The organism is Pseudobacter ginsenosidimutans (genome assembly GCF_007970185.1).
GTDB classification, from domain to species: Bacteria; Bacteroidota; Bacteroidia; order Chitinophagales; family Chitinophagaceae; genus Pseudobacter; species Pseudobacter ginsenosidimutans.
Window position 1 is genome coordinate 4,959,748 of record NZ_CP042431.1, and the last position, 57,671, is coordinate 5,017,418.

Genomic DNA, 57,671 nt, shown 5'->3' on the forward strand with positions numbered 1-57,671 from the left:
TCGTAACCGGTATCCTGGTGGCTATTCCTTCACTCTTTATGCAGAGCAGCAGGATGACTGACCTAACGAGTATCGGTACACTATTCGCATTCGTGCTGGTATCCGGAGGCGTGCTCCTGTTGCCGAAGATTGACGAAGGCTTCGATACACGTCCAAAAGGCGGTTTCAGGCTCCCTTATGTGAATGGCCAATTCATTGTGCCTGTGCTGGTAGCTGTTTTCATTTTCCTTTTCCGCACAAGGATCGTGCATGCGGCGGAAAACCTCGGTTCAGACAGTTTGCAGGAAATCCTTTTCCTGGCATTTGTACTGGTGGCAGTAGTGATGGGCATTCTCACATTCATTAAAAAATATTCCCTCATCCCTGTACTCGGCGTGCTGTTCTGCTCCTACCTGCTGATCGAGATCCCGGCCATCAGCTGGATCTGGTTCTTCGTTTGGATGTCTGTAGGCCTGATCATCTATTTTCTGTACGGGTACAGGAACAGCAACCTTGCAAAATATTAGATATGTCTTCCTAGTTCCAACCTGTGTGGGATCGATTGACAAACGGCTATGCCAAAGCGCCTGCTATGGCTGCCACCTGCATTGCAGAAGTGGAAAAAGCATATAATGGAAAAAAGAGATATTACCACAATGCCGGTCATATCCTGTGGATGCTTGCGCTCTCTGAAGAATGCAGGCCCTTGCTCAAAGCTCCGCTGCTGGTGGATTTCGCTATCGTTTACCACGATATCGTGTACAATGTATTAAGGAAAGATAATGAAGCGAGAAGCGGGGTGATTGCCGCCAAACGCATGACTGCCCTGGGACTGCATCCCTACGAAGCAGGCCTGGTAAAGCTTTATATCGAAGCCACTCAACATCACCAGATCCCGGCAGGACTGGACCATGCAGAGGATCTTGCTTTCTTTCTCGATTTCGATATGGCGATCCTGGGAGCACCCTGGGAACAGTACGAAGCCTATACCATCGCAGTGCGAAAAGAATACCGGATCTATCCCGATCTGCTCTACAAGCCAGGCAGGAAGAAGTTCCTGGAGCAGACCCTGGCCGCTCCGGTCATCTTCCATCGTCCTGAATTCCATTCCCGCTTCGATGCCCTGGCACGGAACAATATGGAAAAAGAACTTCAGTATCTTTGCCACAAATAACAGATTCAAGCTACAAGATGAAATTTCAAATAGGCGATAAAGTGGTTGTGCTCCATTCCAACGAGGAAGGGGAAGTAGTGGATATTATCAATCCCAAAATGGTGATGGTGGATGTGCGCGGCGTTAAGTTCCCTGCATATACCGATCAGCTCGATTTCCCGTATTTCAAACAATTCAGTCAGAAGAAACTCTTTCCTGAGAAGAAACCGCAAAAAGTATACATCGATAATGTGGCGCAGGAAAAAAAGAAAGTGACCACCAAAGTGGCCGATGGCGTTTGGCTCACCTTCATTCCCGTTTTCCATGCCGACGAATTTGGCGATGATGTGGTGGACGATCTGAAAGTACGGCTCATCAACAGAACACATACAGGATTCAAGTTCATCTATAAACTCAACTATGCCGGCGATACCAATTTTGAGTTGGTAAACCAGGTGCATCCGTTTGAGGATTTTTATTTGCACGATATCCCTTTCGAGAACCTCAACGATAATCCCACTTTTGCTTTCGAGTTCTCCCTGATGAACCCCGAAAAGAACAAGGCCGATTATTATGAGTCGTCGCTGAAACTCAAAGCCAAGCAGGTTTTTCAGCGTATTGAACAACTCAAGAAAGATGGAGAAGCAACTTTCTCCTACAAGCTCTTCGAAGAGTATCCGCACAAGGAATACAATTCTCTCGATGTAAGCCCGTTGCTCACTAAAGGTTATAAGGTCTACGATGCCAAAGAAGCTCGTCAGCATCTTGAGCCGGCAAAGCATGAGATCGATCTGCATATCGAGGAGCTGACGCCGGAGCCGGAGAAGATGGACAATTTTGAAAAGCTCACATTGCAGTTACAGACCTTTGAGAAATACATGGAGTTGTCCATTGCGCATCGAAGGCCCAGCCTGATTGTGATCCATGGTGTAGGAACAGGGAAGTTGAAGGATGAGATCCATGATATCCTGCGTGTGAAGAGGGAAGTGAGCAGTTTCATCAACCGTTATCACCCTGCTTACGGTTATGGCGCCACGGAAGTGTATTTCAAGTATTGAGGAGATATTATCAACTCCCTATAACCTTATCAATGAAATTCATTGCATTCCTTATCTGTCTGTTTTGCTGTGTTTCAGTAGCAGCGCAGAGAGCGCCCTTAGTCAAATTCTCCAACTGGAAAGGCATTACCAGGAATCTTCATAAGGACCTCAGTTTTCTGTTGCAATATGATACCCTCGAATTCCACCTGAAAGAAAGGATTGGTGAAACAGCTGCGCTGATCAACTGGAGAAACAGGGTGCAAGACTCGATGCTAAAACATAATATGTTCGGGCAGGACAGCAGCGCCATGCTGATTGCACTGGGTATGAAATATGATCCACGCCTGGGGCTCACAAAAGAGGAATATAAAACCTATGCGAAAATCCTGATGGGCGCAGAAGGCCGGGAGTATAAGAGCACTGCAAAGGGATCGTTGAAGGTAAAGTTTACAGACAGTCTCATTCGTTTTAAAAGCCTGCATCCCGGTATGGACATTTTCGATTCTATCGTGATCAACTTCAAAAAGAATGTGGTTCGCATGAAAGGCATGGAGCTGAAGCCAGCTGATACAGTTAATCTTCCCACCAACAAAAATTTTTACGCAAGTCCGCTGCGCGCCTATAAATGGATCTACACCGATCCGCCGCAAGGAATATCGATGCCTTTCTGGCAAAAGGAAGGAAATGAAAAGCAGAACCTGATCTACTACGAATTCCTGATCGGCTATCTTTCAAAATTTGACGAAACCTTAATTGAAGTTACCATAAGGGAAATTAAGAATGGAAAGGTTCTGCGCATGATGAAGTTACCGATCACGGGAGGCATCATTATCTATTGAGCTAACTCCCGCCACTAATATCATATCTTTGCACTTCAACTACAAACCGGGTTATCGCTATGCCGTAAGGCAGAGAGGAAAGTCCGGACAGCACAGAGCAATGCACCGGTTAAGCGCCGGGTCTGCAGTTAGCTGTACATGCAGCTCCTGCGGAACAGACAGTGCCACAGAAAATAACTGCCCTGCACAGGTTCCCTGTGCAAGGTCAAGGTGAAAACGTGGGGTAAGAGCCCACGGCGTTGCAGGGCAACCTGCAGCGGGGGTAAACCTTGCATGCTGAAATGCCATGTATACCAGTCCATGAAGTTGCTCGCTTCGTTCACGCAAGTGAAGATTGGGTGGGTAGGCAGCTAGAGCCGGTCAGTAATGGCCGGTCCAGATAAATGATAACCATGCGCTCGTCGCATACAGGATCCGGCTTACAGGTTTGTAGTTGAATTTTTATTTCAGGTATGCATGACCGGCAGCGCCGCCAATCTCCATCAGCCAGGCGATGCCAAGGTGAACGATCAGTCCTCCCCAGATACTGCGCGTGTGATACACCACTACTCCAAGGATCATTCCGCCCATATAAGAAGTGATGCATTCCAGTAATGGCTTACCGAAATGTATGGCACAGTAGAAAGCAGCCATCGGCAATATCGCGGCCTTGCCGGCATAACGGGCGAAAGCCAAAATGAGAAAGCCCCTGAAGAATGTTTCGATAGTGAGAAAGTCAACACCGTAAGAGAGTTCGTACAGGAATTTATATCCCCAGCTCTGACTTACATATGGATCGATGAAATCGATACGATGCACTTTGGGATAAGTGCGGAGGAAGTCGGCCTGCGTTGATGCGAAAGCGATCAGCGGCACCATCAGCGCCAGTAAAATGAAATAAGGTTTGGCGTCGAATTCTTTGATGCTCATGCCGGCTACTGGTCCTTCATATCGTCCCCATTTCCAGAGCAACGTAATGAAACCCAGTATCAGCCCGCATTTCAGCGGCCAGTTCAAAACCAGGTAACCATATTGGTCCCAGGGAGCGGAGAATGAGTTTGTAAAGAGACGGGTGATCCAGTCGAAGCTCACTTTCCCTGCAAAGAGGGCAGGAGCGGCCAGCATCAATATCCAGAAGAAAGGTTGGATCCGCATTGTTTTTCTGTGCGCGAGCCACTGGATGAACCAGGCGGCGCCGAAAACAACACTGAATACACCGAAGAATGCCAGGAAGCGCAAACCATAATGAGGAATGCTCATGCACCGGCTTTCAATGCCAATAGTGTAATTGAGGATGATGAGAACAGCGGTCAGGAATGTGATACCCAGGAAGGATAGCAGGTGCAGCGAGCGGACATATTGTTGTAAATATCCGACAATGGCTTTCATGCAGAATGCTTACTGTGCTTGTGCCTTTCCTTCAAAGCTGGATTTCATCGTGCTCAGGAGATCGGAGGCGATCATCTTTTCCGCCAGCCTGATCATATTGCTGAATGCTTTGGCATGTGAGATACCATGACCGATAATAACGGGCTTGGCTACCCCAAGAACAGGAGTGCCGCCGTAATTCTCGAAATTGAAACGGTCGAGGTGCTCATGTTGAATGCCTTTTGATTGCGTCATCTCATAAAAGCTTTCCGCCATTTTGAGGATAACGTTACCTGTAAAGCCTTCGCAAACCATTACATCGGCCTTGTCTGTGAAGAAATCCCTTCCTTCCACATTGCCGATGAAATTGATGGCGGCATTTTCCTTGAGCAGGGGATAGGTGCCTTGTGCCAGGATATTCCCCTTTCCTTCCTCTTCACCGATATTCACCAGCCCAACACGTGGTTGGTGGATGCCCAGCACATGCTCTGCATAAAGCGAGCCCAGGATGGCAAACTGGTTCAGGTGTTCCGGTTTGCAATCGGCATTGATGCCTACATCCAGGATCAGGCCCATTTTGCCGTTATTTTTCGGAATGAGTGTGGAAATGGTAGGTCTCTGAACACCTTCGATGGCCTTGATGCTGTACATGGCGCCAACGAGCATAGCGCCAGTGTTGCCGGCGCTTATAAAGGCTTCAGACTTGCCGGTGGCAAGCAGATGAAATCCTACTGCAATAGAGGAATGCTGTTTTTCTTTGAGCGCTTTGGTGGGATGCTCATGCATGTCGATGACCTGAGTAGTATGCACAACTTTCACTTTGTCTGCAGGAATATTGAACTCCTGCAGCAAAGGATTGATTTGCGCTTCATCCCCGGTCAATAACAGCGTTGCCGGTGAATCTGTCTCAGAAAAATACAGGTGAATCCCTTTCACCGCTTCGCGTGGTGCAAAGTCTCCACCCATCATATCTAAACCGATAATCATAGCCGGCGATCAGACATTTAGTATTATAAAAGGGAATTACTTAATGGGAGAATTTTCAGCTACCACTTTTCCTTTATAATACAGTTTGCCTTCGCTTACATGAGCACGGTGGCGTACGTGAATTTCGCCTGTAGTGCTGTCTTTGCTTAAAGTAACTTTCTCAGCTTTGTAGTGAGTTCTTCTCTTTGCACCTCTTTGTTGAGAATGTCTCCGTTTCGGATTGGGCATAACTCAGAATTTATACAACTATAAAAAAAATGATCAATTATTATCTTCCAGGTCTTTGAACTGTTCCAGTCCTTTCCACAACGGATTTGCGGACGGATTGTTGTTGGCATCCAGTTTTTTGAGCATATCAAGGACGTCTTTGTTGCAGCCGGGGCCTCCCATTTCTTCGGGGGTGCACATCCGTTGCATCGGAATACTCAGGTTAACGAATTCATAGATCCAGTCTGCGATCCTCAGGTGACTCTCTCCCTTGGAGATATAGTACACATCAGGATCCTCTTCCTGGTCGTTCATCAGTTCAGGATCTTCCACGATCTTCACCACGATGTTGAATTCGTCCCAGAGCTCCAGTGGCAGGTCGTTTCCACAGCGGTCGCAAGTCACATTCAACTTACCACCCACTTCGAACTTCAGCAGCATGAAACCTACTTTCTTATCCAAAGTCAGTTTCACTTTTGCTATGCAGTCCCGGAAATCCTGTTCCTGGTAATCCTCAAAGAACTTGTCGTTGATCTCATATTCAAACTCATGGATGCCCGGTTTTAAACCGACAAATGCGATATCAAAATTCCGACGATTCATGAGCTACTCTTTTAAAGAGTTTGCAAAGGTAGGGAAATCTGATTGATTAATAAAACAATATGTCAGTCAAATTGAGGGAATGAACATAAAGATACGCCGTTTGGGTTAATATCCTGACCTTCAGCAGCTAGAAATAAGGCCGGAAATGGTTAATTTTGACCTTCATAAAAGATCTGCGAAAACATGAAAAATCTACTGATCAGCACAGCCTTTCTGTGCTCCTTATCCCTGGCAAAGGCACAACCGCCTAAAGGCCCGGCCCCGGTTGGTACTGTTTATGGCGCCGAGCCCAAGGCATCTGATCCCGCACCGATTGCGGTATTGCCCGAACTCCTGGCTCAGAAAGACACAGTTCACACCACTATCAGCGCCACCGTCCTGGACGTTTGCTCCAAAAAAGGTTGCTGGATGAAACTCCAGGTGAACGACAGCACCGAAGCATTTGTGAAAATGAAAGGGTACGCGTTCTTTGTTCCGCTGGACCTCATTGGTAAAACAGTGGTGCTGGAAGGGAATGCCTTTACGGTGACCACTTCTGTGGCCGAGCTGCGCCATTATGCCGAGGATGCAAAGAAATCAAAAGCCGAGATCGAAGCTATCACCGCTCCCAAAAAGGAGATCAAGCTGGTTGCTTCCGGTATCAAGGTGGTGAAATAAATTAGTGTGTGGCCCAGTCGCTCGCCTCCCGGCGAGTGACTTCTATTTTGTCGCCTCCGGCGACCGATCAGGTGTAACACCCGGTTGGTTCGCCGGAGGCGAACTGCTTTTGGGTAACTCGCCGGGAGGCGAGCGACTGGGCACACCATGAGAAAAATCTGATCAGCCTGTTGTATCGAATTCCAGATTCACAGAAGTGCCGGATTCAGAAGACTGCAGATCCATTTCTCCGCGGAAAGCTTTGAGCTTTGATTGCAGAGCTGTCAATCCAAGACCTTCATTTTTATTTGCTGCTGACAGATCGAAGCCAGTTCCATTATCCTCCACCACCACACTGAAATGTTCTGGTCCGAAGCTCAGCTGCACCATCGCATGCGTAGCGCCGGCATGCTTCACGATATTATTCATTAATTCCTGAACTGTCCGGTACACCATCAGTTCAAAATGCGGATGGAAACGAACAGGTTCTCCAATCACATGGTATTCCACTTCCAGTGGCGGGTGATTGAATTTATTGCACAGTGCAGAAACTGCTTCGTGTATGCCTTCCCGGTAAAGGATAGCAGGCATCAGGTTATGGGCGGTGGTTCTCACTTCAGTGGCTGCATCGGTTATCAGCCCCGTAATTTCTTTCAATTCCGCCGCACCGCCGGAAAGCGCCGACTTCCGGCTGATATATTCCAGCTGCAGTTTGGCGGCTGATAACATGCTGCCGGCGCCATCATGCAGGTCACGCGCAATCCTGGCCCTTTCCGATTCTTCTCCCTCGATCATTGCCCTGGCGGCTTCCAGTTCTTTTTCCTTTGCCATCGACTGCAACTGTTGCTGCTGCATTTTCTGTTTCTGCCGCAAAGCGAAAACTGTCAGCAGAGCAATCAGCGCAATGGCTACCAGCGCCGTAACGATGAATAGTATCGTTGTATCCTTTTTCTTTAGTACAGCTTTTTGTTTTTCTATCGCCAGCATCTTTTCTGAAATATCCTTGTCCTTTTGCAGGGTCCTGAATTTCGTTTCCAGCTGGTTCACTTTTTCCGCCATATTGTAATTGCGGAGACTGTCGTGGTACAGTATATATTGATCGAAAGCGGTTGACGACTTTTCCGGTTTTCCCATTGCCGCGTAAATGCGGGTAAGGATATTGTAACCGTTCATCAACGATTCCTTGTTGGAAACGCTGTGTGCTGTTTGTATCGATTTCAGAGCAAAGGATTCGGCCTCTGAAAATTGTTTCAGCTGGTAATAAGTATTCGCATAATTGAGGTAGATGGAAGACAGGTAGTAGGGATCATTGGCTTGTTCCGCCAGTGGCTTCGCAGCGTACAGGTAGTACAATGCTGAATCGTACATTTTTCTTTCCGTGTAGATCTCGGAGAGGTTGGCCCTTGTCATGTAGCTGCCCTGCGCATACATTTTTTTATCGCTCAGCAGCATGGCCTTTTTTGTCCAGTTGATGGAAGCCTGGTTATTCTTCATGTGATGTTCTGAAGTGCCCAGGCTGATATAACATTGTATGAGTGTAAGTGTATCCTGCTTCAGCAGGGCAATAGGCAGGGCCTTATTGGTGTATTGCTGCGATTTTTCATACTGTCCCAGTTTGGAAAAAGTGGTTGCGATATTATTGTAGGTGGTGGCCACTTTCTCCATGGTGCCGGCTTTTTCAAGCATGTCAACCGCCTTGAGATAATAGCTGATGGACTCTTCCAGTTTATCCTGGAAATTGTACAGGTTTCCAATATTCAGGTAAGCCCCACCGATGCCGCGGTGATGGTTGATGCTTTTATACACTTCTATCCCTTTTTCGTAAAAGGTTTGTGCGGAAACATAATCACCCTTGTCTGCGTATACATTTCCCTGTTGTACCCAGGTCCTTGCATAAACGGCCGTGTCTTTCAGTTGAAGGCTGAGTGCGGCTGCTTTTTTGATCACGGGCAGTGCGGAGTCTGGAGCAAACCAGGTGAGGTCCGCGCCGTATTCCAGCAGTATCCTGAGCGAATTGGAATCATTGGTGGCTGCAGCGAGCTGCTGGCGGTATTTCTGGTGTACAGAATCGATGGTCTGCGCCAGGCAGGCCGATTGAATAAGGAATGCTAAAAAAAGAAGTCTGCCGGATCTCAGCAATTGGGTGTAAGCTATCATGGCCTGTTGAAATGATCGCGAAATGTACAACCATTCATCTTACCAGCCAATCAGCCGGCTGAATTGTTTGTTCCAAAAGAGGAATTGATGATTGAGGTAACTGAACTGTAAACGGCAAAAACCGGCCTGCGCCGGTGATCTGCCTCATGGGTAGGATTGATTAATGGTAGCTCTGGCTGAGCATATTCTTTATTTTCCGCTGAATTTCTTTTCAAACTCGCTGCCTGCCTGGTTGATCTTGTTACCAAGCACTTCAAACTGGTTGTTCATTTTTTCCAGGATGGTATTGATCTGGGGTTGAACGGTGCTGTCGCCGCTTTTTTCTTTGGTGCGAAGTTCTATCAGGTTCTTGTAATCCACTTCTGCGATCTGTTTGTATCCTTTCAATCCTTCCGCTACTGCAGCTTTCAGACCGGCATCATCTTTCAGTGCGTCCATTTTTTCCACTTCGCTGATCGCTTTTTCCAGTTTTTTCTGCCAGTCGCCGCGCACAGACTCCGCTTTTGTATAATCCTGGCTGTTCATGGCTGCATTCATGGCGATCATTTCTTTTTCGTTGTTGTTCATGATGGTCATGAGCTTATTGTTGTACTCAACAGGGTTGGGGCTGCTGCAGCTAACGAATACTGATACAAAAAGGGCGATAATTGCAATTGTTCTTTTCATCTTGAATTATTTTTGTTGTTTCTGATAACACAAAAGTATTGCTGCAATCCCTGGTGGCTTATCCCCGGAACCAGCTATTTCTGTGAAAAAGGAGAATGGTAGATTTGTAATTGTGATAGCGAAAAAGAAAACCATTATGCAATCCGGCACCCGAAAAATTGTACAGATCATCTTCACACTGATATTCCTGCATGCCTTCACTGTCAGCAGGGCGCAACTACTGGAAGATTCACTCCGCCAGGTATTGGCGCAGCGGAACATTCCGTTGGCGCAGCGCCTGGAAACCATGGACCGCCTCGGTCAGGTAGTGTTCTTCAATACAGGATGGGAGGAAGGCCTCGATATCCTTCGTCAATCCATTTCACTGGCTGCAGGTATGAAAGATGGACAATACCGCGCACATACTTATGCCATGCTTGCCATGAGCTACAATATCATGGGCGATGCGCCGGCTTCACAACTTTATCTCGACAGCGCCATCTGGTATGTAAAACGCAGCAGCAGCAAACTGATGAAAGGGTATGTGCTGTATTGCAAGGGCTGGCTGGAATCCCGGGCCCACAAGGAGCCGCAGGCTATCCAGACCTTTCAGCAGGCGCTGGACCAACTGGAAGGAGTACACGAAGCATTGAAATACCAGCAGTCGATCTACACGGAGCTCACCGGTGTTTATTTTCATTGGTACGACCTGGTGAACGTGGAAAAATATACAAGGCTTTCCCTGCAGGCGGCCAATCAAACAGGCAGATTGTCTGATCTTATCTCTGCCAACCAGGTAAGAGGTTCCTACTTCATCAATCTATACCGGAATGATAATACGCAAAAGCTGGCGCTGGACTCCGGATTGTATTATATGCGGCACTCGCTGCAACTGGCCATGAACAACAGGGAAAGACTGGTAACGCCCAGCGATATCCCATTTGCCGCTATCAGCATCGCCAATATCTTCCTGGAGAATTTTCCTTCAACACATCCGTATACAGACAGCATCGATCATTACAACGATATAGCTTTAAAGGAAAGCAAGCTCACCAGGCAATACGTGGTGGAAGCCGGAGTATACAATACTTTGTCCACTATGTGCTTCAGCAAGGGCGATTACGATGCCGCCATCAATTATGCAAATGGCGCTATTGCTGTGAGTGCACAGGACCCTTTGTTTGATAAGTTCAATCTCTCACAATCTTTTCTCATACTGGCGGAAGCCTATGAAAAGAAAGCAGACACCGCGTTGGCCCTTCACAATTACAAACAGTACATGAACCTGTACAAGGAACTTTTCGATGCAGAAAAAATGAACAAATCGAAAGAGCTGGAAGCGCGTTATGAAGTGGCGAAAAAGGAGAAAGCCTTGCTGGAGATCAGGCTGGTGGCCGAACAACGGAACAGGGAGTTGATACAGGCGAGATGGTTGTCTGCGCAGAAAGACCAGGCATTACTGGTTGCCCGTTTTGCCGCTTCTGAAAAAGATAAAGCTTTGCTGCAGGCAAAGTTTGAAACAGAACAGCAACAGCAGGCGCTCACCATGGCCAATTACAAAACGGTAAAACGCGAGCAGGAACTGAAAGCCATGGAAGAAACCATGCAGCACAACAGGCGTTTGCAAAGGATCTATTCCGCACTGGCTATTGCTCTCTTCCTGGCTGCAATCTTCTTTTACTATGCCTATAAGCAAAGGACCAAAACATTGTTGCAGGCAAAGCAATTGCACGAAATGGAAGTAGATAAAATGAAGCAGGAGCATCGCATCTCCAATTTGTCCGCCATGCTGGAAGGGCAGGAGCAGGAACGGACGAGGCTTGCGCGCGACTTGCATGATGGCCTGGGCGGACTGCTTTCCGGCGTGAAGATCCAGCTCTCCGGCCTTACGCCGATGGTAAAGGAAGCGCCACAGCAGGCAATCGTTGGGAAGACCCTGCATCATCTGGACAATGCCGTGGATGAGCTTCGACGCATCGCCAAAAGCATGATGCCCGAAGTATTGCTCAGTTATGGCCTGGGTGAAGCCACCAAAGAATATTGCAACGGTTTACAGAATTCCGGAATTCCTGTTACCTGCCAGGTGTACAAATACAAAAATGATATGGACCATGGCAGGCAGGTAACCCTGTACCGTATCATGCAGGAACTGGTGAACAATGCAGTGAAGCACGCGCAGGCATCCCAGATCCTGGTGCAACTGCAGCAAAGCGGCGATCGCATATTCCTTACCGTTGAAGATGATGGGAAAGGATTCGATATCGCTGCAATTAATAAGCTCCATGGAGCCGGGCTGGCCAATATCCGTTCACGCGTGGAAATGCTGAAGGGCAAAATGGACCTGCAGTCTTCCGAAGGAGCCGGTTCCAGTTTTACTATTGAGTGTTCGATAAAACAATAATGCAGAACAATGATAAAAGTGATCATTATAGACGACCACCCGATTGTGCTGGAAGGATTGAAGACCCTGCTGGCAGGCCGCGACGATATGATGCTGGCCGGTACATTCGATAATGGCAAAGCAGGCCTGAATGCCATCGAAGCGTTGGACCCGAATGTGGTTTTGCTGGATATCAACCTGCCGGATATCGATGGAGCTGCTATTTGTAAACAGGTGAGAAAACAGGACAAGGATATCCGCATCATCGCATTGAGTGTGCACAATGAGCGCACCGTGATCAGGAATATGCTCAACAGCGGCGCCAATGCCTATGTACTGAAGAACTCCGTAGGGGAGGAGATCATCAATGCTATTCACACTACGCTCGATGGCAATAATTATCTCTGCCGCAAAACGAAAGAGATCATGGCGCAGATAAATGAGAATGATCTCGCGGAGATCCCACGCATCACACGCAGGGAAAAGGAGATCCTTGAGCTGGTAAGCCAGGGGCTCACCACCACGCAGATTGCAGAGAAATTGTTCATCAGCATGCACACGGTGGAAAGCCATCGCAAGAACCTGATCGAGAAATTTGATGTGGCTACCATGACGGCCGTGATCAAGCTGGCCACCAAATACGGATTGATCTGATGATGAAATATGGCTGGTTCCGGGATAGTCATGGTGCTGCTTTGCGGCTAGTTTTGCTGAAACAAAATTCAAATTCAAAACACCGCAACATGGACAGAAAAACACTATCGATCGTATCCTACATCACGCTGATCGGCTGGCTGGTAGCTTATTTTCAATACAAAGACAAACCGAAGGACCCACTGGTGAGCTATCATCTCAGGCAATCACTGGGCATTGCGATACTGAGTATCATACTTAGTGTGGCCATCACCGTGGTAGTAAGGATGGTGCCGGCTTTATGGGTATTGACCTGGGCACAGATTGTAATACTCGTGCTTTGGATACTGGGCATACTCAATGCGGCCAATGAAAAAATGCAACCTGTACCGGTGGTTGGACCAATGTTCGAGAACAAGTTCAGTTTTTTAGATAAATAGAATAATGGAAACGTGTAAAAATAGAACAGGCGGCCAGATTGGCTGCCTGTTTTATTTTCGGGGAGCAGTGGCCCGCGTCCCCGCGAGTGACGTTTATTCTGTTGTCATCGGCTACACAGTGCCCGCCGGATGCGAGCGACAGACTGTTCCCGTTATTTTTCCAGCACAGGGATCAGATGTTCCCATTTCAGTTGTTTTGCGAAATCAAGAGCTGTTTTCCCATTGGTGGTTTGCGCATTCTTATCTGCTCCCATTTGAAGCAGCACTTCCACAGAACTGAGATTGCCGGCAATGGTTTCCCTGTGCAGAAGTGTATAGCCTGCGTCATCCTGTCCGTTGATCTCTTTCGGATTCTGTTGCAGGAATTCCACCAGTTTTTCTTTCATGTTCCTGCTCATGGGATGCTCTACCAGGTTCTCAGGATTTTCTTTTTGATTTTTCACCACCAGCACATCGTTGAAATCGCCGAAGTTCAGTCCCCAGGCATTATCGTGTTCCTCACGTTCCTCAGGTTCCATCATGGAGCGCATGGCATGGATAGTGAAGCCGCCGCAGGTGTTGCCTTCGATGGAGAAAAGCCAGTCGCTTATCTGCTCCAGCGGAACAGATACTGCATCTCCGTTATTCACATTGGTGAGCTCATTGGGTTGATTGATCAAAGTACCGCTGATGGTATCGCCATCGAAATAGATCTCGTTGATCCACATATGCTCCACCACAGGCTCTTCCTGGTCAGGGAATTCCTGAGAGAAAGCCACTTTCACGCAGGCAAGATCCAGGCCCGGAATGATCCTGCGGTATTCCCAGGATAATTCGCGCCAGAAATATTTAAAACTGTTTTGGGCTTTTTGAAATGCTTCGATCATTTCAGGGCTGTCGCCTTTTGCAAAATAGATATTTGAATCAGACATGGCAGTGTTTTATAAATGAATCAAAATGTTTTTATGCTGAAGGAATCCATTTTCCTTTTTTCCAGTTCTTCTTTTATCTTTTTCAATCTTTGTCTTGCGAGTACTCCCTGTGCTGAGCTGGAATCCTTTTCAAAAGTGTCGGCAACAAAATAAGCAATATAGCCGGGATCAGCAGCATAGATCACAGCCCTGCGGAGGTTCATATCGTTGTGCACCGGTATATCTTTTCCGGGTTGAAAATAAATACCGAAAACTTTCTGGTTGTCACTGCTGTCGTTCTTCGTATCGATCAGCACACAGACCACCTGGCCAACGCTGCTGTCGCGGCTGAAACGGGCATAACCTTCCCGGGTTTCCAGCCTGATATTGAAATAAAGGCTGTCGTTAGGCATGGACTGGTAACCGTTGTACCAGCGGTAAGATGGTTCGGGTGAACTGTTGCTGGCCAAAGTATAGATCCGTCCGGTATCTCCATACACTACAGCATCCATACGTTTGTTGTTTTCTATCAGTCCATCCACGATCGGTCTGATCTCCGTATTGTAACGGTAGCTTGAAATACATTTTTTCAAAAGTGGTATGAGGCCGAAGATCGCCAGACCTGCCACCCAGAGATAGCTTCGTTTGGGCGATGGGGTGGGAACCTTTTTTGAATTGGAGTAGCGGGCCATTGGTGGTACGGAATTTATTTTGCTGAGTAAAATTAAAGACTATTATAAACCGGGCATTATCAGATCTTACTGACCCTGATGAGCCCATGTCTTTTTCCATTCTTTCCGGCATAGAATTCGAAGCGGGCAGTATCGCCGGCTTGCAGTCCATCCTGGTCCCTAATTGTGCCTGGCACCAACTCATTGCCGATGCGGTACCAGTTCATCTGTTTGTAACTGCCATGCCTGCCGATCCTGTATTGCACCCGCAACTGTTCTGTAACAATACCGGTGATCACAAGTTTTTCAGTATATGCTTCAACTGACCGGTAGGTGAAATAAATGACGGCTGCTATCAGCAGGAAACAGAACAAATAAACACCAAAGATCATTATCAGTCCTCCACCGGTAAAGAAAATGCCGCTCACGGCACAGATTACTCCCAAAATAATGCCTGTGATCTTAAGGGCTTCCAGTGAATCCTTTTTATTGTTACTGGCCGCTTTTTCTTCAGGTGTAATAGTAAGTATTTGTTTTTGCGGAGGCGGTATCTGTTCATACACTACTGCCAGCAGCAATTGTTGTTTTGGCGAAACTGCAACGGAATGCAAGCGGACCTGTGCTTCGCGTAAAATATTGGCGCCAACCAAAGCCAATGGCTGAGTGGCGCTGATCACAGCAAGAGGGTGATTATTGATAGTGTAAATGAACCTGCCATTCAGTTTCGTTTGCAATGCCTGTAAATTACCATGGGTAATTGTTTTTTCATTCCTGTCTATGCTTTTTTGAACGAACCGCACCTTGCGCGTGCATTTCACAAAGAGCCAGATAGCCAGGATATCCATCAGCCCAAAGAATACCAGCAGGGGAATAATGCTCATTGCTTCCTCTATGAAAACCTGTACCAGCCAGTCAGAAAACCCCAGTAAAGGAAAAATGAAAATTCCCCAGAACCAGGCAGCAGTCCTGTATTTCCAGACCCATTGCTGCATTGCTTTGATGTCTTCCGCGCTTAATGTAGATCGTTGTATGGGCATCGTGCACAAAAATATGGAATAGTGTACGGCAAATTATCCCCGGAAGCAGGTATAAAATTAACCGGGGATCGAAAGTACATTTGCATCAGTCAATAACCGTACAATATGAAACTGTTTTTCTCTTTACTATTCTCTCTTGGCATACTTCAAATAAGCGCGCAGCAACCATTCGAGGGCACTATCGTTTACAAAGTGGCTGCACCCGATGAAGATACTGCTTCACTGAAACTGCAATTTGGAAAGAATGCGCTCAGTATCGATTTTCAAAGAAGAGGTTCCGGTGGGATGGAGCAGGTGCTGGTGGATCTGGAATCAGGAAAAATATACGAGCTGAACATGGGGATGAAAACTTATACAGTCAGGAATCTCTTCTCCAGAACCAGGCCACGCGAAGCCGGTTCTTCCGGTAGGATTGCAGGCTATGATGTAACAGCCATCGATCTCTCGGAAAAAGGAATTGCCGCTCTGGTGGCTAATATGAATCGTGGACAGGTTCTCATCTATCCCTCCAATGATCTCCATTATCCTGTTCCGGAGCAATACATTTCCAATATTGCATTGAGCATGGTGTATGATAACAAGATCATTCTTGGACTAAGCCTCATCGATCATAATGGCCGTGTGGATGGAAAAATGGACACGATCCGGATCATGGCGTCAACTGTTGTTCCTGAAGTTTTTCCTGAAAACCATTTCAACATACCAGAAGGCTTCTTCCCGGAACAGCAGGCAATGGTTCCACCGCCTCCGCCGGTATACATCGAATCCGGCGCAGATTCGGTAACCTATCCAGTGCCACCACCACCTGCCTGGCCGCCAGTCCCTGAAAAGAAAAACACAAAAAAGAAGACCAATACAACAAAGAGCCCTATGCGCAAACCAGGAAAGAACTAAGATCTGACTGAGTTTCGCACACTTTCATTATCAAACAAAATCATGGGAAAATGAAAAGGATCTGCTGTTTCGTTTTGTTTTTGTTGCCTTTTCTTTCGAAAGCGCAGGATGATAGTCTTGTTTACCGGCAGGATATCGATAGCCTGATCCACCGTTTTTTCACATCAGAACCCGAACCGCTTTACCGTTTCGTGAATGATGTGCCGCACTGGAAGCACCATACAAGACAGGCCAATTGGTTCTATAACCGGTATGTTGCCGCCAATGGCGATACGATGATCTGCTTTGGATTGAAATATCTCGCCGCCAATTTTATAGACTTCGATGAACAATACATCCTGTTGAATAACGGGCTGGTATATGCGGGAAGTAACCGCAGAACAGAGGTGAATACTTATACCGGTGTCAAACTGGAGCAGGAACAGCACCTGGGAGGGGTCGAATATTATTTCAGGAAGGATTCGCTGGTCAGCACCCGCACACAGCCTTATGGATTTCCTCCCGAAGGATGGACAAAACCGGAATACGCTTTGCAGAAATTCAGGGAGCGGTATGAGATACTGCAATCCTGGTTGAAAGCGCATTCCGTTAAATAGTATATAGAAATATCACTAAGGTTACTGAACCTTAGTGATGTTCATGGATCAGTTTATTGATCAGTTTTCCATCGCCCACTACAAACACCACATCGTTCTGCTGGAACTCGAAGAATGATTCGGGATTCAGGATGCGCTGGTTGTTCCTTTCCACACCTACCACAATCCCTTTGATCCTTTCGCGAATTCCCGAACCGCGGATGGTCTTGTTCAGGAGGGAAGATTTCTCATCGATCACAAAATCGCGCAGCACCACATTGGCCGGATTGGTTTCTTCCTCATCATGATGTTTGATGGGTCTGATGATGGCCTGTAATCTTTTGATCTGTGCATCGCTGCCCAGCACGAAGATCTCGTCTCCCGGGTATACGCGCTCATTGCGGCCCGGAGCGGGAATACTGTGCTCGCCGCGTTTGATCAGTACCACGTTGATGCCCAGTTGCTCCCGCCAGTGCAGCTCCATCAGTGTCTTACCGATCACGGCAGATTCAGGGTGCAGTTCCAGCGTGGCGATATGCGCATCCCAGGGCGCCAGTTCAGAGCGGTTCTTCTCTGCTGCTGCCAGTTCACGCTCATTGAAATTGCGCATGAACCTGGCTTCGATACGATCGTAGAATTTCCGGATCTTCTTATTGAATACACCGATGATCACGGCAATCACCAATACGGAGAGCAATCCTGCTTCGAAGGAGAAGAAGCGGTGCATGAGGAAACCGATAAAGCTTCCAGCTAGAATAAGACGGAAAAAATGTATGAGGTTCAGCCTGCCATTGTACCGGTTGCTGGCCAGTACTTCACGGTAAGCTACGGAATTGGTGTTGCGTACGGCCAGTGCATAGAGAAAAGGCAACATCAGTAATAATGTAATGAATGCTGTAGCCCATTTCACCCAGGAGCCATCGGTGTAATGATTACGGATATAGGGAAGCGCATATTCAGCGGACACCATCACAATGCAGATCAGCAACATGCCAAGCAGGAAAGTATTGAGCAATGTGCTGCGGACCACCTGGTTCCAGGCACTGAGCGATTGTGTGTCTTTTGCTTTGGAACCGGGACCGGACAATGCATTCTGCACTTTTTCCGGCAAGATTTTTTCAAGCCATTTATAGAAGGGCCTGCTGCTCTGGATCAGGTAAGGAGTGGTAAGAGTGGTTACTGCGGACACTGCAACGGCAATGGGATAAAGGAATGCGCTGGTCACTTTGAGCGTTACGCCCAGAGTGGCGATGATGAAGGAGAACTCCCCGATCTGCGCCAGACTGAAACCCGCCTGCACGGAGGTTTGCAACGATTGTCCGGCCAGCAATGCACCGAATGTAGTACTGAGCACTTTACCGATGATGGTGATCAGTGTGATCAATGCGATCGGGCCTGCATATTCAACCAGCATTTTCGGATCTATCAGCATACCTACCGATACGAAGAAGATGGCGCCGAACAGGTCCTTCACCGGTTTCACCAGGTGTTCGATCTTTTCAGCCTGTGTGGTTTCCGCCAGGATAGAGCCCATGATGAAAGCGCCGAGGGCAGGAGAGAAGCCAACGGAATTGGCGAACCATACCATCAGCAAACAAAGGGAAAGCGAAACAACCAGCAGGGTTTCTTCGTTCATCAGTTTCTTTGTCTTTTTCAGGAAAGTGGGAAGGAAAAAGATACCGGCGGCAAACCAGATCACAAGGAAGAAAACGAGTTTGAGAACGGATTGCAACATTTCTGCTCCTGCAAACTGCTGACTGAGTGCGAGCGTAGATAATAACACCAGCAATACGATAGCTACGAGGTCCTCTACTATCAGGGCGCCAAACACCAGCGAAGCGAATCTTTGTGTTTTTACATTCAATTCATCAAATGCGCGCAGGATGATAGTGGTGGAGGAGATCGAAAGGATCCCTCCGAGAAAGAGGCTGTCCATAAAATTCCAGCCGAGTAACTGACCGGTGCCGAATCCGAGCGCGATCATGGCCACCACTTCAAATACGGCGGTGACGGAAGCAGGTGCGCCAACCTTGATGAGTTTCTTAAAGCTGAATTCCAGACCGAGGGAGAACAGGAGGAAGATCACACCGATCTCAGCCCAGATCTGGATATTGGTGGGCTCATATACTGTAGGCAGCCAATGGAAATGTGGTCCCACGAAGAATCCGGCAATGATATAGCCGAGTACTACGGGCTGTTTCAGTTTTTTGAACAATAAAGTAACGATGGCGGCGGCTCCAAGGATCAGGGCCAGATCCATAATCAAGTAAGGCAAATGCGTCATTCGCAGGATTTGATCTGTTAAAATTCGGGTGTCATTAAAAAGGCTCTATGAACTCGATGGCGCGATGCACTACCAGAAATAGTGGTTGGGGAACAGGAGCAACCGGCTCAGGGTACTGGAGTATGCCGGAAGGACCGGGCTTGCATGTTGTGAACGGGTACAGATAATGAGTGCTAACGGAAGGGCATGACCGCTGATGATATTGTCATTTCCATTATTCCTGCACTGCGATAATGTACGGTTGCAATTGTCGCGATGAAAAGTTTCGGATTGCTGATCTTTCTGCCTGCTTCTTACGGGAGCGAAGAATGCTTTTTTTGCATTCAGCGTGGGCAGATGCGTATCCGGCACGCGTGGATTCAGTTTGGCGTCATGCGGCTTTCGCGCAGCGGTTGCCGCCAGCGTGCAGAAGAAAGTAAAGCATATGACCAGCCAGATTTTCACTGCGCAAATATACGCAATTGCGCTCAGACTATCGTCACTGCAATGCCCATGCCCTGCAATGTTTTCACGGTATGTTCGGAGATGCCACTGTCTGTGATCACCTGCTCCACATCTTCGAGGCCGCAGATCCTTCCGAATCCACGCTTCCCGAACTTGGAGCTGTCTGCCAGCACGATCGTTTTCTGTGCTGTTTCGATCATCTTCCTGTTGAGATGGGCTTCCATGGCATTGGTGGTGGTGAGACCGAATTCAATATCGATACCATCCACACCAAGAAACAATTTATTGCAGGAGAGGTCACCTAATATTTTTTCTGAATATGGTCCTGTTACTGAAGAAGAACTCTTACGAAGCAGTCCGCCGAGCTGGATCACTTCTATTTCAGGATGACGGATCAGTTCCAGCGCCACATTCAATGCAGCAGTTACTACTGTGAGGGAACTCACAGGATGTATATGCTTCGCCAGGGCCTGAACTGTTGTACCCGATGCGATGATGATACAATCATCGGGCTCTATCAGCGATGCACCGGCAATGGCTATGCGCGTTTTCTCTGCAGAACGGATCTTTTCCTTTTCGTTCACAGGCCGGTCAACCGTATACGGATTGTGGAGCGTACCGCCGCCATGGGTTCTGAAAAGCAGGTTCTTATCTTCTAAAAGTTTTAGGTCCTTTCGGATTGTTACGGATGATACATTCAATTCACGGCAAAGGTCCAGCACAGTTACGGATCCTTCGGCCTGGAGCTTCGTTAGAATATGTTGATGGCGTTCGGTGATGTTCAGCATAGATCAGGCTTGTTTTCTGTCGAAATATCGAAAGCAATCGCTTGCTTCAAATTATGATTATTCATGCAGACTTACAAATATCCATAAATAATTGTAGAAATCAGGGTGTTATGAAATTGTAAACTTCATTTGCCTGTGGAAAACGAGGGGAAAAGAAGTTTCGTAATATTTCCTTTGCGGTTTCGAAGTTTCATTTTACTTTCGTTTTGTTGTTTTTCATTTTTGCTAAATGTCAAAAGCGAAAACAATACAGACTAAAACAAAGGCTTTGATGAATCTCCCTTCTTTCCATGATGATGCCCGCCGCAAAGTATTCCTGCAACAGTTGGAATCCACCAGCTGGGATATCGCCATCATCGGTGGCGGTGCAACCGGACTGGGAATTGCGCTGGAAGCCGCTACCCGTGGATATAAGACCGTACTTCTTGAACAATCCGATTTTGCCAAAGGCACTTCAAGCCGCAGCACCAAACTGGTGCACGGAGGCGTCCGCTACCTCGCACAGGGAAATGTGAAACTGGTCCGCGAAGCCAGCATCGAACGCGGTCTGCTCTATCGCAATGCCCCACACCTGGTGAAGAACCAGAGTTTCATTATTCCATTATACAATTTCTGGGACCGCCTCAAATACACAATCGGTCTTAAGATATACGACTGGATCGCCGGCAGGCTCAGCCTTGGTTCCTCCATTTTCATCTCGCGCGCCGATACACTCAGGCGACTGCCCAATGTGAAATCTGAAGGACTGATTGGCGGCGTGCTCTATCACGATGGTCAGTTTGATGATTCACGCCTGGCCGTGAACCTGGCGCAGAGCATCTATGAACACGGCGGACTTGCATTCAATTATATTCAGGTAAAAGGACTGATCAAGAACGATCAGCATCAAATTGCCGGCGTTGAATGCATCGATACAGAAACGAAAAAAGAATACAAAGTAAATGCTAAGGCCGTGGTGAACGCCACGGGCGTGTTCGTAGATGATATTCTGCAACTCGACAATCCTTCCGCTTCCAAAACCATCTGCGTGAGCCAGGGCACCCACCTGGTGCTGGATAAAAAATTCTATCCGGCAGATCACGCATTGATGATCCCCGAAACCAGCGATGGCCGCGTGCTGTTTGCAGTACCCTGGCATGATAAAGTGGTAGTGGGCACTACAGATACACCTGTGGACACAGCTTCACTGGAACCCATGGCCCTCGAAAAGGAAATTGCATTCATCCTGGATACAGCTTCACAGTATTTTGTTCAGCAACCTACGCGCGCCGATGTGCTCAGCGTATACGCAGGACTGAGGCCACTGGCCGCTCCTGCAAAAGGACAAAAAACGAAGGAGATCTCACGCAGCCACAAGATCATGGTGAGCCCTTCCAAACTCTTTACCATCCTCGGTGGTAAATGGACCACCTTCCGCAAAATGGGAGAGGACCTGGTGAATCGCGTGGAAACGGAACTGCATTGGGAAAAAAGAAAAACAGCAACGCCTTCCATGCATATTCACGGTTATACCAACACTGTGCAGGAAGATGACCCCTTCTCTGTTTATGGAAGCGATGCACATCGCATCAAAGGAATGATGAACGGAGATGCAGGCGCATGGATCAGTGAGAGCCTCAAGATCCACAAAGCTCAGATCATCTGGGCAGTGAATGAAGAGATGGCAAGAACGGTGGAAGATGTGCTGAGCAGAAGAACGAGGGCCCTCCTGCTGGATGCAAAAGAAAGTATGAGAATTGCGCCCGAAGTAGCAGCCGTTATGGCTGATGCAATGGGCAAAGATGATACATGGATCAAAGAACAGGTTGAACAGTATAAAAAACTCGCAGAAAGATATTTACTGAAAGTGTAGAAGAAGAGAAAGATACAAGTGTGAAAATAAGGGCTTTGGTTGGTCGTTTTAGATCGGCTGGAACCCTTATGTGTGCTGAATTTCAGAAGGAAATATTATTTCCTGTTTTTTGCGAGAAAACATGTTGAATTAACATTCTGGTAATACACGGTTCTGATTTTTGCAACAGAATCAAACTGCGTTTATACATGATGTTTAGAATATCAACTCTTAACCATTTATTGCTTATGAACAAGAAAACGATTGCTGCAGGAAGGCTCCTTGCGCGCATGCTGATGAGCTGTATCCTGGTCATGGTCTGCACTTCCCTGTTGGCCCAGCAAAGAAAGCTTAGCGGCACGGTTGTGAATCCCGCCGACAATAAGCCTCTTTCTAACATCAGTGTTGTAGTAAAAGGTACTTCCCGCGGTACCACTACAGACGACAAAGGCAACTTCACTATCAATGCAAGTGAAGGAGAAACACTGATCTTCTCCGCTGTCGGTTTTAAGAACCGTGAAATCAAAGTAGGTAAGGATGATAATCTCTCCGTTCAGTTGCTGTCATCAGACAACGAGATGGAGAGTGTTGTTGTTACTGCACTTGGTATCAAGCGGGATGAGAAAGCACTGGGATATGCCGTTTCGAAACTCGGCACAGAAGATATCACAGATGCCATGAGCAATAACTGGACCAACGCCCTCACGGGCAAGGTTGCAGGCCTGAACCTCCTGAAATCAGGTGGAGGCCCCGCAGGAACCAATCGTCTTTCTTTTCGCGGAGATAAAAGTCTTGGTATGAATGATCAGGCCCTGATAGTGATTGACGGTGTTGTGATCAACGGGGCAGGCGGCCGGATGACAGGCACCGGAAGCGGTGGCTATCTCCAGGCAGAATCACCGGTAGACTTCGGTACTGGTCTCAATGATATCAACTCTGAAGATATCGAAAGCGTAACCTTCCTCAAAGGGCCCGGAGCCGCAGCCCTCTACGGCGCCCGCGGAGCCAACGGCGCTTTGATCATCACTACCAAATCAGGCAAGTCTGCCACACGCGGTATCGGCGTAACACTCAATTCCAACTACAGTGTTGAAACCATCAACCGCTGGCCGGATTACCAGTACGAATACGGCCAGGGCGATGCCAACCAGCATACCTGGTATTCCTACAATGACTCTGAGGACGGACAAAGCACCCGAAGCACCAGCTCTGCATGGGGACCGAAATTCAATGGTCAGAAATATTATCAGTATGATCCTGTTACCCGCACCAGGGGTGAAACCAGAACAGAATGGGTGCCCTACAAGAATGCACGGAAAGATTTCTTCGAAACCGCCAATACCTTCATCAATACCATTTCTCTCGAAGGCGGTAATAAGAATTCAAATGCACGTCTTTCTTTCACCAATCTCGACAATCACTGGATCATCCCCAATACAGGCTACAAGAGAAATACAGTAGCATTCTCTGTAAATCATAAGATGACAGAAAAATTATCGGTAGCATCCAAGATCAATTACACCAATAAAAAAGCTGATAACCTTCCCACTACTGGTTACAATAACCAAACCATCATGTATTTCATCAGAGGCTTAACGCCCAATATGAATATCGACTGGTTCAGGGATTACTGGGTTCCGGGAAAAGAACATCTTGAGCAAACAAGACCATTCAGCTCCTTGCTGGATAACCCTTACATGCAGGCCAATGAAATGCTGAACACCTCCAACAGGAATTCATTGGTAGGGAATGTTCAGGCTACTTACAATTTCACCAAAGACCTGAGCCTGATGATCCGTTCTGCGCTCGATTATTATTCTGAGCAACGTACACAACGCAGGCCAATGGGCTCACAGAAATTTGTGGAAGGCATGTTCCGCACGCAGAACATATTTGCACAGGAGATCACTACAGACTTCCTGCTGCGTTACAACAGGAAGATCACAGATAAATTGAATGGTGTGATCACCGGTGGCGGATCAAGACTGAACAACAAATACCAGAAAGATGAAGTGAGGGCTGAAAGATTGTTGTATCCCGGCATCTATTCACTGGCGAATACAAAAGTTCCATTACAATCATTGCCGGTAAGGGAACAGTTCCAGGTGAACAGTTTCTATGCAATGGCGCAGCTGGAATGGGACAACTGGTTATACCTCGACCTTACAGCGCGTAAGGACTGGGCCTCTCAGCTGGCATCCCCACTCGGTGAAAAGGAATCAGGTTTCTTTTATCCATCTGCCAACCTGAGTGCGATCCTTTCCGAAAAGATCAAACTGCCTGAGCTGATCTCTTTCCTGAAAATAAGAACATCCTATGCAGCAGTAGGCAGCGGTGGCGATAACCCTTATCTCACTGCCTATAACTATGATGCTACTCTTTATCCCGGAGGCCTCGCCAATCCAACGGCCATTCCGAAAGAAGGGCTGAGACCCAGACGTACTTCCAGCTATGAAGGCGGGCTGGATATCCGCTTTGCGAAGAACCGCTATGGCCTGGATGTAACATTCTATCATACCAGGACCAAAGACGATATCCTCAGGGTTCCTATCGACCGTTCTTCCGGCTACAATTCGCTGATCGAAAATGCAGGCCTGATCGTCAATACTGGTATCGAGATCACTGCCAATGCAAACGTGCTGAAGTCTGCAAAAGGACTTAACCTGAATCTCTTCGGAACATTTGCTGCCAACCGTAACAGTGTAAAAGAATTGTTCGAAGGTGTAGATACTTATGTGATCTCTGTTGGACCTGGTAGCCGCGGTATGCTGGAAGCAAGACCCGGAGAAAGAATGGGAGATCTCTACGGTGTTGGGTACAAAAGATCGCCTGATGGACAGATCGTTTATGATGCGCAGGGAATGCCGATCATGGATGGCAATCAAAAATACCTGGGCAATGTGAACCCCGACTGGAAGGCAAGCCTTGGCACGAACCTGAAATGGAAAAACTGGGGATTGAATTTGCTTTGGGATTGCCAGTTCGGTGGTGTAGCGTATTCGCTCACAACAGGCGTACTCGCTGAAGAAGGTAAACTGAAGAAAACACTGCCTGGCCGCGATAACGGTATCATCGGAGAAGGCGTGGTAGAAACACCCGATGGAAAATTCATTCCCAATACAACCATTGCCACCAATGCGAAAACCTATTACACACAGCATTATGGTCGTGACAATGTGGAGTCCAACGTGTTCAGTACAGATTTCCTGAAATGGAGGGAAGCAAGGATCGATTATACATTCGCTCCAACCACTATCAAAAAACTGGGACTTCAAAGGGCATCGATCGGTATCTATGGCCGCGACCTGCTGGTGATCAGCAACTGGCCTGCTTTCGATCCTGAGTTCGGTACACTCAATGATGGCACTGTGTCTGCCGGTTTCGAGATCGGTCAGTTCCCTTCAACACGCAGCTTTGGTGTAGCGCTGGTAGTAGGCTTCTAATTTTTGCTCATCCTTAATTCTGCAATTATGAAACTTAGAATAAAAATATTGTCATCACTGCTGATGGGGACTGTGTTGCTGGCAGGTTGCAATAAAGACTTTGATCAGATCAATACCAACCCCAATACTGTTCCTTTTACAACTCCGGAATCATTACTGGAAGCAACAGTGTATGATGTGGTGGGTAACAACCTCACCAGAGCCCTGCGTTTAACCCATGAGCTGATGCAGGTGCATGTAACAACGGTCAATTCAGATGAGATCCACCGTTATGTGATCAGGCCTGCCGAATCCGACTTCATGTGGAATAACTGGTACGTGCAGCTCCGTAACGTGCGTGACCTGTATGATAACGCCAAAAAGCTGGAAGACCCCGGATTCCAGGGGATCGGCCTGATCATGGAAGCCTGGATCTTTTCTTTGCTTACCGATACTTATGGAGATGTTCCCTATAGTGAAGCGGTGAAAGGATATCCAGACAGGATCTATCAACCCAAATTTGATGCTCAGATCGATATCTACCGCGATCTGCTGAAGAAGCTGGAAGATGCCAATACGATCCTGCAGACCTCTAAAGTTTATTCGGCCGATGTAGTTAGCCGTGATCCGCTTTTCGGCAAATACATCAATATGACAAACACTACTACCGGGTCTGATAATTTCAGATTGGCCTGGAGAAAATTCGGCAACTCACTTTATCTCCGTTTGCTGATGCGCGTGGCGCACAAAACAGAACTGAATGCCGTAGAAAAGATCAAAGAGATTGCTGAAACCAAAAAGAGTACATATCCCATTTTTGCCAACAACGGAGAATCTGCCGTGCTGAAATATTCCGGTACAGCTGCTCCGTATGCCAGCAAATTTGCCAACTACCGTGTATTTGATTTCAATGGCGATAACGGTTTGTCGCAATTCTTCATCAATACACTGAATGATTGGGGTGATCCGCGCAGAACAGTATGGGCTAACGAATCATCAGCTTCCAACTGGGAAGGTATCCCCAGCGGTTATGCGCCCGGACAAACACCCGAGAGGATGTCTACCTACAAATCTGCTTTGATGACAGAGGCCCTGCTGGGAAATATCCTCAACTATGCAGAGCTGCAGTTCATACTGGCTGAAGCTGCATTGAAGGGTTATTTCACCGGCGATCCCAAAACCTATTACGAGGCAGGTGTCAACAATGCCATTACCTTCTGGGCGCTCACTGTGCCTGCAGGGCATCTTGCAAAACCTGGAATAATATGGGACCCAGTTGAAACGGAAGCGCAAAAACTGGAAAAGATCATCACACAGAAATATTTCACTTTCTTCTTTACCGATTTCCAGTCATGGTTCGAATTCAGAAGAACAGGCTATCCCAGCCTGCCGATCGGCCCTGGTGTTCAGAACGGAGGTAAAATGCCTTCCAGGTTCGTTTATCCTGTACCGGTACAAACACTCAACAGGACGCATTACCAGGAAGCAGTAACTGCTATGGGCGGCGATAATATCAATGTAAAAGTTTGGTGGAACAAATAAAAACAAGACCAATGAGATTATTACAATATACCTTACTGATAGCAGTTATTGCTGCGTTTTCATCCTGTCTGAAAGAAGATGACCTGAGGGGCGAAGGGCAATTGTCCGATGTGGCCACTATCTGGACCATCAGACAAGCTTATAAAGGGAATACCCTTACATTGGGGCCTTCCACACTTTCAGGCGCTTTTAAAACACGTGGCATCGTAATTTCCGATGCCAGCTCCAGGAATATTGCACCTGGAACTTTCGTGTTGCAGGGCATTATGGAAACACCCAATGATCTTGGCAACCTGGTTAGAGGCATCGCCATAGATCTTGGCGCTTCTACGGCAGTTCCCTATGTACCAGGAGATTCCCTGTTGATAGATATCGATGGTGCAAAAATGGAAAGGATCGATGGACGTTTGACCATTACCGGTATACAAACATCCAGGATCACCAAACTGGCAAGCAATGAACCTTTTATTGTGCGTCCGGTTACACTCAATAAGCTGAATGAATATTTTGAGGATTATGAATCCACAATGATAACAGTGCATGCGAATGTAAATGAGTATGCCAGCGGAGTAACCTACAGCGGGCAAAAAGGATTAAAGGATAATACAGGTGCGGATATCGTAATGACTACGCGTGCTGATGCCAGCTTTGCAGGCGACCAGGTTCCGGTAAATGCAGGCTTCACTGGTATTGCCGTTTATGAAAAAGAGAAAAAAGGAATTGCTCCGAGATCCGGCAGCGATATCACAGACCAGAGCGGAGTCATTTACGCAGGCTTCCCTGAAAGTTTCGAATCACCCGATTTCTCTGTAAAAGGCAGTTACAATATGACTGCGATTGACAACAATGTTGATCTGGCAACCGGCAACTGGAAACTGTTCCAGGCCATCCTGGGAAATACTTTCCTTCGTGATAAATTCAATTCGCCCGGAAGACAATGTGTGCGTATGCAACAGAGCCTTACCGTGAACGGATTGATACAAATGAATTTCGATGTTACGGAAGGCGCCTCAAAAGTGACAGTGTTCTGCGGCAAATATTATACAGACCCTTCCAGTACTTTCAAACTGGAATATTCAACAGATGGCGGCGTTACCTGGATCCAGACCGGAGCTGAAGTGAAAGATATGCCTGAGAAGGGTTCCAAACTGGCAGTGTTCAATATGAATATTCCCGGCAATGTCCGCTTCCGCATAGCGAAGATCGGAACAGGGAATTCCACTGCCAGCAAACCCAATGGACGTTTATGCATAGAAGATATTGCCATCTATAAAGCACTTTAAAATTCGTTAACATCGTTAAACGGTAAGATGGGAAATGCTTTTTGCAAAAGTTTCCTATCTTACCGCTTCTCACTTTAAACCGCAGAACACCACAAAAATGAAGCGCAGAAAATTCATTCAACAGGCAGGCTTACTGGCAGGAGGATTGGTGATTGCAGGATGGCACAGAGCTACCGCCGCAATAGCAGAAGATAAAAAGATCAAAGGCTTTGTCCGCTCCGGAAAGAAAGCACTGGCCGGTGTGGTAGTGAGCGATGGATATAATGTTGTGCTGACCAATAATGCCGGCAAATTCGAACTGGACCTTCATCCCGAAGCAGCGGCCGTTTTTGTTTCAACACCTGCTGGTTATGCTTTCCCGGAAGAACGCAGTATTGCACGTCATTACAAACTGGTAACGGAGATCAACAGCCGTAAAGATGTGGATTTCAACCTGGAGAAATTGAAGAAAGATGATAATGAGCACCAGTTCATCATCTGGGCAGACCCGCAGGTGAAAACCAAAAAAGATGTGGAGAAGATGATGGCGCAGGCTGTGCCCGATGTAAAACAATATGTGGAAGCAGCAGGCGTTGGCGCGCTGGTGCATGGCATCACCGTTGGCGATATCGTTTGGGATAATCATGAACTCTTTGCCGATTACAACGAAGCAGTAAGAGAAATGGGCATTCCATTTTTCCAATGTTTGGGTAACCATGATATGGACTACCGGCAGGGTGGGGACGAAGAATCAGACAATACCTTCCAGAAATTATACGGCCCCACTTATTATTCCTTCAACCGCGGAAAGGCCCACTATGTAGTACTGGACGATGTGCGTTATCTCGGGAAGGAGCGTGAATATGACGGATATATTTCGCAGAACCAGCTGAACTGGCTGGCCAAAGACCTGCAGCATGTTCCGAAGGATCACCTGGTGATCATCAATGTGCATATCCCTGTTCACAATGATGTGAAGAATAACCTGGAGCTCTATGATGTGTTGAAGAGCCATAGCAATGTGCATATCATGAGTGGTCATACCCATTATCACCGCAATGTGATCATCGGGAATATCTTCGAACATAATCATGGTACTGTTTGCGGAGCCTGGTGGACAGGCCCCATCTGTGGCGATGGAACACCCTGCGGCTACGGTGTGTACAAGGTGAAAGGCAATGAACTGAGCTGGCAATACAAATCCACCGGACAGGCAACTGATTTTCAGTTAAGCGCCACCGTTAGTGAGAAGGATGGTAGTAAGGAAATGATCGTCAATGTGTGGAACTACGATCCTGAATGGACAATAAAAGCCACTGCCAACGATGGTTCCAGCCTTAAAGCCGAAAAGTTCAAGGGAATGGATCCTGTAGCCGTTGCGCTCTACCTGGGCCCTGAACTGCCCAGGCCACGCGGCTTTGCAGAACCAAAGAAAACCGACCACCTCTTCCGGGTGAAATTACCCGCCAATGCCAGGGAAGTGAAAGTGGTGGCAACTGACCGATTCGGTCAGCAATACGATACAACTGTTACTGTATAGAAAAAATATAAAAGTCAACATACCAAAATAAACGCTACGATATGCAGCCATACATTCTCGCTCTTGATCAGGGCACAACCAGCTCCCGCGCTATTATCTTCGATCAGCAAGGAAGCATCGTAAGCCTTGCCCAAAAAGAATTCCAGCAAATCTATCCGCAGCCCGGCTGGGTGGAACACGATCCCACAGATATCTGGAGCACCCAGGTGGCGGTGGCAGCGGAAGCCATCGTGAAAGCAGGTTTGAGCAGCAGGGAAATTGCAGCCATTGGTATCACCAACCAGCGCGAGACCACCATCGTGTGGGACCGCAAGACAGGCGAACCTGTGTACAATGCCATCGTGTGGCAGGACCGTCGTACGGCTGCCTTCTGTGATCAGTTGCGCGCACAGGGCCATGCCGGAACTATCCAGCAAAAGACCGGCCTGATCGTGGACGCCTATTTCTCCGCTACCAAAGTGAAATGGGTCCTCGATAACGTAAAAGGAGCCCGCGATCGCGCCAATGCCGGAGAACTGGCATTCGGCACAGTGGACAGCTGGCTGATCTGGAACCTCACTTCAGGAAATGTGCACGCTACCGATGTTACCAATGCATCGCGCACCATGCTGTACAATATTCACTCTCTCGATTGGGATGACGAGCTGCTTCAATTGCTCGATATTCCAAAATCCATGTTGCCTGTAGTGAAGAACTCCAGCGAAGTGTTCGGCAATACAGCTACGCAACTGTTCTCTGCCGATCTGCCGATTGCAGGGGTGGCAGGAGATCAGCAGGCAGCACTCTTCGGACAAATGTGTACCAAAAAAGGAATGGTGAAGAATACTTACGGAACAGGTTGTTTCATGCTGATGAATATCGGCGATCAGCCTATCGTTTCCCGCAATAACCTGGTGACCACCATCGCCTGGAAAATCGGGAATGAAGTGCAGTACGCGCTTGAAGGAAGCATCTTCATCGGCGGCGCTGTGGTACAGTGGCTGCGTGATGGGCTCGGCATCATCCGTTCTTCGGCAGATGTGGAATCCCTTGCACAGAAAGTACCCGATACTGGTGGCGTATACCTGGTGCCTGCCTTTGCGGGATTGGGCGCACCTCACTGGAACCAATATGCGCGCGGAACGATGGTAGGCATCACACGCGGAACGGATGCTGCACATATTGCACGCGCTGCACTCGAAAGTATCGCCTATCAAACGATGGATGTGCTCAAAGCAATGGAAGCAGATGCAGGGCTACCCATAACCGAGCTTCGTGTAGATGGTGGCGCAACAGCCAACAACCTGCTGATGCAGATCCAGGCGGATGTGCTCAACGCCACCGTTGTTCGCCCGGAGATCACCGAAGTAACTGCTATCGGCGCTGCCTACCTGGCCGGCCTGGCAGTAGGAGTGTGGAAGAGCCCCGATGAGATCCAGCAACAATGGAAGATCAACCAAAGCTTCAAAGCCAATACCAGCATCGATACCACCAGCATGATCAAAGGCTGGCAACGCGCGGTGAAAGCAGCGAAAGCATGGGCCGAAGAGTAATCCATCGTTCTGTATCAATCATTCAATTCCAAAACTGAACCTTCTTATGACAGCATTTACAGCAGAGATCATTGGCACGGCAGTGCTCATTCTTTTGGGCAATGGTGTTGTGGCCAATGTGGTACTCAATAAAACAAAAGGCAACGGAGGCGGATGGATCGTGATCACTACCGCCTGGGCGCTTGCGGTATACGTGGGCGTGGTGATCAGCGGACCTGCCAGCGGCGCTCACCTGAATCCCGCCGTGACAGTAGGCCTGGCCACTGCCGGCAAATTTTCCTGGAGCCTGGTGCCGCAATACATCCTGGCACAGATGCTGGGAGCCTTGCTGGGCGCCTTCTTCGTGTGGTTGTTCTATAAAGATCATTATAAGGAAACAGCTGATGCCGGTGCAAAGCAGGCCACTTTCTGTACAGCGCCTGCTATCCGGAACAATTTCAGCAATATGATCAGCGAGGTGGTTGGCACATTCTTACTCGTGTTCACGATCTTTTATTTCACCGATCCTTCTTTCGGAGGAAAAGATGCAACACCTGTTACCACTATCGGAATGGGCTCTATCGGCGCACTGCCCGTGGCTTTCCTGGTATGGGTGATCGGACTGAGCCTCGGAGGCACTACCGGGTATGCCATCAATCCGGCCAGGGACCTTGGTCCGCGCATCATGCATGCGCTGTTGCCAATCCCCGGAAAGGGTTCTAACGACTGGGACTATGCGTGGATCCCTGTGATCGGGCCCTTACTCGGCGCCGTGGCGGCAGCCGGACTGTATTTCCTGTTACAATCATAAGCTTAAAATAGTATGAAACTGATCCTTCCCCTGATTGCTGCGGGCTGCCTGGCTGCCTGTGGCACAACGAAACAGACAGCCGGCGGCGCCATGAGCGGCTATCCGAAATTCTTCAAAGAAGGCCACAGAGGAACCAGAGGCCTGATGCCGGAGAATACCATTCCGTCTATGAAGAAGGCTATCGAGATCGGCGCCAATTTTATTGAAGTGGATGTATACCTGAGTAAGGATGGACAGGTGCTGATAGCGCATGATCCCTTTGCCAATATCGCCATTTCCACACTGCCGGATGGAAGAAGCATATCTAAAGACAGTGCTAAATTGTATACCTGGCACCAGATGAATTATGCAGATATCCGCAGGATCGATGTAGGCAGCAAAGGCAACCCTGCTTACCCGCAACAGCAAAAACTTGCAGCCTATATGCCCCTGCTGGGTGAACTGATAGATTCTGTGGAAGCCTTTACTGCTGCAAGGAAGCTAAAGCCCACCATTTACAATATCGAGATCAAGAGCAATCCGAAAATGGAGGGTGTTTACCAGCCTGCTCCCGATGTGCTGGTAAAAGCGATCATGGATGTTGTGAGTACAAAGAAGATCGGCAATCGGTTCTATCTTCAATCATTCGATATGCGTCCGCTGCAATCCGCGCGCAGGCTGTATCCTGAGGTAATTATCGGGTTCCTCACGGGAGATGCCAAACACTCCGTGGATGAGAATGTAAAGGCGCTGGGCTTCAGGCCGGATATTTACAGTCCGGCATATCAGCTGGTGAATGCCGCAACGGTGGAAGCCTGTAAGAAACATGGTATGAAGCTGGTGCCCTGGACAGTGAACACTGCTGAAGAGATCGACAAGCTGGTGAAGCTGGGTGTGAATGGCATCATTACAGACTACCCGAACCTGCTCAGTAAGTACTGATATTTTTTTGAATACGCAGCGGCCTCGTAGCTCCCGTAAAGGGATACTACGGGGCCGCTGTTACATTTATCCGTATTTCTACTTTTTTTGCAATCTGTTTTTTCTTTACTTTTGACTTATGATCAGTTAATCCCCGCCACTGGTCCGTTAGAATAAGCATCTGAGTTAGTCTGCATCGTTTACATACACATACCCTTTTTCCTGCACTGCAGTTGCATTACATTTTCACATTACCCCGCTGATAGCTCTGGTTAATAGCCCGATAGCAATTATTAACCTTTTAAAACAATCCTGCTTATGTATCAAATCTACAAGCGAGGGTTTGCTTTTGCATTGCTGTTAATGATCTCTTCCATGTGCTCTGCGCAATCGATCACTCCGTCAACATTCAATATTGCGGGTGGATCTTTTCAGAACGCAGATTCTTACTACCAGTTCGAATGGAGCCTGGGTGAGCTTTCATTGATCAGTGATTTCGCAAAGCCTGACAGTTCCCTTGTAATGACCCATGGTGTTTTGCAACCCTGCACAGACAAAGTGGGTAAATCTCCGCTGATCGTCTTTTTCGAAGTAGGCGATTACAAACTCTTTCCCAATCCAACAAAAGGACAATTTGAAGTGGACTTCTTTGTGCGGCAGACGGGCCGTATGGAGATCAACCTCACCGATGCTTCCGGAAAGATCCTGGAAAATCGCACCTACGCTTATGATGGCTGTTGCCGCATAGAGCGCTTCGATCTTACTCCTTATCAGAATGGTGTGTATTTCGTGATCGCTACTTTATATCCTGATTACACAAGGCCCGGCGATAACCTCAATGTGGTGCGCCGCAGCGGATTCAGGGTAGTGAAGAATGCTCACCGTTTCTGATGCATTATGCTCCAATAATGCAAATCCATACATGATTGATCAATAACCTATCAACAAAGCAGCAACTATGAAACAATTTTTACTGGCATTTACAGCTCTGTTCCTGATAGCAACAGGGAGTTTTGCACAGGCGCCCGGTCTCATCAATTACCAGGGCGTGGCAAGGAATGCGGTCGGTAATGTACTGGCCAATGTCAAGATCACACTTCGTTTATCCATTCGCGATAATTCGGCCGCAGGTCCGGTCGTTTATTCTGAAACGCGCTCACTCACTACCAATACAGTGGGTCTTTTCAACGTACAAATGGGAAGCCCCGGGGCCACCAATGTTTCCGGTACAATAGCCGGAGTGAATTGGGCTACCGGTTCAAAATATATCCAGGTGGAGATCGATCCGGCCGGAGGTAATGCATTCACTACTATCGGTACCTCTCAGCTGGCATCAGTTCCTTATGCGCTTACTGCCGGCAGTGGTTCTCCTGTTGGTCCCGCCGGTGGCGCACTTACGGGTACATATCCCAATCCTCAACTGGCAGCCGGCGCAGTGAACACGAATTCGATCACTAATGGAAGTATTACCTTAAATAAACTTGCAGCAGGTGTTATCCCAACTTCTCTGCCTCCAAATGGGGCAGCAGGCGGAGCGCTCACAGGTAGTTATCCCAATCCCATGCTGGGCGTTAATTCAGTCAATACCATTCAACTGGTAGATGGATCTGTTACACAAGCCAAACTGGGGCCTGGTGTTGTATTGCCTCCAGGTGGTGCAGCAGGCGGTGCATTAACAGGCACCTATCCCAATCCCGGCATTGCGGCTAACGCTGTTACCTCCACGCAGATTGCTGATAATGCAGTGACCAATTCAAAAATTGCGAATGGCGCTGTAGGCACAACAAAGATTGCCGATGGAAGTGTTAGCAATCCCAAACTGGCTGATAATTCAGTTGGTACCAATAAAATCCTTGATGCGAATGTTACAACACCCAAGCTGGCCGATGGTTCTGTGACCCTCGCGAAGATCGCACCAGGCGTGATCCCTGCAGGATTACCACCTACGGGTGCTGCCGGTGGTTCGCTGGCTGGTACTTATCCCAATCCAACCATTGCAGCCAATGCTGTTACAACCGCCGAGCTCATGGATGGTGCCGTTGTTGCGGCCAAGCTGGCTGATGGCAGCGTAGTAACCATCAAACTCGCGGATGCTGCTGTAACTACCAATAAGATCGCCGATGCAAATGTGACCACTCCCAAGCTCGCAGACGGATCTGTGACGCTTGCCAAGATAGCTCCTGGTGTGATCCCCGCAGGATTACCGCCAACAGGCCCTGCCGGTGGCGATCTCAGCGGCAGTTATCCCAACCCGTTAGTAGCACAATTGCAGGGAAGGCCTGTCAGCAATGTGGCGCCTGCGGTTAACCAGTTCCTTCGCTGGAATGGTGCAGCATGGGCTCCTGCTGCCGGTGGTGGAGGTGGTAGCCTTTCATTACCCTATGCTGCACTTGAAAATGATCCCAATACCTTATTCTCTATCACCAATGATGGAGATGGCACATCTGTGGAAGGTGTCAATAATACAACTACTTCAAGCATTGCAGCGGTACGCGGTATTGTAAGCAGTACATCTCCAGGTGGATTTTCTTCCGGTGTTCGAGGTGTGAACAACGGAACAGGTGGTCTTGGTGTTGGTGTGTGGGGAAGCCAGAATGGCTCCGGTTGGGGCGTGTATGGCGTAACGCCAAACGGCCTTGGTGTATATGGTAATTCATCTGCCAATGGTTACGGTGTGTATGCAAACAGTAATACCGGAACTGGTCTGCAGGCTACAAGCAATAATGGTATTCCTGCCAGCATTGATATCTTCAACAACGCCAACAACAATAGTGCTCTGGTGGTAAATTCCGTAGGTAACGGAACTGTTGTGAATGTAACCACTACCGGAAATGGAGCTGGTGTACGCGCAATCACCAATGCAGGCTTTGCCTTGCATGGTATTACCAGCGCAGTCTCTTCTGCTGGTGTAATAGGTGATAACAACGGAGGTGGTGAAGCTGTAGTGGGCAGAACTACCAGCGATATCGCAGGTGCAGTGGTGGGAAGGAACGATGGTGGTGGTTATGGTGTGAGAGGTTTTATCGCAACAAACACTGCCAGTACCGCAGTTGGCGTACTGGGCCAGGTTGGTCTTAACAACAGTACCGGCAGGGCAGGACGCTTTGAGAATTTCAATCAATCAAATACCGAAGCCAATATACTTGAAGTTGCATCCAATAGTAATGGTAATATTCCCGATAATACATTGGGTAATGCCTCATCCTTCTTTCTGGATAACACAAATAGTGTAGGCGCTGCCGTTAGAGCGGAAGTGAATACCATCTTCGGGAATTTCGGTGCTGCAGGTGTGTTCGGAATATCTTCCGGAACAGGTGGTCGGGCAGGGCTGTTCTATGCTTCCAATCCATCGGGTAATGGGGCATCTTTGATTGCTCTTACTGATGGAAATGGTAATGCCATCACTGCCAATGCAGGAAAAGATGGTAATGGCGTTGAAACAAATATCGATGGCGCAGGTACTGCCTTGTATGCCTGGGTGCCTACTTTTTCTGAAGGCCGGGCAGGCAGGTTCGAGATCTACAATGAAGACAATGACAATGAAGTAATCACTGTAAAAACTGTAGGCAATGGTACTGCGGGTAATTTCATGGTAGACCGTACTACAGGCACTTCTCCGGCTGTGATGGGAGAGGTCAATTCTATGTTTGCCAACTTTGGAACAGCTGGCATTTACGGTCGCTCATCAGGTACCGGTGGCTATGCAGGATTGTTCTATTCCTCCAATCCAGGAGGTAACGGTCCGGCTATACTGGCGCTGACAGAAGGCAGCGGTAATGGTATTACTGCCAATGCGGGAGGAACTGGTGATGGCGTAGAAGCATCCTGTGATGGGACAGGCAATGCCATTTCAGGTTTCATACCTAATTTCGGAACAGGTAAGGCAGGCAGGTTTGCCAATTTCAATAACGCCAACGGTCAACCGGTAGTACACGTATCCACTACGGGTACCGGTTCTACGCTGCTTGTTAACCATCAGGGACCATCTGGCAATATTGCCGTATACCAAAGCAATTCAGTGAACGTAGCACGTATCAACAAAGCGGGAAGGGGATTCTTCAATGGCGGTACGCAGAATAGTGGCGCCGACGTAGCGGAATCCTTTGCTGTTACCGGATCTGCCGCTGCTTATGAAGCAGGGGATGTATTGGTGATTGCCACAGATGCCGATCGTACGGTTGAAAAATCAAGCACTCCCTATTCTACACTGGTAGCAGGTGTATATGCTACCAAACCTGGTGTGCTGCTCACCGAAAAAGAGATCGATGAAGACCTTTCCGGCGAAGTTCCGATGGGTGTTATCGGTGTGATTCCCACCAAGGTTTGCCTGGAAGGCGGCGCTATCAAACGCGGCGATCTGCTGGTTACTTCCTCTATTGCAGGTGTAGCCATGAAGGCTGATCCTGATAAGGTGAAAGTAGGGCAGGTGATCGGGAAAGCATTACAGGACTACAATGCCGAAGGAACAGGCAAGATCAAAGTGCTGGTAAGTATTAAATAACTGAATTAAACAAAATATATGAGAAGAACATTTTTGATCCTGTGCATCCTCGCCCTGGTAGTTGCCTGCAACAACCTGATGGCGCAGGACGACAAAACATCATACGACAGGAGCCGGAAGATTTCCGATCAGTTGAAGAATGGAACTGCACCCGGGATGAAATTCGGTCCAACAAGTAAAAAGAAAGTGAGTCTGAAAGAACCGACTGCCGCCGAAAAATCTGCACGGTTCGGTCAGCAACTGAAGAGCGGTACGTTGCCCAACACCAATGCAAGAGGGGGAGGCGGAAGCGGAACCGTATCCCGTCCCCTCAATACCAATGCGAGAAGAAGCAGTGCAGGAACATCCAAACTGCCCAGTGAATCTGTTGCCGGTACTGAAGTAAAAAAATCTCCTCCAACTATTCAGGCGCCTAAACTGGATCAGGGTGGTGTGAAAGAAGAGTTGACCGTACCTGTGCACGTGAATCCAAAGACTACTGCGCCTTCCAAACCAACCGGCGCTACTGAAAGAAAGAAAACACCCGGAAAGGAATAAGGATACATAAGCAGAAAGAAACGATCCGCAATGCGAAATACATTCATTACCATGATGTATATGCGCATTGCGGATCGTGTGTTTAATAAATCTTGTTATTTGCTGCTATATCAATAGCCAACTGTAAAACGTTTGCGGGAGAACTGTTGTTTCTCTACTTCATCTATCACGGCCATACAGAGATCTTCCACACTGATGATGCTGTGTTTCTCATTGTTGAATACAGGCTGGTCTGTACCGGTTCTGTACTGTCCCGTGCGACCGATCTTTAGGGTGTGGTTCATTTCGATAGCCGGACTCAGGAATGTCCAGTCCAGATCATTTTCCTTCTTCAGCTCATTCAGGAAATCCCTTGCTGCTGTGGCGCCGCCTTTGTAAGCGTCGGGGAAACCGGGACTGTCAACCAGCTGCAATCCTGGTTTGATCTCCAGGCTGCCTGCGCCACCGATCACGATGATGCGTGGTACACCTGCTTCTTTGGTGGCCTCCAGAATAGACCTGGACCCTTGCATGAAATCCGCATAGATATTGGGATTGGTCCAGCCACTATTGTAAGCGCTGATCACCACATCGCTTCCTGCCAGCAGGGGAGCGAGTGCAGCTTCGTCCATTACATCACAACCTTTGATGGTGAGATGGGGATGATGTAGTTTGATCTTTTCCGGGTTTCGTACGATGGCCGTTACTTTATGGCCACGGTCCAGGGCCTCCTGCAATAAATGACTGCCAACAAAACCTGATGCGCCGATGATCGCAAGTTTCATATCAAATATGTTTAAACGTTAGGAATAGCCGGGACTGACAGGGGAAGGGAAGAGGAGATAAAGTTGAGGAATTTTGAGGAAACTGGTTGAAAATAATTGGCGGGGCATAGAAGTACGAACAAATAGCAGTCACTCGCCGGGAGGCGAGCGACTGCCATACTCTGTTTATCCTTAACTGAACAGGAACTGGATATCATCCTCCGTGAGTGCTTTTACAAAGCCTTCGTCTTCCGATACCAGGTCTTCCGCCAGTTGTTTTTTACGTTGCTGCAGTTGAATGATCTTTTCTTCGATCGTGTCTTTACAGATCATTTTGTAAGCGAAGATGTTCTTCGTTTGCCCGATACGGTGAGTTCGGTCGATGGCCTGTTGCTGCACGGCTGTATTCCACCAGGGGTCTACCAGGAATACATAACTGGCAGCCGTGAGGTTCAGACCGGCATTGCCTGCTTTCAGGCTGATGAGGAAAACGTTGGTGGTATTGCCTTCTGTCTGGAATGCTTCCACCATCTCCGCTCTTTTGGCGGGCGGAGTGGACCCATCGAAATGGAAGAAGTTGATGCCCTTTTCACGGCAGGCTTCAGCCAGGAGATCCAGCATGCTGGTGAATTGAGAGAATACCAGCACCTTCTGGTCTTTCAGGTTATTGCTGAGCTCATCCATCAGCATTTCCGTTTTCACTGCATCAGTGCAGGTGCGGTCTTCCGATGGCAGAAGAAGCGGTGAGTTGCAAAGCTGCCGCAGTTTAAGCATGCCCTGCAATACGGCGAGCTTGCTTTTGTTGAGGCCTTCGCTTTGGATATTGAGGAAGAGACTGCTGCGGATATTGTCGCGGATACTGTCGTACAGCGCTTTTTGTGCAGTGCCCATTTCGCACCACATCACTATTTCCGTTTTTTCCGGGAGGTCTTTGGCCACCTGGTTCTTTGTTCTGCGAAGTATGAAGGGCGCAGTGAGTTTTTGCAGTCCCTGGATCTTTCCCTCATCATGAAAACGATCGATGGGATCTGCGTATTCGCGCTTGAAGAATTCCCGGCTGCCGAAGATGCCAGGCAGGAGGAAATCGAGCTGCGCATAGAGATCGAATGTATTGTTCATCACCGGTGTGCCGCTCAAAGCGATGCGGGATGCGCATTGCAGCCTGGCCACCGCTTTGGTGATCTGTGCGGCGGGGTTCTTGATATTATGACTTTCGTCCAGCACCACCACGCCGAACTGTTTATTGCCGAGATGATCGATATCTGAACGGATAGTGCCATAACTGGTGATCACCACCTGGCTTTGCGCGTTCTGAAGAGTACTGATGTCGCGGTCGCTGCCATGATACACCCAGGTGCTGATACCCGGCGCAAATTTCAGCAGCTCCGATTGCCAGTTATAGATCAGTGATGAAGGTGCGATAATGATATGCACTGCTTCGGGATTCACCTGCAACTGATGTGCAAGGAAGCAGATGGTCTGAAGCGTTTTACCAAGACCCATATCATCTGCAAGACAAGCCCCGGCACCTGCTTCTGCCAGCAATTGCATCCATTCGAAACCTTTCTGCTGATAAGGGCGGAGTGTGGCGTTCACGGCAGCGGGAACGGGATAGAGCGTGGAATCGGGTTCCTGCCATTTGACCCAGCGTTGCCGCCAGCCATCTGCCAGCACGGGTTTGAGGGCCTGCACCGTTTCGCCATTGCGTTGCTCGCCGAAGGCCATCCATTTGCTGACCTTCATTTCCTTCTTGTTCAGTTTTCCATGTTTGAAGATGGCGCCGAACTGCTGCAGCCATTCATCATCCAGGATTCCGAAGGAGCCGTCTTTCAGCATGATGGTGCGCTGACCGGCCAGTAATATTTTCTGTAATTCTTCCAGCGGGATCGCTTCATCGCCGAAAGACACTTTCACTTCCATGATCAGGAAATGTTCTTCTTCGCGCAGCACATTCATCAGGGTTTCCGGCTTATGCTGCGAGTAACGGAAATGCTGGAGCATATCCATTCCCGTTAGCTCGATATTGAGCTCGAGTAATTTATGATAGGCTTTCAGGAACCATTGCTTTTTCTGAGCTTCCGCAAAAGCGAGATAGAAGTAACCATTCATCTGTTTGCTGAACAGCGGGTGCATGCTTTCCAGTAATTGCGTGAACTGTGTTTCCGCTTCCTTGTTGCGGTTGATGCGGTACACTTCACCATGACGGTTGAATTCCACACTTTCTTTGAATGGTCCCTCAATGAGGAAACCATCATAGAGCCATTGCGGCGTGAGCATGAGAAAGGCATTGCTGAGCTCGCTGAGCATCACACGGTTCACGGGTGCCACATCGATGGCCTTCTGTTCGAACAGCTCATTCCGGTTAACCGGATAATCCTCCTCCAGCTTGCCAAGTATCTCGCGCGCCAGGCCCTGCGGGTCTTTACTATATTGTGATGGCTTTTGTTGTTCCAGCCATTCGAGCGTTTGAAAATCCTTGTAGGCGAGCAGGTAGTATTCGTTACGGCTTTCCAGCAAAAAGTGGAATCTTGTAAATTCCTGGAGAGGGTAGGCCTGGTTATTCAGTACGATGGTGGTGCGCAATTCCAATCCTGCCGGCTCTTTCACCACTTCAAACTGCAGTTGTGGTTTGTACACGCTGAATACACAGGGGCCTGTGCGGTAGTTCCCTTTTTCTGTTTTCACTTTATGGAACCATTTACTCAGGATGGCGAATGGCTTCAGTGTTTCCAGGGTGCCATGCAGCTCGCGGAGCATCGCATTGCGGTAGAAAGGTTCGTAAGCGATGCCGGCACGCTTGATGGTATAGCGTTGTTTCACCTGCCCGATAGTGGCATTGATATTCGCTTTGGAGAACTGCTGCAGGAGCTCACGCGCAGGTTTCGGCAATTGATCATAGTTCACCTTCAGTTCTGTGGCATCCAGTTCCTTGTTGATGAAGGTAGTGCCCTTGGCATTCTTCACTATGTGGAGGCTTTCCAGCACCTGGTGGTCTTCCAGCATTCTTTGAGGACATAATAACAGAACGGTCTTCAGCTCATCTTTCATTGCCATAGATAAAATCCGGACTTTTGGCCGCGAACATACAAATTTTTTCAGGAGCGATATTAAAAGTGAATGATCATTCACTTATCTTTGCCTCCTTATGCGGACCCGCGACGAAAATAAAGTACTTGCCATCAGGGAAAAGGCCATAGACCTGATGGTGGAGGAAGGTCTTGAAGGCTTCAGTATCCAGAAGCTGGCAAAGGCTGCGGGGGTCTCGCCTGCCACGATCTATATCTATTACAAAGACAGGGAAGACCTGATCATCCAGTTGAGTATCGAACTTACCAATACATTACTGGAATACAGTTTGCGTGATTTTGATCCGGCGATGAGTTTTTCGGATGGATTGAAGCTGCAGTGGAAGAACCGGGTGGCGCATTTCATGAAATTTCCCAAGCATGTGGAATTCATCGAGCATATCCGGTATTCTCCTTTGTACGAGCAGGTGCGTGCGCATATGATAGTTCAGTTCGGTGAAGCGATGGGGGCTTTCGTGCACAACGCCATCCGCAACAAACAATTGAATAAGCTGCCATTTGAAGTGTACTGGGCTGTGGCTTTTGCGCCTTTGTACCAACTGATGAAATTCCATTCCCAGGGCAGAAGCCATAAAAGTGAACATTTCGCCCTGAATAACAAACTCCTGATGCAAACCTGCGAACTGGTGATCAAAGGCCTTACACCATAGCAGTTATTTGCATTAACCACTACAATATATGACAACCATTGCCTCTTCAGAACAGAAGAAAGTTTTCAGTTCGTACCAGGTTTTCATGATTGCGATACTGGCCATCCTCCAGTTCACGATCATCGTTGACTTTATGGTACTAAGTCCGCTCGGCGCCATTCTGATGCCGAAGCTGGGGCTCACCACAAAGCAGTTTGGACTTGTGGTATCGGGCTATGCCATCAGTGCCGGTATTTCCGGGATCCTGGCAGCAGGCTTTGCAGACAAATTCGACAGAAAAAAAATGCTGGTGTTCTTTTACACCGGTTTTATCATCGGTACACTCTTATGTGCGCTTTCCCCCAATTTTGAATTCCTGCTGATGGCGCGGATCGTTACAGGATTGTTTGGCGGCGTGATCGGCTCTGTCAGCTTTGCCATCGTTACGGATATCTTCGCAGTGAATGTTAGGGGCAGAGTGATGGGCTTTGTGCAGATGGCATTATCGGCAAGCCAGGTAATGGGCGTGCCGATCGGATTGTACCTGGCCACGCATCTCAGCTGGCATGCGCCTTTCTGGATGCTGGTGATCCTTTGTTCCATCGTGCTGGTGCTGATCATTCGTTTTATGCAGCCTGTTACCGGGCACCTGGTGGCAAAGCATACAAGTAATCCTTTCAAACACCTGATGGCAACGGTTTCCAACAGGCAGTACCTGCTGGCTTTCGCCACAACAACACTGCTGGCAACAGGAGGTTTTATGCTGATGCCATTCAGCGCGGCATTCAGCAAAGGTAACCTCGGGCTGAGTCTTGATCAGATTACGCTGCTTTACATGGTTACCGGCGCTTGCAGTATGGTGATCGGTCCCTTTGTAGGAAAGGTGAGTGATAAGATCGGCAAGTATCCCATTTTCGTGATCGGTTCTTTCCTGACCATTACGATGGTGCTGATCTATTGCAACCTGGGCATTACACCACTGGGCTACCTGATGATCATCAATGTTGTGATGTTCACCGGAATCACTTCGCGCATGATCGCCAGCTCAGCTTTGCTGACAGTTGTTCCCGATATGCAGGACAGGGGCGCTTTCATGAGCATCAACTCTTCCGTGCAGCAGATCTCAGGTGGCATCGGTGCTTTCATTGCAGGGCTGATAGTGGTGGAAACGCCAACGCATAAGATCCTCCACTATGATACGCTTGGATATGTAGTGGTCTGCACCAGTCTGATCACAATCGGTATGATGTTCCTCCTGAACAGGATGGTCAAACGTATTATGGAAAGCAGGGCGATAGCGAAATAAGATCATTGATCTTTTGGATTGAACGCCGCCAGGATGCATGCCAGGCGGCGTTCCGTTCTTATTTGTGTCAGGCGGCAAAAAGTTTTTGCCCGTTATTTAATAACTTCCCTTTCCAAATTCAACCAATTCATGAGAACGAATGGCTTATTCCTGCCCCTGCTGATCCTTTGCTGCATTGGCTTCAGTACTATCCAGGCGCAAAATCTTTACATGCCTGCGGATATCCGCAAGGCATACGAAAAAGGCACCCGCTCCAAAGATGGTATGCCCGGAAAAAATTACTGGCAGAACAAAGCGCGATACAATATCGAGATCATCGCCAATCCTCCTGACAGGAATATCAGAGGTTCGGAAGAGATCGTATACATCAATAGCAGTCCGGATACCATCCGTAAACCCGAGCTCAAGATCTTTGTCAATTCCCACAGGCCAACCGTGCCGCGTGAAAAGGATTACTCGCCGGACTACAATACCACCGGTGTGAAGATCGAATCACTGCTGATCAACGGGAAGCCCTATACAGGCTCGCTGGAAAGCCTTGAATATACTTCCAACTCACTCAACCTGGCAACGCCTTTGATGCCCGGGGATTCAATGCGATTATCGATCAAATGGCAATATCCCTTTCCGTGCAGAGCGACAGGGAAGGAGCCATCGATCCAACCACTTTCTTCCTCGCTTATTTCTATCCGCGTATCGCCGTATATGATGATTACAATGGATGGGACAGACAGGACTTCACAGAAGGACATGAATTCTATAGCGATTTCAACGACTATACCGTCACCGTAAAAGTGCCGAAGAACTTTGTAGTATGGGGAACAGGTACATTGCATCAACCCGAAACACTGTTGCAGGAGCGCTTTGCAGACCGGTACAAAAGATCCATGACCAGCGATGAAGTAATCCGCATTGCATCGAAAGATGAAATGGCCGGCAAAAAAGTGACGGCGCAAAATGAACAGAACAGCTGGCGCTTCACAGCAACCGCCATTCCCGATATGACATTTGCCATCAGCGATCATTACACATGGGATGCATCCAGTGTGATAGTGGACCCGCTCACGCAACGCAGGGCCAGTGTACAGGCCGCTTTTAATGATACAGCTGCGGATTATCATCATATGGTGCGATTTGCTGGCGATGCATTGAAATGGTTCTCCAACAACTGGCCTGGCATTCCTTATCCCTACGAGAAAATGACCGTGTTCCAGGGATATGCCGGTATGGAGTACCCGATGATGGCGAATGATGAAACCTACGAGGATACTGTGTTTTCCCGCCTGGTGGCCGCGCATGAGATCGCGCATACCTGGATGCCTTTCTACATGGGCATCAATGAAACCCGGTTCGGGTTCATGGACGAAGGATGGGCTACCTTGTTCGAATATCTTTCCGGTCCTCCTTTCTATGGACAGGAGATGGCCGATGAATTGTTCAAAGGATTCCGTGTGACGGGCTGGACAAAGGACCGCTCCGGCGATATGGATATCCCCATCATCACACCAGGCACTTCGCTCACGGGCAAAGCACTTGGCAATAACCAATACGGCAAGGCCGCACTGGCCTATCTCGCCCTGAAAGATCTCCTCGGCGATGCGCAATTCAGAAAATGCCTGCATGCTTACATGGATCGCTGGCATGGCAAACATCCCATCCCCTGGGATTTCTTCTACACTTTCAATAATGTGAATGAAAAGAGCCTCGACTGGTTCTGGCAGAACTGGTTCTTCTCCACCAATTATATGGACCTGGAGCTGACACAGGTGATCAGGAAACCCAAAGGATCGGAAGTGCATATCAGCAATCCCGGCGGAATGGCCATTCCATTCGATTTGATCGTTACTTATGTGGATGGCAGCGTTGAAAAACGACACCTCACGCCGGCGATCTGGGAAGCAGATAATAAGCGGATAGTCCTCACCGTTAACAACAAGAAAGCCGTGAAGTCGGCCCTGATCGACGGCGGCGTTTTCCTGGATGCCAATCCGGCCAATAATAGTTACACAGCTCAATAACTCCCAACATGATCATCCTGATACAATGCAGAGACCAGGTAGGACTGGTGGCCGCCATTTCCGGCGTGCTGGCTGCGGAACAATTGAATATCGTGTCGCTGCGCGAGCATGTAGACAAGCAGGCGAATCTTTTTTTCATGCGCGTGGTGGCAGAGCAGGAGCGGGAAGTGGAAGGACTGGAGCAGCAATTGCTGAGAGTGCTTCCGTCAGATGCTGTAGTAAAAGTGAATCCCCAGCCCGAAAAGAAGATCGTGGTGCTGGTAACGAAGGAATACCATTGCCTGGCAGATATCCTGATCCGTGATTATTTTCAGTCGTTAGGTGCGCAGGTGCAGGCCGTGATCGGACATTACGATACACTGGAGGATATCTGCCGCCGTTTCGATATCCCTTATCATAAGATCGAGGCGCCTTCTTCTGCGCGGGTGCTCTTTGAACAGCAGCTGGAAGATCTCGTTGAGCAATATGCGCCGGATTATATTGTGCTGGCCAAATTCATGCGGATCTTATCGCCGGAGTTCGTAGCAAAATATCCGATGCGCATCATCAATATCCATCATTCCTTCTTACCTGCATTTGCCGGAGCGCATCCCTACAAGCAGGCATTTGAGCGGGGCGTGAAGCTGATCGGCGCAACAGCTCATTTTGTAACTGATCAGTTGGATGAAGGACCGATCGTATCACAGCAGATCATTCCCGTGAATCATTCCGCCACTACAGCTGATATGGTGAAGGCAGGGAAAGAGATCGAGACTGCAGTGCTGGCGCGGGGCTTGAGACTGGTGCTGGAAGACAGGGTATTTGTATATGGAAATAAAACCGTGGTATTCGATTAACCGTAACCGATGGCATTCAAATTGAACAATTGGGGAAAAGCGATCTTGGTCTTCTTGTGCCTGGTAGCTTCCATAGTGGGCTTCATGATCAAACTCCCTTCGGTTTTCAGGCATCACGACAAATTCCTGCACGCCGCTTTCTACTTTCTCGCTGCTGCATTCCTGAATATCCTCTTCACCAACAGGAAGCTGTTCCGGCATATCCTGATCTTTTTGATACTGTACCTGTTCAGCATCTCCATCGAATATGCACAGGAATACTCCAATAAATTCTTTCGCGTTAAGATTCATGGACGCTATGATCCTGAAGATGTGAAATATAATCTCATGGGATTGGTGGCATTCTCTGCCATCTGGCTGCTGTACTGGCTTGTATCGATGGCTATGAAAAGAGATGCTAAAGATACCTGATCGGAGTTTTGGCTTCATTGTTCTGCCATTTGGTTAGTTCTGTTTTTCGTTTGTAGTTGAATTTTGTATCAATAAAAACAAACGAAAAATGAAAATCGTATTGACAGGTTCCCTGGGAAATATCGGCAGGCCCCTTACAGAAAATTTAGTGAAAAATGGATTCGATGTAACTGTGATCAGCAGTAATCCTGAACGACAGCAAACCATTGAATCAATAGGCGCCAAAGCAGCCATCGGCAGTATCTATGATGCTGGCTTTTTGACTGAAGCGTTCAAAGGTGCAGGTATCGTTTATCTGATGGAAACGATGGAAGCTGCCGGGGATATGTTCGATCCGGAACTGGATTTCGTTTCTTCCATTGTTCGCGTTGGCGAAAACTACAAAGAGGCAATTGAAGCATCCGGTGTGAAGCAGGTGATCCACCTGAGCAGTATCGGGGCACATATGGAGAAAGGGAACGGCATTCTCGTTTTCCATTATCTGGTGGAACAGCTCTTGCGTCAGCTTCCTGATGATATAACTATCAAGTTCATGCGCCCTGTAGGGTTTTATATCAACCTGTTCTCCTTTGTGAATTCGATCAAGGAGAAGCGAGCCATCTTTTCAAATTATGGCGGTAACAAAAAAGAGCCCTGGGTATCGCCACTGGATATTGCTGATGTGATCGCAGAAGAAGCAGGGAAACCTTTCTCAGGCAGAACGGTTAGGTATATCGCGAGTGATGAAGTGAGTCCTGATATGATCGCCAAAGCGCTGGGAGAAGCTATTGGAATGCCAGAGCTGCAGTGGAAGGTGATCCCTGATGAAGAGCTGCTGAAGAGTTGGATCAATATCGGCTTCAATGTGCAGGTGGCAAAAGGCTTCATTGAAATGCAGGCTGCCCAGCGCAGCGGGGTGTTGTATGAAGATTATTACCGCAATCAACCCGTATTGGGGAAGGTGAAGCTGGCTGATTTCGCCAAAGAGTTTGCAAACGTATATTCAGGCTCGCATTGACACAGCTTTGCGCGGATTAGTTCGTAATTTCAACCACCAATTGAAACCCATGGCAAACCTGCAAACAAAAAGGATCAAAACCATCACCGGGTTCCATCAGCTCAGGGGATTGCCAAAACCTGAACATCCATTGATCAGTATCGTGGATTACAGTTCCATCAAACGAAGTGCCGATATAAGTGAAGTGAATTGGGTGTTGGATTTTTATATGATCTCGGTGAAGAAGGGATTGCAGGCCAAAATTAAATACGGCCAGCAGGAATACGATTTTGATGAAGGCGTGATGTTCTTCATGGCTCCCAACCAGGTCTTCAGGATCGAAGTTGAACCGGTGCAAACAAGTAAGCGTTCCGGGTGGATGTTGCTCATCCATCCGGATTTCTTATGGAACAGTGCATTGGCAAAGCATATCGGGCAGTTTGAGTTTTTCGATTACGCGGTGAATGAGGCTTTGTTCCTTTCCGATAAAGAAGAAAAGACCTTGAATGGTGTATTGCAGCATATAAAAGAGGAATATCATTCCAATATCGATAGGTTCAGCCAAAACATCATTGTCTCTCACCTGGAAGTGCTGTTGAATTATTCGGAGCGTTATTATAACCGGCAATTCATCACGAGAAAGATCGCAAACCATACTATTTTGACGCGGATGGAAGCTGTGCTGAACGATTGGTTTGGAAAAGAAGATCTGTTGACGAAAGGTTTGCCAACTGTTCAGGATCTCTCGGCTGCTCTGAATGTGTCGCCTAAATATTTAAGCAGTTTGTTGAAAGTGTTGACCGGTCAAACGGCGCAGCAGCATATTCACGACAAGCTGATCGGCAAAGCGAAAGAGAAATTATCTACTACAGATCTGTCGGTAAGTGAGATCGCGTATGAGCTTGGATTTGAACATCCTCAATCCTTCAGCAAGTTTTTTAAATTGAAAACTAAATTGTCGCCGCAGGAATTCAGGAAATCCTTTCACTCAAACTGATAAAAGGCATCAAAAACATAAACCAAAAGCAATCGAATGAGAAATCTGATTTACGCAATCAACCTGACTTTAGATGGATGCTGCGATCACACTAAAGGGATGGCGGATGAAGAGATTCATAACTATTTCACTGAGCTCATGGATGAGACAGATCTGTTTGTGTATGGCCGCAAGACCTATGAATTGATGGTTCCTTTCTGGCCGGATATGGCAAAGAGTCTGTCTGGTCCAACAAAAGCCATGAACGATTTTGCGGTGAAATTTGATGCGGTGGACAAGCTGGTGTTTTCAAAAACATTAACCAATGTAACAGATAGTAAATCGAGGGTGGTTGGAACAGACATCAAAGAAGAAATACTGAAACTGAAACAACAACCAGGCAAGGCAATGATGACCGGCGGCGTTTCTATTCCTACTCAACTGATTGAACTGGGACTGGTGGATGAGTTTATTTTCGTGATACAGCCGGTTGTGGCAGGAGAGGGAAGGAGATTGCTGGATCATGCAAAACTACAGGAGCAATTACAGTTGAAACCGGTTGGGTCGAAGCTGTTCAGGAGTGGAGGTGTTGCGCTAAGGTATCTGAAGTAGGCATAGTAATAATTCATTTTTCAAAAGCAGGAATAATATACTTCGCCAGGAGATCAAAGGCTTTTTTGGCTTTCCAGGAGTTGTAATTCCCTTGTGTGAAAACCACGACGATGCCCAAGCGCTCAATGATCATAATGTATTGACCTCCGTTTCCCGATGCAAATAGCACATTTTCCCGGAAGGTCTTTGTCTTGATTTCTTCCCTGTACCAATAATATCCATAGTAAGCCGGCTGTGGGATGGCAACAGTAGATTTGCTGAATTTTACAAATGAGAAATCGGTTATGGGAATGGGCGTGTTGGTGGACTGTTTGATCCAATTCTCTGATATGATCCTCTGGCCTTTCCAGATCCCTTTTTGAAGCACCATTTCTCCTATTTTCATCATATCGGAGGGAAGGATATAAAAGGAACCGGCAGTCATTCCGTTACCGCTGGGATCTATTGTCCACCTGTAATGCTTGATTCCCATTGGGTATAACAGGTATTTTTTAGCGAATTCCATTATTGACATTTTTGCTGCACGGCTTATGATCCCGCTCATGATCATTGGATCGCAGGATGTGTAGGCCCAAACTGAGCCCGGCTTATCCTTCATGGGTAAAGCAAGGGAAAACCTGATCCAGTCCTTTGTTGCCATCATATCGGTTTCACAGTCTTTTCCATCGTTGAACTCTTCGCAGTCGAAGCCTGCTTCCATTCGCAGAATATTTTCGATTGTCATGTCCTTTTTCCAGGCATTATTGCCTGAGAAATCCGTAAACTCCGGAAAGTAAGAATATACTTTCTGGTTGACGTCCTTGATAAATCCTTTATCTACGGCTATGCCGGCCAGAATGCTGGTAATGGATTTAAATGCCGAGCGGGAATCCTGGAGTGAATCTTTGTTCCATCCGTTGAAATACTTTTCATAAATTGATTTCCCATCTTTCGAAATCAAAATGCTATGAAAATCGGTATAATTATTACCGGTAACTGCTGTGGTCATGCTGTCAAGCAGACTGGCTTCATTCTTGTTGATGGGTTGACAATTTGCATTGTAAATTGCAGGTAGAAAAACAAGGATAAAGATGAATTTATGCATCTCTTAATATAAGCAAATGCGGCAAAACCACAAAATAATCTCATGGGCACTCAAATAATAAGACCAGCTACTTTGCAAGATCTTCCTGTATTATCTGAATTCTTACAGTTGCTGGTAAACGCCGAAAGGCCGTTTGATGTAACCTTACAGGAAGGAGCTCTCATCTACTATGATCTTAAAGAATTGATTGAACTTGATAACGCTGAACTGCTGGTGATCGAAATCGATGGCAGGCTGGTTGCTTGTGGGTATGCGCAGATCAGGCCTGCAAAAACTTATCTGATCCATAAGGAATATGCTCATCTGGGATTTATGTTCGTGCTTCCTGAATACAGAGGCCAGGGATTGAATCAGCAATTGATCGAAGGGCTCAAGTCCTGGGTAAGATCAAGGGGTATAAAAGAGGTGAGGCTGCAAGTCTATACAGAAAATAATGCTGCAGTGAGAGCGTATGAAAAAGCCGGGTTTAAACAGATACTCACGGAGATGCGGTATGAACTGGAATAGTATTCGGCGTACATGCTTCCATGGCATTTTCCTGAAAATGAGTTTGTTTTCCGGTAATTTCACCGCGGGGTAGGCGGTTAAACCTGCAGCGGGTACGGTAAGCACGATCCATACTGCCGTGCACATTGGGCTGATATGGAAAACCCTGCTTCATTTCTGGCTGAGGCATCGGTGTTAAGTTGTATCCGGTGCCTGGAACGGGTTGGCAACAATTTCTAACTTAGCAAAATGGATAAATTTATCAGTTTCGTCTTGCAATTCGGTCCTCTAAATCAACAACAAATTGACCTTATAGTAAGTAAGGCAATGGTGTTAGAACTTCGCAAAGACGAATACTATTGGGAAGCAGGAAAAACAGTCAGGCAAATCGGTTTTATTACCGAGGGGGTAATTCGTGTTTTTTATTACAACAATAAAGGAGAAGAAATTACCCGTTATTTCATTGATGAAAATCATTTGATCTTATCTGGCAATACCGTTGCCGAAATTTTTACGCCTTCCGAATACCTTTCAGCCATTACTGATTGCAAACTGGTTGTTTTTTCAAAACAGGACTGGAAAGATATTTCAGAAACGATCATTGGCTGGGACAACATTGTCCAAAAAATAATGACGAAACACCACAGCGAAAAAATAACGAGGAGAAGTGAGTTAGTTTCGCAAGACGGAACGGAACGTTATCTCGATTTTATTCAAAAATTCCCGACATTGGTTAACCGTGTGCCCTTATCATTCATTGCTTCTTATCTGGGAATTACACAATCTTCACTGAGCCGGATCCGGAAAAAAATACGCTAAGGTCATTTTTGGATAATACAAAAGTCGTTTTGACTAAATCTGCTTTCTGATTGCTGCTGAAATTTGCAGTAACAAATACCAGAAAAATGGATTTAAAGAACAGTTCCATCCTTATTACCGGAGGAACAAGCGGAATCGGATTAGGATTGGTAAAACAACTTATCAAAGAAGGCGCTACCGTTATCGTGACTGGTAGAAAGCTGGATGCGCTGAACGAAACCAAAAAACAGTTTCCCGGAGTACACGTTTTTCAAAGCGATGTGAGTAATCCTGGTGATATTGAAGATTTATACCAAAACGTTACAACGAAATTTCCGGATCTAAACATCATCATCAACAATGCCGGTTTAATGCGGCTAATTGATTTGCAGGACCCATCACTGGATTTGGAAAACATCAATAGGGAAGTAGCAACAAACCTTACCGGAACTATTCAGATGGTGCACCGGTTTCTACCACATCTGATAACTAAAAAATCAGCGGCCATCGTAAATGTATCCTCCGGTATTGCTTTTATGCCCTATTCCGCTGCACCCATTTATAGTGCCACCAAGGCAGGTGTTCGCGCTTATACACAGGCCCTGCGTTTGCAACTGGGAAATACGTCCGTAAGAGTTTTTGAAATGATACCGCCAGGCGTAAATACTAATTTACAAAACGATTGGATAAGAAAACCTAACCCGGGTATGATGATGAGTGTGGACAAGATGGTAAAAGTGGCTATCGACGGACTAAAGAAAGATAAAAAAGAACTAAAGCCATTCCTTATCAAAATATTAAGACTGGCGAGCAGGATTTTTCCAGGCATGCTTTTAAGATTTGGTCACCGGGAATTTATTGCAATCGAAAAAATGAAAAAAATAAAGCAATGAGAAAGATAATTCTTGCGATCATAATATTGGTTATTGGGCTAACAGGTTTTACTCAGCAACCTGCAGATAAGATCATCGGGCAGTGGGAAAGTATTGATGGAGAAGTAAAGCTGAAATTTGAAATTTTTAAGCAAGATGGAAAATATTTCGGAAAGCTTTTGTGGGCTTCCAATATGTTTGAAATTGATAGCAAAATCCCTAAGAAAGACAATAATAATCCCAATAAGTCATTACGGGACAGGTCCAGGCAAGGTATTGTGAACATAACCAACCTGAAATTTGAAAAGGGCGAATACAGCGGTGGAAAATTGTACAACCCTGAAGATGGTGATATTTACAGCTTAAATGCGAAATTGAGAACAGAGAACGAACTTCACTTTCGTGGTTATCTGGGTATTTCGCTCCTGGGTAAAACAATGAAGTTTAAGAGAATTCAATAAATTAGAAATAAGGGAAAGTCATGTTGAAAAGTATAGGTAATGCCAAATTCTCATTAAAAAAATGTGTTGAATCATGAATGCGCCTTATCGTATAAAATCCATCACAGAAGGCCATCGCATTGCAGGATTGGAAAAGCCACATCACCCACTCATCAGCATTGTTGATGTCTCAAAATTTACAAACAGCAGTAATGTTACGGCTGTGATTTTCGACTTTTATACCGTATCTATCAAGCGTGGTTGCAATAACTTATTTTATGGTCAGCAGAAATATGATTTTGATGAAGGCTTAATGGCGTTTATGGCCCCGGACAAATATTGAGGGGCGAAGAAGGTGGACTGCCGCCCAATTTGCAGGGGTGGATGTTGTTTATCCACCCTGATTTTTTATGGAATACGCCATTGGCAAAAAAAATAAAACAATATGAATATTTTAGCTATTCCACCAATGAAGCTTTATTTCTTTCCGATAAAGAAGAAACGATAATGAATGGAATTATCGATAATATTCGTTATGAGTATAATGCCAACATCGACAAGTTTAGCCAGGATGTGATTATAGCTCAGTTGGAATTGTTGTTTACTTATGCACAAAGATTTTACGAGCGACAGTTCATTACCCGGAAAGTAACCAATCATCAAATCCTTAGCCGTTTAGAAATGCTGCTTTCGGAATATTTCAATAGCAATGATTTAATATCAAAAGGCTTACCTACAGTTCAATTTGTATCAGACAGCTTAAATATTTCACCTTCTTATTTACGAAGTTTACTCAAAACACTGACGGGGCAATCAACGCAACAACATATTCATGACAAATTGATTGAAAAAGCCAAAGAAAAATTATCAACGACTGAATTATCTGTTAGCGAAATTGCTTATGAATTGGGCTTTGAACATTTGCAATCGTTCAGCAAGTTGTTTAGGGCAAAGACAAAGCAAACGCCTTCGGAGTTTAGGCAATCGTTCAACTGATGGATCAAAAGTAAAGCCAACAGCGGCACCCACCTTGCTTTTTTGCCAAATGGCAAATGATTTCATTTTTGATTGTACAACCTTTGTGTTATCAATTGAAAAAAGTAAAAAATGAAATCTAGAAATTTAGGCAGTCATGGCCTGGAAGTATCCGTTTTAGGCTTTGGGGCAATGGGATTAAGTTTTCCGAATGCGCCAACAAAAGAAGAAAGCATCAAATTAATTCGTGCGGCGGTGGAACAGGGTATTACTTTTTTTGATACGGCTCAGGGCTATGGGGAGAATGAGTTATTGGTAGGTGAAGCACTGGAACCCCTGCGCAAAGAAGTAGTGATTGCCACCAAGTTTGGATTTAAAAATGGTGATATACGTCAAGGATTGGACAGTCGACCGGAAACCATCAAAGCTGTAGCAGAAGCATCCCTGAAAAGATTAAGAACAGATGTGATAGATTTGTTTTACCAGCACCGGTATGATCCGGATGTGCCGATTGAAGACGTGGCTGGAACAGTAAAAGATCTGATACAACAGGGTAAGATAAAGCATTTTGGTTTGTCAGAAGCCAATGCCGAAACTATTCGTAAGGCGCATGCCGTTCTACCTGTAACTGCTTTGCAAAGCGAATACTCAATGTTTTATCGTGAGCCTGAAAACGAAATCATATCCATATTGGAAGAGTTGAAAATCGGTTTTGTAGCATTCAGCCCATTGGGCAAAGGTTTCCTGACTGGAATGATTACTGCCGATACAAAGTTTGACGTAACAGATCCCCGGAATTTATATCCACGTTTTTCCGAAGATAACAGGAAAGCCAATCAGGCATTGGTTGATTTGGTTGTTTCCATTGCTAAAGAAAAAAACGCAACGGCTGCACAAGTCGCACTGGCCTGGTTGCTGGCTCAAAAACCTTTCATAGTCCCGATTCCTGGAACATCAAAACTACACCGGTTTCAGGAAAATATTGGTGCTATAAACGTTTCTCTAACCAATGACGAGCTAAGGAGGATCAATATCGCATTGGCAACCATCAAAATTGCAGGTGAACGCTATCCTGCACAAATACGACAAACAGCGGAAAAAAAATAACGACTAATTGATGGTCCCTTCCTGACCGTATATGGCAAAGAGCCTGTCTGGTCCAACAAAAGCCACGAATGATTTTTCGGTGAAATTTGATGCGGTGGACAAGCTGGTGTTCTCAAAAACATTAAGCAGTGTAGAGATAGTAAAACAAGGATTGTTGGAGCGAACATCTGGGAAGAAATACTCAGATTGAAACAACAACCAGGCAAGGCAATGATGACCGGCGGCGTTGCTATACCTGCCGGCATTCATGCGCGTTGGACGAAAGAATGCCGGCATCTCAAAAGCCTTATACCGGTTCGGTGCTGATCAGATCAGCCTGCATTGCTTTCCAGCATTTCCAGGATCCCTTCATTCCTGATGATCATCATTCCCTGCCTGTCTTCCGTGATGCCTTCCTGCAGCCTGTAGGTATACCTGGGCTTAGCGCCTTCCATGATAGTGGGCATGAACAATGACTGGATATTGTTATGTTTTTTCAGGGATTCACCCACTTCAATGATATGCGTGGAAACGATGAACAAACAATTTCTGTATTCAGCAAATCCTTCTGTTACTGCCAGGGTTCCATCGAATGCATCTTTTACATTGGTGCCTTTGAACAATTCATCAAACATCAGCAGTAATCTTTTGCCACTGGCGGCAGCATCGGCTGCCTGCTTTACCCGCACTACTTCTGCATAGAAATGGCTATAGCCCAATCCGATATTATCGGCCACATTGATACTCGAGTACATCCCTTCACGAACTGAGAATTCAAACATATCCGCAGCCACCGGAAATCCCATGTGTGCGAGGTATAAACCGATACCCACAGATTTCATCCAGGTGGATTTTCCAGCCATATTGGCGCCGGTAAGGAATAATACATTGCAGGTCCCGTTCAGCAATAGATTGTTGCCTGTTGCTTTATCTATACAAGGATGGTGAAGGGCTGCCACTGAAAAGCAATTGTTCTCCGGAGGGAATGCTCTGGCATAGTTGAATTTCCTGCTGCGCGCTACATCACTAATGGCAATATACACATCCACTTCGTAGATGAACTGTAGCAGATCCTCCAGTTCGGAATTGTATTTTTCCTTCAGCAAATGATCATAATACGCAATGGTTTGTACCGGCAATGATTGATAGATATCTGTATTACGTACTTTTTCCAGTTTCTTGTCGGCAAGAAGTGTTTGGATCGATCTTATACGATTGGCATAAGGACCGGTTTGCAACTGTTGACTGTTTACAAATTCGAAACATTTGTTCAGGATTACGATGGTTGCCTGCAGCCCCTGCACATTCTTTTTGAAACGCTCATCCCTCGTGAGCTTCGACAAACATTTTTTTACAAATGTTCCTGCCAGCACCATCGCCGCATTTTTGCTCACACGGATATCGAGGTACTCACGCATGAGACTTACTTGTTGCACATCGAAAGGAAATTGTATCGCTGCCTGCTGGAAACTCCGGAAGATCCTGCTTCTTTCATTGATGACCTCTGCGCTGGTGAGCGGCGTACGGAACATCGCATCCAGCAATTGTTCTGCTCCTCTTGTTTTGACCCTGTTGAATAAATGATAAACTGATCCCTGCCGGAATTTACCGAGCAGGTTCAACTCTTCGAGCGTTTGTTTGTCTATGCTAAAACTCATGGTTAATATTTTTAATCAGGCTGTGCCGTTAAGCTTTCTTCCCGTTTTTCAAGGTTTCCAAAATGCCTTCGTTCCTGATGATGATCATACCATGACGATCATCGGTAATTCCCTTTTCAAGCGTATAAGTGTATTCTGGTGCATGCCCCTTCATTTTAGTTGGTAAATACAGGAAGCCGATATTGGGTTGTTG

At 47.1% G+C, this 57,671-nt stretch carries 55 protein-coding genes and 1 other RNA gene (2 of these 56 only partly in view); 38 read left to right on the plus strand and 18 right to left on the minus strand.

Translation table 11 applies throughout. The features are described 5' to 3' along the window. The 5 genes from FSB84_RS19480 to rnpB all read left to right on the plus strand — a co-directional run. Window positions 1-506, plus strand: the 3' portion of a protein-coding gene (locus FSB84_RS19480) for an amino acid permease (protein WP_130539560.1). 1,195 nt of this gene lie to the left of the window's left edge; 506 of the gene's 1,701 nt are visible here — the last part of the coding sequence; the start codon falls outside the window, past its left edge; its stop codon occupies window positions 504-506. A 35-nt stretch (window positions 507-541) separates the two neighbouring features. Continuing rightward, complete coding sequence (locus FSB84_RS19485) at window positions 542-1,153, plus strand: HD domain-containing protein (protein WP_130539561.1); 612 nt, start codon at window positions 542-544, stop codon at window positions 1,151-1,153. A 17-nt stretch (window positions 1,154-1,170) separates the two neighbouring features. Further along, complete coding sequence (locus FSB84_RS19490; protein WP_130539562.1) at window positions 1,171-2,190, plus strand: Smr/MutS family protein; 1,020 nt, start codon at window positions 1,171-1,173, stop codon at window positions 2,188-2,190. Window positions 2,191-2,222: 32 nt separating this feature from the next. Further along, window positions 2,223-3,011: a hypothetical protein gene (locus FSB84_RS19495; protein WP_130539563.1), complete on the plus strand. Its 789-nt coding sequence runs from the start codon at window positions 2,223-2,225 to the stop codon at window positions 3,009-3,011. A 38-nt stretch (window positions 3,012-3,049) separates the two neighbouring features. Further along, window positions 3,050-3,449, plus strand: an RNA gene (gene rnpB / locus FSB84_RS19500) — RNase P RNA component class A. Window positions 3,450-3,452: 3 nt separating this feature from the next. Here rnpB and FSB84_RS19505 read toward each other — a convergent pair. From FSB84_RS19505 to FSB84_RS19520, 4 genes are read right to left on the minus strand one after another with little or no spacing between them, the layout of a single operon-like run. Continuing rightward, a complete protein-coding gene (locus FSB84_RS19505) occupies window positions 3,453-4,379 on the minus strand; it encodes a CPBP family intramembrane glutamic endopeptidase (protein ID WP_130539564.1) in 927 nt (308 codons plus the stop codon). Between the two features lie 9 nt (window positions 4,380-4,388). Continuing rightward, window positions 4,389-5,345: a phosphate acyltransferase PlsX gene (gene plsX / locus FSB84_RS19510; protein WP_130539565.1), complete on the minus strand. Its 957-nt coding sequence runs from the start codon at window positions 5,343-5,345 to the stop codon at window positions 4,389-4,391. A gap of 36 nt (window positions 5,346-5,381) precedes the next feature. Continuing rightward, entirely contained in the window at window positions 5,382-5,573 is a 192-nt protein-coding gene (gene rpmF, locus FSB84_RS19515) for a 50S ribosomal protein L32 (protein ID WP_127124431.1), read from the minus strand. A gap of 33 nt (window positions 5,574-5,606) precedes the next feature. Continuing rightward, window positions 5,607-6,155 carry a YceD family protein gene (locus tag FSB84_RS19520; RefSeq protein ID WP_130539566.1) on the minus strand — a complete coding sequence of 183 codons (549 nt, stop codon included), beginning with the start codon at window positions 6,153-6,155 and terminating at the stop codon, window positions 5,607-5,609. Window positions 6,156-6,338: 183 nt separating this feature from the next. Between FSB84_RS19520 and FSB84_RS19525 the strand changes: the two genes are divergently transcribed. Beyond that, window positions 6,339-6,812: a DUF4920 domain-containing protein gene (locus tag FSB84_RS19525; RefSeq protein WP_130539567.1), complete on the plus strand. Its 474-nt coding sequence runs from the start codon at window positions 6,339-6,341 to the stop codon at window positions 6,810-6,812. 162 nt (window positions 6,813-6,974) lie between these two features. Here FSB84_RS19525 and FSB84_RS31160 read toward each other — a convergent pair whose 3' ends face one another. Together FSB84_RS31160 and FSB84_RS19535 are read right to left on the minus strand one after the other, a co-directional pair. After that, window positions 6,975-8,948 (minus strand): tetratricopeptide repeat-containing sensor histidine kinase, encoded by a 1,974-nt coding sequence (locus FSB84_RS31160; RefSeq protein WP_130539568.1) that lies wholly within the window; start codon window positions 8,946-8,948, stop codon window positions 6,975-6,977. A 189-nt stretch (window positions 8,949-9,137) separates the two neighbouring features. Beyond that, window positions 9,138-9,614, minus strand: coding sequence for an LIC11966 family surface protein (locus FSB84_RS19535; RefSeq protein WP_130539569.1), 477 nt, complete (start codon window positions 9,612-9,614; stop codon window positions 9,138-9,140). 136 nt (window positions 9,615-9,750) lie between these two features. Here FSB84_RS19535 and FSB84_RS19540 point away from each other — a divergent pair, with 136 nt between their 5' ends. The 3 genes from FSB84_RS19540 (at window position 9,751) to FSB84_RS19550 (ending at window position 13,046) form a co-directional block, all read left to right on the plus strand. Continuing rightward, the gene (locus FSB84_RS19540; protein ID WP_130539570.1) at window positions 9,751-11,994 is read left to right on the plus strand and encodes an ATP-binding protein; all 2,244 of its coding nucleotides are present in this window, start codon (window positions 9,751-9,753) and stop codon (window positions 11,992-11,994) included. Between the two features lie 9 nt (window positions 11,995-12,003). Next, window positions 12,004-12,627 (plus strand): response regulator, encoded by a 624-nt coding sequence (locus FSB84_RS19545; protein WP_130539571.1) that lies wholly within the window; start codon window positions 12,004-12,006, stop codon window positions 12,625-12,627. Between the two features lie 89 nt (window positions 12,628-12,716). Further along, window positions 12,717-13,046, plus strand: a complete 330-nt coding sequence (locus FSB84_RS19550) for a DUF4870 domain-containing protein (RefSeq protein ID WP_130539572.1) — start codon at window positions 12,717-12,719, stop codon at window positions 13,044-13,046. Window positions 13,047-13,198: 152 nt separating this feature from the next. Here the strand turns inward: FSB84_RS19550 and FSB84_RS19555 are convergent, their stop codons facing one another. Genes FSB84_RS19555 through FSB84_RS19565 form a run of 3 tightly spaced genes read right to left on the minus strand, consistent with a single transcriptional unit; the run spans window position 13,199 to window position 15,644 of the window. Beyond that, a complete protein-coding gene (locus FSB84_RS19555) occupies window positions 13,199-13,957 on the minus strand; it encodes a DUF2314 domain-containing protein (protein WP_130539573.1) in 759 nt (252 codons plus the stop codon). A gap of 20 nt (window positions 13,958-13,977) precedes the next feature. Continuing rightward, window positions 13,978-14,628, minus strand: a complete 651-nt coding sequence (locus FSB84_RS19560; protein ID WP_130539574.1) for a hypothetical protein — start codon at window positions 14,626-14,628, stop codon at window positions 13,978-13,980. 59 nt (window positions 14,629-14,687) lie between these two features. Continuing rightward, the gene (locus tag FSB84_RS19565; protein WP_130539575.1) at window positions 14,688-15,644 is read right to left on the minus strand and encodes a hypothetical protein; all 957 of its coding nucleotides are present in this window, start codon (window positions 15,642-15,644) and stop codon (window positions 14,688-14,690) included. A gap of 105 nt (window positions 15,645-15,749) precedes the next feature. Between FSB84_RS19565 and FSB84_RS19570 the strand changes: the two genes are divergently transcribed. Next, window positions 15,750-16,538, plus strand: a complete 789-nt coding sequence (locus FSB84_RS19570) for a hypothetical protein (RefSeq protein WP_130539576.1) — start codon at window positions 15,750-15,752, stop codon at window positions 16,536-16,538. A 50-nt stretch (window positions 16,539-16,588) separates the two neighbouring features. Further along, the gene (locus tag FSB84_RS19575; protein ID WP_130539577.1) at window positions 16,589-17,134 is read left to right on the plus strand and encodes a hypothetical protein; all 546 of its coding nucleotides are present in this window, start codon (window positions 16,589-16,591) and stop codon (window positions 17,132-17,134) included. Window positions 17,135-17,165: 31 nt separating this feature from the next. On the opposite strand, the gene FSB84_RS19580 is transcribed toward FSB84_RS19575, so the two are convergent. From FSB84_RS19580 to FSB84_RS19590, 3 genes are all read right to left on the minus strand, one after another. Further along, window positions 17,166-19,397 (minus strand): cation:proton antiporter domain-containing protein, encoded by a 2,232-nt coding sequence (locus FSB84_RS19580; RefSeq protein ID WP_130539578.1) that lies wholly within the window; start codon window positions 19,395-19,397, stop codon window positions 17,166-17,168. Between the two features lie 69 nt (window positions 19,398-19,466). Further along, window positions 19,467-19,841: a hypothetical protein gene (locus tag FSB84_RS19585; protein WP_130539579.1), complete on the minus strand. Its 375-nt coding sequence runs from the start codon at window positions 19,839-19,841 to the stop codon at window positions 19,467-19,469. A gap of 23 nt (window positions 19,842-19,864) precedes the next feature. Beyond that, on the minus strand, window positions 19,865-20,629 hold the full coding sequence (locus FSB84_RS19590; protein WP_130539580.1) for a DeoR/GlpR family DNA-binding transcription regulator: 765 nt from the start codon (window positions 20,627-20,629) through the stop codon (window positions 19,865-19,867). 271 nt (window positions 20,630-20,900) lie between these two features. Between FSB84_RS19590 and FSB84_RS19595 the strand changes: the two genes are divergently transcribed. The 11 genes from FSB84_RS19595 (at window position 20,901) to FSB84_RS19645 (ending at window position 38,486) form a co-directional block, all read left to right on the plus strand. Beyond that, entirely contained in the window at window positions 20,901-22,481 is a 1,581-nt protein-coding gene (locus tag FSB84_RS19595) for a glycerol-3-phosphate dehydrogenase/oxidase (RefSeq protein WP_130541000.1), read from the plus strand. A gap of 227 nt (window positions 22,482-22,708) precedes the next feature. Further along, a complete protein-coding gene (locus FSB84_RS19600) occupies window positions 22,709-25,903 on the plus strand; it encodes a SusC/RagA family TonB-linked outer membrane protein (RefSeq protein ID WP_158644014.1) in 3,195 nt (1,064 codons plus the stop codon). Window positions 25,904-25,930: 27 nt separating this feature from the next. Continuing rightward, entirely contained in the window at window positions 25,931-27,424 is a 1,494-nt protein-coding gene (locus tag FSB84_RS19605; RefSeq protein ID WP_130539582.1) for a SusD/RagB family nutrient-binding outer membrane lipoprotein, read from the plus strand. 11 nt (window positions 27,425-27,435) lie between these two features. After that, entirely contained in the window at window positions 27,436-28,707 is a 1,272-nt protein-coding gene (locus FSB84_RS19610; protein WP_130539583.1) for a DUF5689 domain-containing protein, read from the plus strand. A gap of 97 nt (window positions 28,708-28,804) precedes the next feature. Continuing rightward, on the plus strand, window positions 28,805-30,226 hold the full coding sequence (locus FSB84_RS19615) for a calcineurin-like phosphoesterase C-terminal domain-containing protein (protein ID WP_130539584.1): 1,422 nt from the start codon (window positions 28,805-28,807) through the stop codon (window positions 30,224-30,226). Between the two features lie 41 nt (window positions 30,227-30,267). Continuing rightward, entirely contained in the window at window positions 30,268-31,758 is a 1,491-nt protein-coding gene (gene glpK / locus FSB84_RS19620) for a glycerol kinase GlpK (RefSeq protein WP_130539585.1), read from the plus strand. A 46-nt stretch (window positions 31,759-31,804) separates the two neighbouring features. Then, window positions 31,805-32,548, plus strand: coding sequence for an MIP/aquaporin family protein (locus tag FSB84_RS19625; RefSeq protein WP_130539586.1), 744 nt, complete (start codon window positions 31,805-31,807; stop codon window positions 32,546-32,548). 12 nt (window positions 32,549-32,560) lie between these two features. Further along, entirely contained in the window at window positions 32,561-33,469 is a 909-nt protein-coding gene (locus FSB84_RS19630) for a glycerophosphodiester phosphodiesterase family protein (protein ID WP_207234190.1), read from the plus strand. 297 nt (window positions 33,470-33,766) lie between these two features. Continuing rightward, window positions 33,767-34,339, plus strand: coding sequence for a T9SS type A sorting domain-containing protein (locus FSB84_RS19635; RefSeq protein WP_130539587.1), 573 nt, complete (start codon window positions 33,767-33,769; stop codon window positions 34,337-34,339). 67 nt (window positions 34,340-34,406) lie between these two features. Then, window positions 34,407-37,949, plus strand: coding sequence for a beta strand repeat-containing protein (locus FSB84_RS31165; protein WP_207234191.1), 3,543 nt, complete (start codon window positions 34,407-34,409; stop codon window positions 37,947-37,949). An 18-nt stretch (window positions 37,950-37,967) separates the two neighbouring features. Beyond that, window positions 37,968-38,486, plus strand: a complete 519-nt coding sequence (locus tag FSB84_RS19645; RefSeq protein WP_130539588.1) for a hypothetical protein — start codon at window positions 37,968-37,970, stop codon at window positions 38,484-38,486. Between the two features lie 110 nt (window positions 38,487-38,596). Here the strand turns inward: FSB84_RS19645 and FSB84_RS19650 are convergent, their stop codons facing one another. Next, the gene (locus tag FSB84_RS19650) at window positions 38,597-39,250 is read right to left on the minus strand and encodes an NAD(P)-dependent oxidoreductase (protein WP_130539589.1); all 654 of its coding nucleotides are present in this window, start codon (window positions 39,248-39,250) and stop codon (window positions 38,597-38,599) included. Window positions 39,251-39,421: 171 nt separating this feature from the next. Then, window positions 39,422-42,283, minus strand: a complete 2,862-nt coding sequence (locus tag FSB84_RS19655) for a DEAD/DEAH box helicase (RefSeq protein WP_130539590.1) — start codon at window positions 42,281-42,283, stop codon at window positions 39,422-39,424. 91 nt (window positions 42,284-42,374) lie between these two features. On the opposite strand from FSB84_RS19655, the gene FSB84_RS19660 reads away from it, so the two are divergent. From FSB84_RS19660 to FSB84_RS19695, 9 genes are all read left to right on the plus strand, one after another. After that, window positions 42,375-42,965 carry a TetR/AcrR family transcriptional regulator gene (locus FSB84_RS19660; RefSeq protein WP_130539591.1) on the plus strand — a complete coding sequence of 197 codons (591 nt, stop codon included), beginning with the start codon at window positions 42,375-42,377 and terminating at the stop codon, window positions 42,963-42,965. Between the two features lie 28 nt (window positions 42,966-42,993). Next, the gene (locus FSB84_RS19665) at window positions 42,994-44,250 is read left to right on the plus strand and encodes an MFS transporter (RefSeq protein WP_130539592.1); all 1,257 of its coding nucleotides are present in this window, start codon (window positions 42,994-42,996) and stop codon (window positions 44,248-44,250) included. Window positions 44,251-44,379: 129 nt separating this feature from the next. Beyond that, the gene (locus tag FSB84_RS31170; protein ID WP_225979832.1) at window positions 44,380-45,042 is read left to right on the plus strand and encodes a gluzincin family metallopeptidase; all 663 of its coding nucleotides are present in this window, start codon (window positions 44,380-44,382) and stop codon (window positions 45,040-45,042) included. A 536-nt stretch (window positions 45,043-45,578) separates the two neighbouring features. Next, window positions 45,579-46,268 carry a M1 family aminopeptidase gene (locus tag FSB84_RS31175; protein WP_262713812.1) on the plus strand — a complete coding sequence of 230 codons (690 nt, stop codon included), beginning with the start codon at window positions 45,579-45,581 and terminating at the stop codon, window positions 46,266-46,268. An 8-nt stretch (window positions 46,269-46,276) separates the two neighbouring features. Then, complete coding sequence (gene purU, locus FSB84_RS19675) at window positions 46,277-47,104, plus strand: formyltetrahydrofolate deformylase (protein ID WP_192909880.1); 828 nt, start codon at window positions 46,277-46,279, stop codon at window positions 47,102-47,104. Window positions 47,105-47,188: 84 nt separating this feature from the next. Continuing rightward, a complete protein-coding gene (locus tag FSB84_RS19680; protein WP_130539595.1) occupies window positions 47,189-47,515 on the plus strand; it encodes a hypothetical protein in 327 nt (108 codons plus the stop codon). A gap of 88 nt (window positions 47,516-47,603) precedes the next feature. Further along, the gene (locus FSB84_RS19685) at window positions 47,604-48,512 is read left to right on the plus strand and encodes an NmrA family NAD(P)-binding protein (RefSeq protein ID WP_130539596.1); all 909 of its coding nucleotides are present in this window, start codon (window positions 47,604-47,606) and stop codon (window positions 48,510-48,512) included. Window positions 48,513-48,561: 49 nt separating this feature from the next. Beyond that, complete coding sequence (locus FSB84_RS19690; protein ID WP_130539597.1) at window positions 48,562-49,488, plus strand: helix-turn-helix domain-containing protein; 927 nt, start codon at window positions 48,562-48,564, stop codon at window positions 49,486-49,488. A 36-nt stretch (window positions 49,489-49,524) separates the two neighbouring features. After that, complete coding sequence (locus tag FSB84_RS19695; RefSeq protein WP_130539598.1) at window positions 49,525-50,079, plus strand: dihydrofolate reductase family protein; 555 nt, start codon at window positions 49,525-49,527, stop codon at window positions 50,077-50,079. 13 nt (window positions 50,080-50,092) lie between these two features. Here the strand turns inward: FSB84_RS19695 and FSB84_RS19700 are convergent, their stop codons facing one another. Then, complete coding sequence (locus FSB84_RS19700) at window positions 50,093-51,163, minus strand: serine hydrolase domain-containing protein (protein WP_130539599.1); 1,071 nt, start codon at window positions 51,161-51,163, stop codon at window positions 50,093-50,095. 42 nt (window positions 51,164-51,205) lie between these two features. Here FSB84_RS19700 and FSB84_RS19705 point away from each other — a divergent pair, with 42 nt between their 5' ends. From FSB84_RS19705 to FSB84_RS19730, 7 genes are all read left to right on the plus strand, one after another. Continuing rightward, entirely contained in the window at window positions 51,206-51,670 is a 465-nt protein-coding gene (locus FSB84_RS19705; RefSeq protein WP_130539600.1) for a GNAT family N-acetyltransferase, read from the plus strand. Between the two features lie 228 nt (window positions 51,671-51,898). Then, window positions 51,899-52,468 carry a Crp/Fnr family transcriptional regulator gene (locus tag FSB84_RS19710; RefSeq protein ID WP_130539601.1) on the plus strand — a complete coding sequence of 190 codons (570 nt, stop codon included), beginning with the start codon at window positions 51,899-51,901 and terminating at the stop codon, window positions 52,466-52,468. Between the two features lie 86 nt (window positions 52,469-52,554). Then, the gene (locus tag FSB84_RS19715; RefSeq protein WP_130539602.1) at window positions 52,555-53,340 is read left to right on the plus strand and encodes an SDR family oxidoreductase; all 786 of its coding nucleotides are present in this window, start codon (window positions 52,555-52,557) and stop codon (window positions 53,338-53,340) included. Beyond that, on the plus strand, window positions 53,337-53,780 hold the full coding sequence (locus FSB84_RS19720; RefSeq protein WP_130539603.1) for a DUF2147 domain-containing protein: 444 nt from the start codon (window positions 53,337-53,339) through the stop codon (window positions 53,778-53,780). Before FSB84_RS19715 ends, FSB84_RS19720 begins: the two co-directional genes overlap by 4 nt. Window positions 53,781-53,853: 73 nt before the next feature. Next, window positions 53,854-54,102, plus strand: coding sequence for a hypothetical protein (locus tag FSB84_RS31585; protein ID WP_317132457.1), 249 nt, complete (start codon window positions 53,854-53,856; stop codon window positions 54,100-54,102). Then, window positions 54,099-54,755, plus strand: coding sequence for a helix-turn-helix domain-containing protein (locus FSB84_RS19725; protein ID WP_317132458.1), 657 nt, complete (start codon window positions 54,099-54,101; stop codon window positions 54,753-54,755). The genes FSB84_RS31585 and FSB84_RS19725 overlap by 4 nt, the downstream gene beginning before the upstream one ends. 111 nt (window positions 54,756-54,866) lie before the next feature. Further along, window positions 54,867-55,841, plus strand: coding sequence for an aldo/keto reductase (locus FSB84_RS19730; RefSeq protein ID WP_130539605.1), 975 nt, complete (start codon window positions 54,867-54,869; stop codon window positions 55,839-55,841). 3 nt (window positions 55,842-55,844) lie between these two features. On the opposite strand, the gene FSB84_RS19735 is transcribed toward FSB84_RS19730, so the two are convergent. The 3 genes in view from FSB84_RS19735 to FSB84_RS19745 are tightly spaced (at most 35 nt apart) and all read right to left on the minus strand, a layout consistent with a single transcriptional unit that may run on beyond the window. After that, window positions 55,845-56,117 carry a hypothetical protein gene (locus FSB84_RS19735; protein WP_130539606.1) on the minus strand — a complete coding sequence of 91 codons (273 nt, stop codon included), beginning with the start codon at window positions 56,115-56,117 and terminating at the stop codon, window positions 55,845-55,847. Between the two features lie 35 nt (window positions 56,118-56,152). Then, on the minus strand, window positions 56,153-57,478 hold the full coding sequence (locus FSB84_RS19740; protein WP_130539607.1) for a MutS-related protein: 1,326 nt from the start codon (window positions 57,476-57,478) through the stop codon (window positions 56,153-56,155). A gap of 28 nt (window positions 57,479-57,506) precedes the next feature. After that, window positions 57,507-57,671: the final stretch of a MutS-related protein gene (locus FSB84_RS19745; protein WP_130539608.1), read on the minus strand. 1,122 nt of this gene lie beyond the right edge of the window; only the last 165 of its 1,287 coding nucleotides appear in the window; its start codon lies off the right edge, out of view — the gene reads right to left on this strand; the stop codon is at window positions 57,507-57,509.

What these genes read in the sequence shown, in the direction of transcription:
- FSB84_RS19490 (WP_130539562.1), top strand. Translation starts at nt 1,171, where the DNA reads ATGAAATTTCAAATAGGCGATAAAGTGGTTGTGCTCCATTCCAACGAG.
- FSB84_RS19495 (WP_130539563.1), top strand. Translation starts at nt 2,223, where the DNA reads ATGAAATTCATTGCATTCCTTATCTGTCTGTTTTGCTGTGTTTCAGTA.
- FSB84_RS19505 (WP_130539564.1), bottom strand. Translation starts at nt 4,379, where the DNA reads ATGAAAGCCATTGTCGGATATTTACAACAATATGTCCGCTCGCTGCAC.
- plsX (WP_130539565.1), bottom strand. Translation starts at nt 5,345, where the DNA reads ATGATTATCGGTTTAGATATGATGGGTGGAGACTTTGCACCACGCGAA.
- rpmF (WP_127124431.1), bottom strand. Translation starts at nt 5,573, where the DNA reads ATGCCCAATCCGAAACGGAGACATTCTCAACAAAGAGGTGCAAAGAGA.
- FSB84_RS19520 (WP_130539566.1), bottom strand. Translation starts at nt 6,155, where the DNA reads ATGAATCGTCGGAATTTTGATATCGCATTTGTCGGTTTAAAACCGGGC.
- FSB84_RS19525 (WP_130539567.1), top strand. Translation starts at nt 6,339, where the DNA reads ATGAAAAATCTACTGATCAGCACAGCCTTTCTGTGCTCCTTATCCCTG.
- FSB84_RS31160 (WP_130539568.1), bottom strand. Translation starts at nt 8,948, where the DNA reads ATGATAGCTTACACCCAATTGCTGAGATCCGGCAGACTTCTTTTTTTA.
- FSB84_RS19535 (WP_130539569.1), bottom strand. Translation starts at nt 9,614, where the DNA reads ATGAAAAGAACAATTGCAATTATCGCCCTTTTTGTATCAGTATTCGTT.
- FSB84_RS19540 (WP_130539570.1), top strand. Translation starts at nt 9,751, where the DNA reads ATGCAATCCGGCACCCGAAAAATTGTACAGATCATCTTCACACTGATA.
- FSB84_RS19545 (WP_130539571.1), top strand. Translation starts at nt 12,004, where the DNA reads ATGATAAAAGTGATCATTATAGACGACCACCCGATTGTGCTGGAAGGA.
- FSB84_RS19550 (WP_130539572.1), top strand. Translation starts at nt 12,717, where the DNA reads ATGGACAGAAAAACACTATCGATCGTATCCTACATCACGCTGATCGGC.
- FSB84_RS19555 (WP_130539573.1), bottom strand. Translation starts at nt 13,957, where the DNA reads ATGTCTGATTCAAATATCTATTTTGCAAAAGGCGACAGCCCTGAAATG.
- FSB84_RS19560 (WP_130539574.1), bottom strand. Translation starts at nt 14,628, where the DNA reads ATGGCCCGCTACTCCAATTCAAAAAAGGTTCCCACCCCATCGCCCAAA.
- FSB84_RS19565 (WP_130539575.1), bottom strand. Translation starts at nt 15,644, where the DNA reads ATGCCCATACAACGATCTACATTAAGCGCGGAAGACATCAAAGCAATG.
- FSB84_RS19570 (WP_130539576.1), top strand. Translation starts at nt 15,750, where the DNA reads ATGAAACTGTTTTTCTCTTTACTATTCTCTCTTGGCATACTTCAAATA.
- FSB84_RS19575 (WP_130539577.1), top strand. Translation starts at nt 16,589, where the DNA reads ATGAAAAGGATCTGCTGTTTCGTTTTGTTTTTGTTGCCTTTTCTTTCG.
- FSB84_RS19580 (WP_130539578.1), bottom strand. Translation starts at nt 19,397, where the DNA reads ATGACGCATTTGCCTTACTTGATTATGGATCTGGCCCTGATCCTTGGA.
- FSB84_RS19590 (WP_130539580.1), bottom strand. Translation starts at nt 20,629, where the DNA reads ATGCTGAACATCACCGAACGCCATCAACATATTCTAACGAAGCTCCAG.
- FSB84_RS19595 (WP_130541000.1), top strand. Translation starts at nt 20,901, where the DNA reads ATGAATCTCCCTTCTTTCCATGATGATGCCCGCCGCAAAGTATTCCTG.
- FSB84_RS19600 (WP_158644014.1), top strand. Translation starts at nt 22,709, where the DNA reads ATGAACAAGAAAACGATTGCTGCAGGAAGGCTCCTTGCGCGCATGCTG.
- FSB84_RS19605 (WP_130539582.1), top strand. Translation starts at nt 25,931, where the DNA reads ATGAAACTTAGAATAAAAATATTGTCATCACTGCTGATGGGGACTGTG.
- FSB84_RS19610 (WP_130539583.1), top strand. Translation starts at nt 27,436, where the DNA reads ATGAGATTATTACAATATACCTTACTGATAGCAGTTATTGCTGCGTTT.
- FSB84_RS19615 (WP_130539584.1), top strand. Translation starts at nt 28,805, where the DNA reads ATGAAGCGCAGAAAATTCATTCAACAGGCAGGCTTACTGGCAGGAGGA.
- glpK (WP_130539585.1), top strand. Translation starts at nt 30,268, where the DNA reads ATGCAGCCATACATTCTCGCTCTTGATCAGGGCACAACCAGCTCCCGC.
- FSB84_RS19625 (WP_130539586.1), top strand. Translation starts at nt 31,805, where the DNA reads ATGACAGCATTTACAGCAGAGATCATTGGCACGGCAGTGCTCATTCTT.
- FSB84_RS19630 (WP_207234190.1), top strand. Translation starts at nt 32,561, where the DNA reads ATGAAACTGATCCTTCCCCTGATTGCTGCGGGCTGCCTGGCTGCCTGT.
- FSB84_RS19635 (WP_130539587.1), top strand. Translation starts at nt 33,767, where the DNA reads ATGTATCAAATCTACAAGCGAGGGTTTGCTTTTGCATTGCTGTTAATG.
- FSB84_RS31165 (WP_207234191.1), top strand. Translation starts at nt 34,407, where the DNA reads ATGAAACAATTTTTACTGGCATTTACAGCTCTGTTCCTGATAGCAACA.
- FSB84_RS19645 (WP_130539588.1), top strand. Translation starts at nt 37,968, where the DNA reads ATGAGAAGAACATTTTTGATCCTGTGCATCCTCGCCCTGGTAGTTGCC.
- FSB84_RS19650 (WP_130539589.1), bottom strand. Translation starts at nt 39,250, where the DNA reads ATGAAACTTGCGATCATCGGCGCATCAGGTTTTGTTGGCAGTCATTTA.
- FSB84_RS19655 (WP_130539590.1), bottom strand. Translation starts at nt 42,283, where the DNA reads ATGGCAATGAAAGATGAGCTGAAGACCGTTCTGTTATTATGTCCTCAA.
- FSB84_RS19660 (WP_130539591.1), top strand. Translation starts at nt 42,375, where the DNA reads ATGCGGACCCGCGACGAAAATAAAGTACTTGCCATCAGGGAAAAGGCC.
- FSB84_RS19665 (WP_130539592.1), top strand. Translation starts at nt 42,994, where the DNA reads ATGACAACCATTGCCTCTTCAGAACAGAAGAAAGTTTTCAGTTCGTAC.
- FSB84_RS31170 (WP_225979832.1), top strand. Translation starts at nt 44,380, where the DNA reads ATGAGAACGAATGGCTTATTCCTGCCCCTGCTGATCCTTTGCTGCATT.
- FSB84_RS31175 (WP_262713812.1), top strand. Translation starts at nt 45,579, where the DNA reads ATGGGCATCAATGAAACCCGGTTCGGGTTCATGGACGAAGGATGGGCT.
- purU (WP_192909880.1), top strand. Translation starts at nt 46,277, where the DNA reads ATGATCATCCTGATACAATGCAGAGACCAGGTAGGACTGGTGGCCGCC.
- FSB84_RS19680 (WP_130539595.1), top strand. Translation starts at nt 47,189, where the DNA reads ATGATCAAACTCCCTTCGGTTTTCAGGCATCACGACAAATTCCTGCAC.
- FSB84_RS19685 (WP_130539596.1), top strand. Translation starts at nt 47,604, where the DNA reads ATGAAAATCGTATTGACAGGTTCCCTGGGAAATATCGGCAGGCCCCTT.
- FSB84_RS19690 (WP_130539597.1), top strand. Translation starts at nt 48,562, where the DNA reads ATGGCAAACCTGCAAACAAAAAGGATCAAAACCATCACCGGGTTCCAT.
- FSB84_RS19695 (WP_130539598.1), top strand. Translation starts at nt 49,525, where the DNA reads ATGAGAAATCTGATTTACGCAATCAACCTGACTTTAGATGGATGCTGC.
- FSB84_RS19700 (WP_130539599.1), bottom strand. Translation starts at nt 51,163, where the DNA reads ATGCATAAATTCATCTTTATCCTTGTTTTTCTACCTGCAATTTACAAT.
- FSB84_RS19705 (WP_130539600.1), top strand. Translation starts at nt 51,206, where the DNA reads ATGGGCACTCAAATAATAAGACCAGCTACTTTGCAAGATCTTCCTGTA.
- FSB84_RS19710 (WP_130539601.1), top strand. Translation starts at nt 51,899, where the DNA reads ATGGATAAATTTATCAGTTTCGTCTTGCAATTCGGTCCTCTAAATCAA.
- FSB84_RS19715 (WP_130539602.1), top strand. Translation starts at nt 52,555, where the DNA reads ATGGATTTAAAGAACAGTTCCATCCTTATTACCGGAGGAACAAGCGGA.
- FSB84_RS19720 (WP_130539603.1), top strand. Translation starts at nt 53,337, where the DNA reads ATGAGAAAGATAATTCTTGCGATCATAATATTGGTTATTGGGCTAACA.
- FSB84_RS31585 (WP_317132457.1), top strand. Translation starts at nt 53,854, where the DNA reads ATGAATGCGCCTTATCGTATAAAATCCATCACAGAAGGCCATCGCATT.
- FSB84_RS19730 (WP_130539605.1), top strand. Translation starts at nt 54,867, where the DNA reads ATGAAATCTAGAAATTTAGGCAGTCATGGCCTGGAAGTATCCGTTTTA.
- FSB84_RS19735 (WP_130539606.1), bottom strand. Translation starts at nt 56,117, where the DNA reads ATGCCGGCATTCTTTCGTCCAACGCGCATGAATGCCGGCAGGTATAGC.
- FSB84_RS19740 (WP_130539607.1), bottom strand. Translation starts at nt 57,478, where the DNA reads ATGAGTTTTAGCATAGACAAACAAACGCTCGAAGAGTTGAACCTGCTC.